Source organism: Oscillibacter sp. 1-3 (assembly GCF_000403435.2).
Lineage (GTDB): Bacteria > Bacillota > Clostridia > Oscillospirales > Oscillospiraceae > Oscillibacter.
This window is the reverse complement of record NZ_KE159711.1, coordinates 123,673-169,192: the sequence shown is the minus strand read 5'-3', so window position 1 is coordinate 169,192 and position 45,520 is coordinate 123,673. Positions and strand designations below refer to the sequence as shown.

Below are 45,520 nucleotides of genomic sequence, written 5' to 3'. Positions count from 1 at the left end.
ATGGGTCCCACCAGCAGCCATCCCTCCAGCCCAACGAGGGCCATCGGAAGCAGCAGAACCTCCAGCATGACCAGTCCTCCGGCAGCGGCGGTGCGGGGCTTCTGTCCGGCTTGATGGAACACCCCCTTCAATCCCTGCCACAGTCCGCCGACCGCAAAGACCAGAACCAACTGGATCAGGACTGTCCGCAGCGCATAGTAGAGGGGCACTGGGCCGGTGGTGGTGTTCCACTCCTGACCGATTAGGCCCGCAAGCCAATGATCCAAAGGTGTAGCCTGGAACAACACAACAGCCAAGCGCAGCAGGGCGTACAGAGTGGCACAGGCATAGGCGAACCGGAATCCACTGTTCTCCCGCCGCAGGGGGGCCAGGCCCAGCCACAGCAACGCCGCCCCCACCGCCGGCAGAATGGTGTCCAGGCCCAAAAAGTTGAGGGTGATGGTAACGAGAGCCAGTCCCCAGCAAATCTGGCTGATGGGCTTTTTCCACGGACAGGGCGGCTTCAGCTCGGACAGCTCCGGCGGCAGCTGGGCGGAGCCCTCATAGAGCAGACGGTCAAATTCATCCATGGAATACACCTCCCAGTTCCGACTGTAAATGCTTGCGGATACGGTACAGCTTCCCCTCCACCGCCCGGACGGTCAGGCCGGATTCGGCTGCGATCTGGGCGGTGGGCTGGTAGTAGTAATATTTGCGCAGGAACAGCTCCCGGTCCCTGCGGCCCAGCCGCTCCACCGCCGCCCACAGGACCCGGGCCGCCTCCGCTTTCAGAAGGGACTGCTCTGGGCCGTCGGCGGCGTCCGGCATGGCCTCATCCAGTGTACCGCCCTCTCTGCGGTGCTCATTCCCCCTGCGGCGGTTGAGGGCGGCGTTTCGGGCCAGATGGGTGAGCCAGGTTGTCAGGGTGGCCCGGGTCGGGTCGAAGGTGCCGATGGAGTCCCACACCTGGAGCAGCACATCGGACAGACACTCCTCCCGATCCCGCTCGTCGGGGAGGATGGGGGCGATGATGTACCGCAGCAGCGGAGTGTACGCCGTCTGGAATCGTTCCATCGCCCCATTCTGCCGGTTTTGCAGGGCGTGAACCAGCCGCGTATCCTCCACGATGACTCCCTCCTTTTTGTTCGTATGTCCTACTATACACCGGAGACGGCAAAATCCTACAAAAATTTTCCGCAAAATTAAGAGCACAGAAAATGCCTGCCCGCTCTCAATGGAAGGCGGGCAGGCATTAGACGCTAAAGACTGGAAACTAACTCATATTTCTGGGATGCTCTCAGCGCCAGGTATGCGGGAGAAACATATTCTTTATGCCTCCACTCTTTTTCCTGCCGGTAACTGCTATCATGGGTGCTGATAATATAATCGGTTAATTCTGTATATGGCGCTACCTTTTTTACTGTACGGGCTAATCTGTTATAGGTTTTCGTCAGGCACTCCGGTCTGGGAATATACTCCCTACTTTCATCATAGTATCCAGAAATTGCAAACAACCGGCTTCGAGTTATTTTCTTCGCTTCGTCATAAACCAAGGAAAAACCTGCTTCTATTACCGTATTGCCAGCGGCACTATAGCCGACCAAATTCCCGTCTTGGAATGGTATCTGCTGCTCCATCAATGCACCCGCTTCTGGCAGGTAGAAGTAATAACGATGCTGATTTTCTGTAACGATGTCCAGCGTCTGCCCATAAATCAGTTTTTCAGAAACGGGCTTGATAATAACACAACCACAATCTAATGCCGCCTGTGCGATCTGCAAAAAATCTGTGTATCCCAGCCAATAATTGATTTGCTTACCCACGTTTAAGCTCTCCTCAGTTGTTTTCCTCGCACCACTTCGCAATCTCCCCAATCAGCTCCAGCGGGAGCGGCTTGCTGTAAAGGAGTTGGATCGTGCCCTTGCTGGTCTTGTACTCCGTCAGCTGGGCGGCAAACGCCTCCACGGCCTCCGGGCCGGGGTACAGGCCGACGTGCCGCTTGGAGGCCGCAAACTGGATCAGGTTGCGGCCCTTCCAGTAGGTGGGCATACTCCAGGAGATTTTCTCCTTGGTCTCCGGGATGCTGGCCTTGATGGCGGCGTTGATCTGCCGCAGATAGTCCTGCGCCTCTTCCGGCTGGGCGGCGATATACTCCTCAATCGTCGCCGGAGGTTTCCCGCAGTAGTGGCTCTGGTCCACATTTTTGAATGATCGCCCGCACTTGGGACATACCCACATGGCTGCTTCCTCCTATTTCCGCAGAATCTTCTCCATCGTCTTTCCCTTCGCCAACTCGTCGATCAGCTTATCCAGGTAGCGAATCTCCCGCATGAGCGGGTCCTCTACCTCCTCCACCCGGACGCCGCAGACCACGCCCTTGATCAGCACCCGGTTCGGATTGGGCTGGGGTGCCTTGCGGAAAAAGTCCCCGTAGCAGAGGCCGGAGGAGCGGAACGACTCCAACTGCTCCGGGCTGTACCCCGTCAGCCAGCAGATGACTTCATCCACCTCGGCCTTCGTCCTGCCCTTCCTGGTGGCCTTGTCCAGCAGAAGCCCGTAAACTTTCCCGAAATTCATTTGAAACACTTTGTCGTTATTCATAATGCATGCGCTCCAGATAATGATATACTATTTTACCACATCCTATATTGTTTTGCCAAGAGTCGGCCTGAATCTTGCGCGGGTCAACGGAAAGGGTTTCATTCTTTGTTTTCGGTTACGCAATATCTGAGCAGTAAATCTGTGGCCTTCGGCGTTATATTTTTCTGCCTGTGCTCTGCTTTCTGCCGTCACGAGGAGGTTGTCGTCAAAGCCATAGGGCTAATATCATCCTCCGGCTATGTTAGAAGCACGTTGGTAATCCCGCTTGGCGGCAAAGCTCATGCCGGGCCGGTAGTTCCCTGAACAGTCCTTTAGGCTTTTTGTCAAGAGGAACTTTTCAAGGGATGGGAAAAATCAGGCGGGAAAAGCCCCGTGGACGGTTAAAAGCCGTTTTCGGGGGTGGGTAGTATAAAACCCTTACCCACCCCGCGCCGGGGCTTGGAGCGCCCCAGAAAGCCCCTAATCATGCAGGTTTGGGGGCTGGGCCGCAGGTCTAAATGTCCACGCTCCCCGGTTACGCATTTGCCCTTATCCTGTTCTTTGGGAGAGGCCGGGGGCGCGGGGGCAGAGCCACCGCAAAACCTACCGTCAGCCGCCGCAACAGTGCAGACGGTTTTGCCGTTAAAATGGATCTGACGAAAGCGGGGGGCAGGATTGTCAAATCCTGTTCCCCGTTTTCGGCGGCGAAATGGCAACGGCAAAAATTCAGACGGTCAAGGGGTTAGAGTGGAGATTTTTTGCAAAGCAAAAAATACTACTCGTCCCTTGACTGTCTGGATAGTCGGAACGGACGTAGAACGGGGATTGTCTGCGGCGGGGAGATGTGCTATACTTAAGATAAAGATTCAGACGAAACGGCGAGGCTGTGCTATATGGCTTTGCAATACAATTTGGAGCGTGGGGGAGCAACTATGGCAGACATACAACTTGAACCGGGCGAGGCATTGATTGGGCAGGGCATGATGGCCTATTGGGAGCCTGTGCTGGGAAGTTCATGTAACGTGTGGCGTGGTACAATCTTTGTTACCAACAAGAGAGTTTGCTTTCGTATTTCTTGGACAAGCCACATGGAATTTGAGCTTAAACTTTCGGAAATCAGAGGCTTTACAGTTGGGAAACATTTATTTGCTACCAAAGTAACGATACATAGCAAATCTGAAGAAAAATTTACCGTCACCGGCTTTCCCGTGAAAAAACTGCAAGGCTGGCTGGTACAAATGGGTATCCAGAAAATATAAAGCAACGTGAATATAAAAATTGTGGGGGTGCCCTGATGGCGTTAATTACTCCGGCAAGACAAGAAATTGATTTTTGCCTTCGAACAACAAAACCCTTTCATAACAGGAAGGCTGCACAGGATTTTTTTCGACTGGTTGATGCCTATGGCCCCAATTACCGGCCCTTTAAGTACGGTAATTATGAGCCTATGAAGCAGATATTCAATGATAAAAAAGAGGATGAAATAATTCTGTCTTGGTTCGAAGGCGCAGACCTTTCTCAAGAGGAACTGGAGAGCCGTCCCTGCAATGCGCAACTCATGATGAAAGGAAGGGCTCCTGGAAAAATCGGATATTATATAGGATGGAGCAACTGGGCAAATTCTGTTCTGTTTAATATGATTTCCGTAAATATTTCCAAACTGTTCTTAAAAAAGGACGCACAAAACATGGCTCAGTTTGTTGATTTTTGCAACGATTTGGTTCGTCTATTTTCCCCTGTCCATGCCGAAGTTTATGACTACACCAGTTCTATCCCCTGCACAAATACAAACAGTGCATTTATTCCGGACCGACTTGATATTCGTTGTCCCGCATTAAAGTGGCGCACCTATTTTGGCCCACCCTATATCAAAATGTTAGGGCGCGATACGATATTAAATGCGCCCTGTTGGAAAACCGAGGAACTGGGTAATTCCATAGTTCTCCAGCTGACAGAAACCGTATATGAGGACATCTCGCCAGTGTTGCGCCAAAAAGTGGTGAACTACTTTGAGGAGAGCATAGATCCACAACTCCGAGCAGAATTAGGAGCAGGTTTTATTTTTCGCCCCTTTGATGCCTCACAAAGTTACTCAAAGACTAAAAAGCTGGTGCCTGAGTTCCAGATACAGGAGTTATTGGGGAAGAACCTGGATGAGGCAACCGTAATAGAGGCGGGTAAGCCACATCTTTCTAATGAGGGAAAGCGGAAGAAATAAATAGTGAAATTCTGATATATTCTCAGCCGCCAACGGAAACGGCATATAAAAAACCGTTGGATGGGCGGCAGGGTAGATGTTGACTGCCCCGCCGCCCTGTCTGTTACCGCTCCATATCCTGCGCCCTGCGGGGCTGCTGCTCCCGCTGTTCCTGCCGCAAGATGTTGTAAACGCTCCTGCGGATTTGCTCGGCTTCTTTCACTTCCCCTTTCAATGCAAGATACCGCCGGTTGAGCGTTTCCCTCTCGGCGGTCAGCTGGACATACTCCGCTTTCCATGCCTTTACTGGCAGGGCGGTCTTGCCGTTCATCACGCCTTTCAGATAGTCGTGCGCCGCCGTAAACAGGATTTGCTCGGCCTCGGTCAGACGCTTTTTCCCCTTGTACTTGAAATAAATCTCGGCCTGCTCGATGTGCTTTTTCAGAGTGCCTAACCGCCGGTCAATGGGTTTCAGTTTATGCTGAATGTCAAACTGCTCCCCTATCATGGACTTGAATTTTTCATCAAGCCCCGCCATATCCATGATGTTGTTGGCTTGTAGGAAATTCAGCATTTTCGCCGCGTCCTTGAGGTTGTAGATGGATTGGGAAACCTGCGATTTCCCCTCCCGCGCCCTGCGGCTCAAAATGCCCTGGATATAGTCGGCAAGGGTAGGCGGCTCGGTGTTCTCCTGTTCCTCTTTCAGCCACTTTTGCAGCTTGGCGATACGGGCTTTCAGTTGCCGGAGTTTTTGATTTGTCACTTCGATTTCCCGGTTCAGATCGCCGCGCTCGGTGCGGATGCCGCGCTTCTCCATGGCGGAAGCGGCAACGCCTAAATGGACGGTGGGTATCTGGTCGATACCCTGCCGCTCATAGCTGCGGTGGTCGATGCGCTGGTTGTGTCCGTACTGCTCCAACGCCCGGTTGCAAAGCTGCGCCCACGCCGCCCGCCATTCCTCGGCCTTGGTCTGCTCGTTCCAGTCTACGGTGGAAATGGCCTTGCATGTGCTTGTCCATCGATGAACTAACACAAGTCTACACTTTTTTGACCGCCCGTCCCGTATATCCGAAAGGTTGGAAATACCGCTGGAAAACACACTATTTCCACGCTCTCGGATTTGTGGTAGAATGGAAAAAAAGCAGAACGATAAATATGAAGTTGTGAGGGAAAAAATAATGGCAAAAGAAAAGGTTTTATTCAAAGAGTTTCTATCGGCAGTTGCGCCAGAACACCAAGCGTTTGTTGAGGAACTTAATAACAAACTTATTGAACAGGGTTGTGACCTCGTAATAAAGGAGGTAAAAAGCGGTTATGCGGCTTCATACCAACTAGAAAAGAAAACAATAATGAATTGGGTGTTTCGCAAGTCAGGTGTTTTGGCACGAATTTACGGTGACAATGCTGGCAAGTATGAGGATACACTCGCTTCTCTGCCTGCTGATATGCAAAAGAAAATGACTGCTTCTCGTGATTGCAAGCGGCTTATTGACCCTAATGCTTGTAGTGATACCTGTGTGAAAGGTTTTGTTTATACCTTGAATGGCGATACACATAAAAAATGCCGTAATGACGGAATGTTCTTCCTGTTAACAAATGAAACAGCAGAGTATATAGCTGGGCTGGTCTGTGCAGAAGTTACCGCACGCAAGTCGGCTTCATAGCGACAGGAAGGTTAAGCCCGATAACTCCCAGTTTATCGAGGAGGCAAAGCAAGGAGGGATAGCTTGGCTTTAACTATACAGGAACGCCTGAAAGACCTGCGTGTGGAACGTGGACTGACGCTGGAACAGCTTGCGGAGCAGACACAGCTTTCCAAGTCTGCGCTGGGCAGCTATGAAGCGGACGACTTCAAGGACATCAGCCATTATGCCCTTATCAAGCTGGCGAAGTTTTACGGCGTGACCGCTGATTATCTGTTAGGGCTGAACGAAACGAGAAATCACCCAAACGCCGATCTTGCAGACCTGCGTTTGAGTGACGATATGATTGAATTGTTGAAAAGCGGACGGATTGACACCGCCTTGCTTTGTGAGCTGGCGGCGCACCCGGATTTTGTGAAGCTGCTGGCCGATATACAGATTTATGTGGAGGGTATCGCCGCCACACAGATACAGAACTTGAACGCATGGGTAGACGTGGCGAGGGCTGAAATCGTGGAGAAGTATCAGCCGGGGGAGCATGACAAGACCGCTGGTGTGCTGCAAGCTGCCCATGTACGAGAGGGCGACTATTTCAGCAGCCGGGTACATCACGATATTGACGCTATCATGGAGGACATACGGCAAGCCCACAGGGGCAGGAGCGACAGCGCCCCGGAGAATACCATTGTGGACGAACTCAAGCGGGATTTGGAGGAAGTGGCGAGCTTCAAGGGCAGTCGGGCGGAACACCTGTTGATGGTGTTCTGTAAGCAGACAAAACTGCGCTACACCAAGCTGACGGAGGAAGAAAAACAATGGCTGACCCGGATTGTACAAAAATCCGAGTTGACGAAAAGCTATGTGCCGCAACGGGGAAAACGGAAATAGCGAGCGACAATCGAGAAATTGCGAGGTAAAAAGTAATGTGTGGATTGATGTTAGTTAGGCCATGTAAACTTTATGCAGAACAAGTAATGTCATACAAAGAAGAAATGTCACAAAATGGGGATAGCTTTGACGGTTGTGCAGGACTTGAAGATGTCTATTCATTTGATGAATGGATTGATTTTGAAGGAAGATTAAGAAAAAAGTATAAAACTGGATATGTTCCATCAGAAGTGTTTTTAGCGGTAAGACGAAGTGACAAATTTCTTGTCGGAATGATAGATTTTCGTCACCCATTATCGGATTTTCTTAAAAATTATGGGGGCAATATTGGATATAGTATTCGTCCATCAGAAAGGCAAAAAGGGTACGCGTCTGAAATGCTAAAACTGGTTTTGCCCATTTGTCGCGACTTCGGAGAAAGTAAGGTTTTATTAACCTGCGATAAAGGAAATGTAGCTTCACAAAGAACGATTATTAAAAATGGTGGGATGTTGGAGAACGAAATTTCTGATACAGTAGGTTTAAGTAAAAGTGGAATAATACAAAGATATTGGATTTCATTATAACATCTTTCAACAATTCCTCGTCTGGGAGATAGCAAAGCCAGCCGAGCCAGTCAACGACAAGATGAACTGCGCATAAATGCACCGCCGTTGACAGTCTCGCCCGTCTTTGCTGATGGGTAATCAAGGCGGGAAAGCCCTAAAATGGCTTCCCGCCCATTCCAATTCTGAGAGGTCGGACAACTCCAAAATAGCTTTGATGGCGGACAAGCACAGTATGGGATTGTCCGTCTTGTCTACCCATTCAGCGGGACGGACGGCGGCGGTCAAGGCCGGGCGCAAGCCCGTTCATTTCAGCCTTGACGGTTTCCGTCCGTTCTGCTATCTTTGCCGAGTGTCTATACACAACATCGGGCCAAGTTGGCCCTAAGTCCAAACGGGGGACGAGGAACGGGGGCTTTCATATACGCTCTGTCTGCTGATGAAACCAGCCCTGCGCCTGCGGCCTCCCGCCCCGCAAGCACAGCCTGTTCTCCTGCCGCTTCAAATACCCTTGCCCTCCCCGGCGGCAACGGCATTTTCACGGCAACGCCGACAGAGCGTATAACACACTACACTTTGCTACGCAAAGTCGTGTGCCAAAAGGGGCTACGCCCCCTTTGGATACCCCCACAACAAAACGGCGCTATGCCCCTTGCCGGGAGCATAGCGCCGTTTGTTGTCAGCAGCCCGTTTCACGGTCTGCGTGTAGTCTCTTGTAAACTGACCTAATGTCCGAATGAAATTGCAATATCTGGAGAAAAAGGGTTAATTGAATACGACGAGGATTGTATTGGATTTGGGGGCAATATGGAACCGGACACCTTACGAGATAGGGGCAAGTGCATTTCCTTATGGAAAAGTATTTGCCGAAGAAAAATAAAGGAAGCCTATGATGAATATATCTCTGTTTTTAAGGCGCATTAAGGCAACATCCACCGGCAGAACAGCGGCACAATAACGCCCAACGGGGCCGGGGATGGATAATACCCCCGGCCTCACTCCGCAAGCCCGTTACCCTTGCACCGCGCTCCCGTCTGCGCCGCCCTCCTGTGCTGGATGGGCGGTTTTGGCGGCAGGCTGGGTGTTATCCCTCCCCGCCGTTCCTGCGCCCTGTGCGGGGGCTGTGGCGGCGTTCTGGGCGGTCAATCCGTCCAGTATGCGGCGGCTGTGTTCGGTCAGTACGGTCTGCTCCAAAAAGGTCTTGAACTGCTCCTCCGTCAGCGGGATGGTGTCGGGCAGCAGCTTCTCAAAAAGCCCCATGCGCTTGCAGAGCCGGTTTGTCCTGTCCTTGCGCTCTTGCTCTTTCTGCTCTTGGATGAGCCGCTTTTTCTTGTTTTCAAGCTGGCGGATTTCTTCCTCAATGCTTAATCTTCTCAATTCGGACTGTGTGACACAGCGCCCCAGGGGCAACACCGTCCCCACCCGTTTCCGGCTATTTTGTGCAGGACATCACCGACACCGCTACTGACAAAACGGATATGGTTCTGATGGTTGAGAGCCGCTGCCAGTACCACTCCAGCCTATGGCTTTCTGTCATTTTTTTGCGATAAGCCCAGCCCGGAACGGTCAAGGACTCCACTCTGTCCCCTTGACTGTCTGCATTTTTGCCGTTGCCATTTCGCCGCCGAAAACGGGGAACAGGATTTGACAAGGTTGATGATCTCCAGTCCTTTCTTTCCCGCATAGTCCACTGTATAGGCCGTCCCGCCGTTCTCCTTGTTGAGGTAGCAGACACACACGCTGCTGTTGTCTACCAAATGGCGGTTCCGCTTGTGCATACAGCCTTGGGACTGATAAAGGGGTTTAATTCCTTGTTTACTGGTACGCAATATCTGAGCAGTAAATCTGCTCCCCGGTGTTGTATTTTTCTGCCTGTACTCTGCTTTCTACCACCATGAGAGAAGGCCATCCAGCTTCCTGGACGGCCCTCCTTGAGTACTATTCTCTTATGCATAGAAGTTGACGCTGTTGGGGATCCCGACAAACATATAGCAGTAGGTGATGCCGTCGTACTGGGTCATGCCCACGCCGATGCAGTCACATCTGGAGTCGATCATCGTCTCGAAATGGCCAGGAGAGTTGATCCAGTTGTCGACAGCGCGTTGGGCTGCGTCGGCTGTGCCGGTGAACACGGTGAGGTTGTCACCGAAGCCATAGGGGTAACCGGCGTCAACAGCGGCTTGGCTTTCCTCCAGGGCGTGATGCCATGTGTAGCGCCGGTCGGAGCAGGCTTGGGCGGCATTCATTAGGGCCTCGCTGACCGGCAGTTCCGACACTCCGTTGTCCTTTCGGGTCTGGTTGATGAGCCAGATCATCTCCTGCCGTATCTCCAGGTTGTCTGTCAGGCCGGCGCTGTCCCCGCTGGCGGGGGCTTCCGGCGCAGCGGGGGCTGCGGAGCCAACCGTCAGTATTACGGTCCCACGTTCTCCAGCGCTGTTGGAGACGGTGATCTCTGCGATCCCCTCCGCTTTGGCAATGGCAACCCAGAAGGTCAGCACCTGTTCCACCGCTACCGTGTCTGGGTTGCTGGAAGTCACAGTGTAGTTTGCACCGCTGGGACTGATGATGAGTCCGCTACGGTCTCCTACCTCCAGGGTACTTCCCTTGTAACTGCTCACCCGGACGGATTTGTCGGGCGTTTCCGTTGCCATGGCGGGGACAGTGAGGACAGTTGTGAGGATAGCTGCTGTCAGTGTGGCGGCAATGCGCTTTTTCATGTTGGTCATACATTTTCCTCCTAATTTTCAGTGTTTTGTGGGGCTTTTGCAAGCAACACAATACCGAAATAGGAGGCGAAAGTCGATAGGGATAAACGGAGAAATACAGAGGTGAAAAGCAAGCGAATTACACAGTGCTTCGTTGTGTTTGTGGACGGTCTCTTTCGGTGAGACAATTTTCTTGACCACATAACCAGCCACAGACAGACGTGGAACACGTGGAAACACTGTTTTCAAAGAGTGCCGGAGAGTAAATAAAATGGAGCAGAAACGGCTATAAATTGTTAAAATTTGCCCAAAAAATCTTTGCAGACCTCTTTGGAGACGCAGGTGCAATTCAGCCCATCGTCATAGTCGGGCCAAGGGCTGGCTCGTCATGATCGTTCGCCTTGTGACCCATGGCGATTTTCTTTTCTCTGATCTGAGCCAGCCGCTTGCGGTCGATCCGGATGCCGCCGGGGACAGACGGAGCTGGGGCCTGATCCTGAAAGATCCGGCCCATGTGGTGGAGCAGCCGGGTAACCGACAGCATGAGCGAGGGCGGCTCCAGGCTGTTCCAGCGCTCCAGGAAGAATTGAGCATACTCGTTGCCCTGAGCGGCAGACTGTGCGAACCGATAACGGGCTTCCACCTTATCACCGCGCTCCAGGCAGAGCTTGCCCAGAGCGTATTGGGCGTACTGGTTTCCAGTTTCAGCGGACTGGGTGAGGTACCCCACCGCTTTGGCGGTGGCTCTTTCCACGATCTCGCCTTTGAGATATTCTTTGCCCAGCCGATAGGCGGCACAGTCATTCCCGTTTTGAGCGGCATACTCCAACCATTGCACACCCAATCCTGGATCATGGATTTCCGGATCATCAGAGAGAAGCAGCACACCCAACTCATACTGTGCCGCAATCACACTTTGACGAGCAGCCTGCTCAAACCAACCTGCGGCTTCCACACTGTCAGGGATCAGCACCAGGCCGTCCCGGTAGAGTATGCCCACAAGATACTGTGCGTCAGGATTGCCATTCTCGGCTTTGGTCATGAGCTGTGCCGCCGCTTCATCTCTATCCGGCATCGAGGCCGTGTCATCTTGGGCCACCATCCACAGTTCCCAGCAGTCGTATGACAGGTCAGAGAACTCGGCGGACTCATCCATATCCGCATCCTCAAAAGTGATCTTGCCCATGCGAATGTTTTCGGCCTCGTGTATGACAGCGTTCTTGATAGACCGGAATTCTTTCTGCTGGGACAGTGGTGGCCGCTGGCGTTCCTTCTCGGAATAGAAATCGTTGATCTGACATTGGAGATTCCACCAGATCTGATAGCACTCGTCGATAACCGGCAGCTGTTCCAGCTGATCAACAATCTCATCCACGGTTTCCTTTACGGCTTTGGGAAGGTAACCATAGGTTTTCTTGCCTTTCACCGTTTCCAACTGATTGACCAGCCTCATCATCAGCGTCTCCACTTCAGGGTGATCGCCAATGCCCTGCTGCATTTTCTGCGCCAGAGCTTTCATTTCTTCTCGGGCCCTGCGCACCAAGTCATCTCTGGAAGCGGACTTCTGCTCATAGGTGTGGAGCATCTCCTGCTTGAAAATATCGTTGGTCAGCGCGGACTTGATCTTCTTGATTCCGTCTTTGGAGAGATAAGCCTGTCCCGGCTTTGCAGACCACGCCATCATGTGGATGTGGGGGTGGCCGCCCTCGTCGTGGAAGGCGGCGTACCAGCGGAAGTCACTGGGCGGGATCTTCATGGCGGAGGCGATCTTGTTGCGGTGAGTACGGATCAGGTTTCGCCATTGGGCGGCGTGATCGTATCCCAGCCGCTCGGCATCCTCACGCTTGAGAGAAATGATGTGTGTCCAGATGTTGCCAGTGTATTCGTTCAGCTCTTTCATGGCGGCGTCCATATCCACGCTGTCCTCGTCCCCGAAGAGGCCGTGCGAGCGCGGGCGCTCCGTCATGTACTCCATGTAGCCGGAGGGCAGCGGTTCTACACCCTCGCGGGTGCCGATGTACTTCAGATAACCGCCGGCGCCGCCGCCCTTGATGTAGGGGCTCTTGACGATCAGCCTTGCCATTGATCATCACCTTCCGCACCCTGCACCCACTCTTTTTCCTTCTGCTCAAAGGTCAGCAGGCCATTGGTGGCTTTCACATTCTTCACGCTGTTTGAGCGAAGCCGCCGCAGGTAATCCGCGTCCACCTGGATGCAGTCAAGAACGGCGCTCATGCCCATGTCCGTTTCCACGGCTAGCTTGTAGAGGATCCGCGCCATGCGGTCCTCCAGCAGACTCAGCCGTCCGTCGATAGCGGACTGAATGGCCGCCGGGAGGACGCCGTTCTCCTGACCGGCCAGGTAGTCAGCGTAGAAGTTCACCGCTCTCTCCACAAACTCATTCCGGCTTTGGCAGCCGCTCTTCTTGTACCAGCATTCGATTTTCCACCGGGTTACATCATCCAGCCGCAGCGGAAACCGATTTTCCTCTTTCTTGCTCATAAACCCTCCGTTTCTGCCCAAAGACGCCGCCCCAAAGCCTTGCGGCAGGCGGGATTGGCCCTTGGGCGACCTCAATCTCTTTTTTCTTCTCTGCCTGTGACGCCATCCCCGTCCCCCGTAAACTGCCCGCACTGCGGGCAGAAGTGGTCGGCGGGGCGGCACAAGACGCCGCGCCTTTATCCTGCTTTCCTTCGTCCCTCGCCCTGCGCCTCTCAAGGGCCGCACAGCGGTTTGCACCGTTGGGACGGGTCAGGTGCTGCTGAAGCGGGGATCGGGGCACACAAGGCATCTCTGGGGTGACGGCGGTCGTATTCCTTTTGCCGTTGGAGGGTACGTCTGCGCCTCACCTCTAGCTCCAAACGTTGAAGCTGCCGTTGGTGAAACGTATCCACCGCCGGCCTCACCGGAAGAATTGTGTAGAGGTTGTTGCCTTTCCACTTCATCCCGTGCTTGTCGAAATAGCTGCTGGACTCCACAGTGATGAGCCCCGTCTCCAACAGCGTGTTGACACTTTTTATCGCAGTGTTCTTTGCCAGCCCCGTCGCGGCGGCGATGGTGTTGTAGCTGGGATGACAGGTGTGCGTCCGGCGGTCCTCGATTAGCAGCAGGTAGGCGTAGACCATAAACGCAGAGGGTGGAAGCCGCAGCAGGAATACCTCGTTGGGCAGAGTGAAAAATTTTACGTCCTCACACTTGAGCGCAGGAGTACCATCTTCACTGACGATCCCTTTCCTTACCAGAGCAGCCAGATGCTTTCTCACTGTATCCGCCGTCATATGAATGCCTGCCGAAATTACATCCGGAGTGAGTGTACTGGTAGAGGGGCGATAGCAGAGATAGGAAAAAATTAGGAACTCAATTGGCTTGAGTTTGTATTCCCACACCGAATTGGGCATAGCGAATCGGTAGTGCTGCGGGTCACGGCGGAGCCAGCTGATAGGCATTGCGCGCCGCCTCATTGCTGCGTCCCTCCAGTTGTGTTCTGCTCCACCCACTGGATGAACTTCTCCTTAGGAACCACCATGCGGCTGCCGACTCTCAGCACTGGGAAGCCGGGCGTGTGCATCAGCTCGTAACCGCTGGACGGCGAAACACCCAGCACCTGCGATACCATACTTGCATTGAGGAACAGGGGCAGGTCATCGTAACTCTTGCAATTTGATATTTTCATTGCAGTGCCTCCTTCAAAATTTTTCTTGCGTTTCGGAGGCCGCTCTGTTAGACTGTTCTCAGATCAAGCTGTGTTTTCCGAAACGCGGCGGGCCGCTGAACTGTTGCAGCAGTTCAGCGGCTTTTTATTCGAACTGTCTTTGCTTTTGATTGGCCATACACCGTACCCGTTCCTGCCCTGTGGCCTTGTTTGACCCCCACGGCGTTTTCCTCGACCTTGGCGCGCTCGGCTGTTCCCAGCATCCTGGCGTCGCTTCCCCGGTGAGTATCGTCTTTGGTGATGGGTATTCAGTTTTCGAGGTGCAGATAATGGTTGACGATTTATTCCTGTCATGATATAGTCTATCTATCCGCAGGGGTATCGTAACACAGCGAAGCGGTGTTGTCAATATATTGGATTAAAATAATCGTCTATTTTGTGAGAGGAGAAATTCTGATGAATTTTCCGAGACTTACTTTTCCATTGACTGTGGACTTTGGCGATACAGAATATTGGATCGGAGAACAGGGGCCTTTCAAATACGGCTCTGCGGTGACGGCGTTTTTCATCGGAGAGGACATCGGGGAGGTTTCCAACGACGGCATCCCTCTGATGCGGGAGCTGGAGCAGCAGCTTCAGACTTTCGGCGGTCATCTCAAGCCCTATGTGAGAGATCGGGAAATAGACGCGGCGGTGTTTCTCTGTCCGGAGGAGCATGCGGCTACCTGTTCGGTCTGTTTTGCCTTTCATCCAACGGCTGGCCACATTGGAATTATGACAGAGCGGTACAGCTTTTCCTCTTTGCATGATTTTCTCTTTGTGGAGCTGGGTAAGGCGATCCTTCGAGGCAGCGCGCCCCGGCAGTGCCGGCTGTGCGGGCGCTGGTTTCTCCATGAGCAGGGAGACCGGGCGATGTACTGTGAGCGCATCGCCCCCGGTGAGACGGAGCAGACCTGCCGGGAAATCGGGGCGCGGGCGGTCTTTGAGAAAAAAATTCAGGACGAGGACACCTGGAAACTTTACAAGCGAGCGTATAAAAAGTACTATGCTAGGTACATGAAGGGGAACATGAGCGAGGAGGCTTTCAAGACCTGGGCGGCGCAAGCCGCGAGGGATCGGGACGCGGCCATTGAGCAAGTGAAAGCGGCCTTGGACGAGAATCTGAAAGCGCAAGTCATTGAGCGGCTGAAAGAGGAATTGAACCGTCAGTAAGTACTGCTCTATCTTTGGAGACACTGGTGCAGCAAACATTTCGACAGGGAGGAACTGATATGTCTATTTTGGGTGCGATCATTGTCCCTCACCCGCCTTTGATTATCCCTGCGGTGGGACGCGGGCGGGAGCGGGAGGTCCAGGCCACCATTGATGCCTACCAAGCTACCGCGGAACAAGTTGCGGCCTGGAAGCCGGAGGTGCTGATCATCACCTCTCCCCACCAGATTATGTACGCCGACTATTTCCATATCTCACCGGGCCGTGGCGCCGCCGGAGACATGTCCGCCTTTGGCGCGGCCCAGACCAAACTGCGTGTAGAGTATGACGCCCCGCTGCGCCGCGAGATCATCCGCCGTGCGGAGGCCGCCGGCCTGCGGGCCGGGACGCTGGGCGAGCGGGACCCGTCCCTGGACCACGGCACCTTTCTGCCTCTGTACTTTTTGCAGGAGGCCGGGTTGGACTGCCCCATCCTACGCATCGGCCTGTCCGGATTTTCTCCGCTGGATCACTACCGGCTGGGCCAGTGCATCGCCCAGGCTGTGGATGCCCTGGGCCGCCGAGCGGTGTTCGTCGCCAGCGGAGACCTTTCCCATAAGCTAAGAAATGACGGCCCTTACGGCTACACCCCGGAGGGGCCGGAGTTTGACCGTCAGATCACCGAGGCCATGGCCGCCGGGGATTTCCTGCGCTTTTTGACCATGGACCCAGCCCTCTGCGAACGGGCGGCGGAGTGCGGCCTGCGTTCCTTTCAGATCATGGCCGGTGCGTTGGACGGACAGGCTGTGGAATCAAAGCTCCTCAGCTACGAGGGCGTCACCGGCGTGGGTTACGGGGTAGCCACGTTCACTGTCATCGGCCCGGACGAAGGCCGCCGGTTTGGGGAACAGTGTGAGGAACTGGAGCGAGCCCGATTGGCAGAGAAAAAGGCCTCCGAGGCCCCCTGGGTCAAGCTGGCCCGGATGTCCCTGGAGACCTTTGTGAAAACGGGAAAGCGGCTGCAGTGTCTGCCGGAGGGCCTGCCCGCAGAGATGACTGGGCAGGCCGCCGGGACCTTTGTCTCCCTCCACGCCCACGGCCAGCTCCGGGGCTGTATCGGGACCACCGGGCCGACCACGGAAAATGTAGCCTGGGAGATCGTCCAGAATGCCGTCTCCACCTGTGCCCGGGACCCGCGCTTTCCGCCGGTGACTGTGGCAGAGTTGGACAACCTGGAGTACAGCGTGGACGTGCTGGGCCAGCCGGAACCGATTGTCTCCCCAGACCAGCTGGACGTGAAAAAGTACGGCGTGATTGTTTCCTGCGGCAGCCGCCGGGGACTGCTGCTGCCCGACCTGAAGGGCGTAGACACGGTGGAGCAGCAGATTGACATTGCCCGGCAGAAGGGCGGCATCAACTCCCGGGAGAAGTACACCCTGGAGCGGTTCGAGGTGGTGCGGCACATATGATCTGCGAGTTGTGTTTCCATCACTGCGACCTGTCCGAGGGACAGACCGGTTTCTGCCGGGCCAGGGCCTGCCGGAATGGGGCCATTGTCCCTCTGAACTACGGCAAGGTGACCAGCCTGGCCCTGGACCCCATTGAGAAAAAGCCGTTGCGGCGGTTCCATCCCGGCAGCAGGATTTTGTCCGTGGGTAGCTTCGGATGTAACTTGCGCTGCCCATTTTGCCAGAACCATGAGATTTCCATGTGTGGAGATGGGGAGCTTGAGACAGCAGAGGTTTCCCCGGAGGCGCTGGCCGGTAAGGCGCAGGAGCTGCGGCCATACGGCAGCATCGGGGTAGCCTACACCTACAATGAGCCGTTGCTTGGCTATGAGTACGTCCGGGACTGTGCCGCTCTGGTCCATGAGCGGGGTATGGTCAACGTACTGGTGACCAACGGCACCATTGAGGAGGCCCCCTGGCGGGCGTTGCTCCCGTTGATCGATGCCGCTAACATTGATCTGAAAGGCTTTACCCCGGAGTGGTATCGAAAGCTGGGCGGTGATCTGGAGACGGTGAAGCGCTCCATCTCCTTGGCGGCGGGGCAATGCCATGTGGAGGTGACCACGCTCCTGATCCCCGGTGAAAATGACAGCGAGGAGGAAATCAGGAACTTGGCCCAATGGCTGGCGTCGGTGGACCGGAACATCCCTCTGCATCTGTCTCGGTTCTTTCCACGGTATCGGATGATGGACAAGACACCCGCTCTAGTGGAGCGGGTGTACCGGCTGGCCGATGTGGCGAGGGAGTACCTGCCTTTTGTCTATACGGGGAATTGCTGATGAAATCAGGATTGTACCCCATCTATTCAAAAATATGATGTAATAAAACAGAGGTAGAGTTTGAAGACATGGCCTCTTAACTCTATCTCTGCTTCCTTAATCATGATTCACATATGCGGTATCGCGCCGAAGTTCCCATTGCAAAGGTTTTCAACATGTACAGGACCACGCAGCGGCGTCAGGAACGTTTTGCCGCCTCTGCGCATAGATTGTACCGAGCAAGGGGGCTCGCGATGGTTCGCGAGCTCCCGTTTTTTAGGAGGGACAACATATGTGCGGAATCGCCGGAATGATTGACTTTGAGCAGGACCTGCGGGAGCGGGAGAAAACGCTGCTGGAAATGCAGTCCGTCTTACGCAGGCGGGGGCCGGATGAAGACGGGATCTACCTGAGCCCGCGGGCGGCCCTGGCCCATGTCCGACTGTGCGTGGTGGACCCGGAAAATGGCCGTCAGCCCATGACCGCCCGCCGAAACGGCCAGACCTGCACCCTGGTTTACAACGGAGAGCTGTACAACACGCCGGAGCTGCGCCGGGAGTTGACGGAAGCGGGCTGGGAGTTTGACGGTCACTCGGATACGGAGATGCTGCTGAAAGCCTGCATGGAGTGGGGGCCCGCGTGTGTAGACCGCCTGAACGGCATTTTCGCCTTTGCGGTCTGGGATGGGGAAACGCTGTTTCTGGCCCGGGATCGGATGGGGGTAAAGCCTCTTTTTTACTCGGTGACGGCGGATGGAACCTTGGTATTCGCCTCGGAGATCAAAGCAATTCTGCGGCACCCGGATATTCCGCCGGAGGTGGATGCGGAGGGCGCGGCGGAGCTGCTTCTGATCGGCCCGGGCCGGACGCCGGGGCAGGGGGTTTTCCGGAATGTACGGGAGCTGCTGCCGGGACAGTGCGGCGTTTTTGACCGGGAGGGCCTGCGGCTGTGGAACTATTGGAAACTCACCGCCCGGCCCCACCTGGAAAATGAGGCGGACACCGTGGCGCATGTTCGCTGCCTGGTCCGGGACGCCATCCGAAGGCAGCTGGTCAGCGATGTGCCCATCGGAACTTTCCTCTCCGGCGGATTGGATTCCAGCGTGATTTCCGCCGTGGCGGCGGAGACCCTGGGAGAGCGTGGGGAGCGGCTGAGGACCTTCTCGGTGGATTACCGGGAGAATGACCGCTATTTCACCGCCGGAAAATTTCAGCCCTCCGCCGACGGGCCCTATATCGAAGCGATGGCGGACTGTTTGGATACCCTGCATACCAATGTGGTGTTAGATCCCGTCCAGGTGGCCGCGGCCTTGGATGACGCCGCGGAGGCCCGGGACCTTCCGGGAATGGCGGACGTGGATTCGTCGCTGCTGCTGTTCTGCCGGGAGGTGCGCGGGGATGTGACGGTGGCCCTCTCCGGAGAGTGCGCCGACGAGATTTTCGGAGGCTATCCCTGGTTCCGGGACCCGGCGGTCCGGGCGGAGAACGGATTCCCCTGGGCGCAGTCCACGGCTTGGCGGGCGTCTTTCCTGACGCCGGAGTACGCCCAGGGATTGGACGCCGATGAGTTTGTCCGACAGCGCTGGCAGAAGACGCTGGCGGAGACGGACTGCCTGGACGACGATACGCCGGAGCAGAAGCGGGTCCGTCGGCTCACACGGCTGAATATGGACTGGTTTATGCAAACGCTTCTGGACCGGAAAGACCGCATGAGCATGTGGAGCGCGCTGGAAGTCCGTGTGCCGTTTTGCGACTGGCAGATTGTGGAGTATTTGTACAATGTGCCGCCCGCGCTTCGGGAGCTTGGGGGACAGGAGAAGGGTCTGCTCCGGTCCGCGGCGGCGGACTGGCTGCCAAAATCCGTGCTCCATCGGAAAAAAAGTCCCTATCCCAAGACCGTTCATCCCATCTATCTGGAGACGGTCGCCCGGAGGCTGCGCCGGCTGCTGGACGACGGAAACCCGCCTCTTTTTGCCCTGGTCCGCCGGGAGGCGCTGGAGAATCTTTTGACTTACGAGAGTCCCTGGCCCTGGTATGGCCAGCTGATGAGCCGGCCTCAGACGATCGCTTACTTTTTGCAGATGGATCACTGGCTGCGAGCCTATCAGGTCCAGCTGCTGTAAGCGGGAATCCAAACTCGGAACCGGTCACGTTGACAAAAAGGCGCCCCGGAATCGGGGGATTCCGGGGCGCCTTTCTTACATCTCATGAAAATGCCCTGTTGAGGAGGCCTTTTTGGCGTTCCTCTTTTGAACAGCTTTGTTGTACTGTGTCAAATTAGTACTGCCAATAGAAGAGTGCTGACGTTTACAAAATACCAAATATTTGTTCACACAATATGCGATTTTATATTTTAGTGTACCATTTCAGATGGACGCGATACAATGGCAGTATCATGATGCGGGAGGCAATCTTATGAATCGGTACAATATCAGCGCGGCTTTGGCTCCGCTGGAGAAGAAAATGGACGGGGATGTCCTTGTTCTGCTGACGTCGGAGGAACTGGAGCGGGGCGTCTCCATCCCCGGCCTGGAGCGTGTCCTTTGCCACACGCCCTCTGCGCGGGATGCCCGTGTATGCAAAGCGGAAGCCCGGCACAACTGCCTGTGCGGAACGATTGTGACCCCCAGGCGCACACGGGACGGCGTTCCCATCGCGTTCGGCTATCTTCTGACTCCCGGATGGGTGGTACTGTGCGATGATACCGGGACGGCCCGCTCCGCCGTGCAGCGCCTCCGGAAAGAGAACGCACACCTGGAAAACGGTATCGGCGGATTTTTTTATGAATTTATAGAATTGCTGATCGCCAAGGATTTGCACCACCTCCAAGGCATTGGAGACCGTCTGGAGCAGCTGGAGGATCAGGTCCTGTCCGGCGGGATGGAGGGGTTTAACCCCAGGATGACGGCGCTGCGCAAGGAGATTGCCGGCTGGATGCGGTACTACACCCAGCTGGACGATATGGTCTGTGAGTTTCAGGAAAATGAAAACGGGTACTTCAGCGAAAGAAAACTTCGTATGTTCCACATGGCGGAGAAGCGGATCGGGCGTCTGAACAGCGAGGCACAGCTGCTCCGGGAATACGGCCTGCAGCTGCGGGAGCTGTTCCAGGCGGAAATAGACATCCGCCAGAACCGGATTATGAAGATTCTTACCATCGTGACTACGATTTTCCTTCCCCTGTCCCTGGTAGCCGGGTGGTACGGGATGAATTTTACCGGAATGCCGGAGCTGACATGGAAATATGGATATCCAGCGGTCATCATTGGCAGTGCGCTGATCGTGTTCCTCTGCTTGTGGATTATGAAGAAGAAACGATTTTGGTAGTCCTTCTACCTGAAGGCCTTTTCCTCTGGTGACATTGCGGTACCTCCCATTACGAAAAGAAATCGGCGGAGGGACTGCGCTATATGAACATCATTGGCCACGTGTCCAGAAAAATGACGGCCGTCATCTTTGTGTTCCATGTAAAACCGCGGAGTCCTGTCAGTCGACAGAACTCCGCGGCTTTTTGTAAGAGCCTATCCCAAAATTACCCGCACACTGCTCGTGCCGCATATTTTCCGCCATACTGCGTTGATTTTCCTTGCCGGGCGTCAGCCCGCCTGCGAAAAATCGCCTTGTTTGGCAAAAAATCTGCGGCACGATCAGCGCACGGCTAATTTCGGGATAGGCTCTAAGTCTTTTAGCCGTTCGGAAACTGCTGCTCCGCGTATGCCAAACCGCTTTTTGCTTCTCAGAGAATTTTGCCGCCCGGTCCCGTTCCCCCTGTTATCTCACGCCAAACAGCAGGTCGCCATAGGTGGGGAATGGCCAGTATCTCTTTGCGGTGATGGTCTCCGCCTCATCGCAAGCCCGGCGCAGCCGGTCCATCTGCGGCAGCACCCGGTCCCGGATGCCCTCGGACTCCGTCCTTATATCGTTGGCTTCCGCCAGCTCTTCCACCAGCTGCTCCAGCTCCGCTGTCCTGGCGGCAATCTGATCGGTGAGACCGGACAGCTTCTCCAACAACGCTGTCTCATACGCGCAGGCGCAGCCGGGACTCAGCGCTTTTTTGCCGGCCGCCGCCCTTGCGGTTTCGCCGGCAAACGCCTGTATGGCGGGAAGAATCTCGGTGCGGGCCATGTCCGCCATGGTCCTGGCCTCAATGACAATGGTCTTGCAGTAGTTGTCCAGAGTAACCTCATAACGGGAGACCAATTCTGCCCTGGTATACACGCCGTGCGAAGTGAGCATATCCACGTTCTTCTGATCCAGCAGATGGGGAACGCAGTCCGGCGTACTGGGGTAGTTCATCAGCCCCCTCTGTTCGACAGCCTCCTTGATCCAGGCGGCATCGTAGCCGTTGCCGTTGAAGATAATCCGCTTGTGGTCACGAATGGTATCACGGATCAGGCCCTGCAAGGCGGATTTGAAATCCTCCGCCCCCTCCAGCTGATCGGCGAAACGCTTCAGGCTCTCGGCCATGGCGGCGTTGAGCATAATGTTGGCACAGGCAATGGAGTCGGAGGAGCCCACCATGCGGAATTCAAACTTATTCCCCGTGAAGGCAAAGGGCGAGGTGCGGTTGCGGTCCGTGGTATCCCTGCGGAACCGGGGCAGCACGTCCGCTCCCAGCTTCACCTTTCCCGCCTTCACGCCGGTATAGGGCGCGTCGTGCTCTATGGCGTCCAGAATGGCGGCCAGCTCATCCCCCAGGAACATGGACACCACGGCGGGCGGCGCCTCGTTGGCCCCCAGGCGGTGGTCATTGCCGGCGGTGGCCACTGAGATGCGCAGCAGGTCCTGAAAGTCATCCACCGCCTGGATGACGGCGCACAGAAACAGCAGGAACTGGGCGTTCTCATAGGGTGTCTCGCCGGGAGAGAGGAGATTGACGCCGGTGTCGGTGGACAACGACCAGTTGTTGTGCTTGCCGGAGCCGTTCACGCCCTCAAAGGGCTTTTCGTGGAGCAGGCAGACCAGGCCGTGGCGGGCAGCCACCTTCTGCATGATTTCCATGGTCAGTTGGTTGTGGTCTGTGGAGACATTGGTGGTGGAGTAGATGGGGGCCAGCTCGTGCTGGGCCGGAGCCACCTCGTTGTGCTGGGTCTTGGCCAGGATGCCCAGCTTCCAAAGCTCCTGATTCAGATCCTCCATGTAGGCGGCCACCCGGGGCTTGATCGTGCCAAAGTAGTGATCATCCATCTCCTGTCCCTTGGGAGGCCGGGCGCCGAAAAGCGTGCGTCCGGTGAAGCGCAGGTCCCGGCGCTGCTCCCACAGCTTGGCGTCCACCAGGAAATACTCCTGTTCCGGGCCCGCAGCGGTGCTTACCCGCTTTACCTCCGTGTTTCCAAACAGGCGCAGAATGCGCAGCGCCTGTCGGTTCAGCGCCTCCATGGAGCGCAGCAGAGGCGTCTTCTTGTCCAGCGCCTCACCATTGTAGCCGCAGAAAGCGGTGGGAATGCACAATGTCCGGTCCTTGATAAACGCGTAGGAGGTGGGGTCCCACGCGGTGTAGCCCCGTGCCTCAAAGGTGGCCCGCAGTCCGCCGGATGGGAAAGAGGAGGCATCCGGCTCTCCTCGGATCAACTCTTTGCCGGAGAACTCCATGATGACGCCGCCGTCCGGAGCGGGTGAGATAAAACTGTCGTGCTTCTCGGCGGTAACACCGGTAAGGGGCTGAAACCAGTGGGTAAAGTGGGTTGCCCCATGGGCCACCGCCCAATCCCGCATAGCGGAGGCCACCGCGTTGGCCACGCCAATATCCAGCCTCGCGTCCTCATCAATGGTCCTGCGAAGAGACTGGTACACTTCGGCGGACAGATTCGCTTTCATCACCCGATCATCAAATACCAAACTTCCGAAATACTCTGGCAGTGCTGCCATGTTCGTTCACCCTTTCCGCGATCATCGCATAAAAAGGGCAAAGGCGCCTTCCGGGAATACTCCCTAAAGACGCCTTTGCCTTTATGGGGGCATTATACGCCCTCGCCGGGGCCCTGTCAATCATTTTTCAGGGATTTCAGAAATCTTGGCCGAAACACCGGAAAATTCCGCTGCCGCGAAAATTTTTTCATGAACTTTCCACGATGGGCATTTCTCTTTCCAGAACCTATACCACCCGTACAAGATTGGTGCAGCCATTGAGGTATGAATCCACCTCCGCGGCGGCACTCCGCCCCTCCGCGATGGCCCATACCACAAGAGACTGGCCCCGGCGCATATCCCCGGCGGCAAAGACCTTCTCCACGGTGGTGGCAAAGCCGCCCTCCGAAGTCTGGACCGTCTCATCCCAGGCCACGCCGAAGGCCTTGCACACTTCGCCCGCGCATCCGGCAAAGCCGGTGGCGGCGATCAGGAGCCCGCAGGGCAGAGCGTCTCCCTCCGTGGTGGTCACGGCGGTCAGTGCGCCGTTCTCCACACGGATCTCCTTAATTTGCACGCCAAACCGCCTGGGATCCTCTCCAAACAGGGCAGCAGCCTCCTCATGGGCACAGTCCCGGGGCAGAACACCGTTTTGCAGGTAGTCTGCCTCCGGACGGCGCACCAGCTGTGCAATGGACCGGCATCCCTGCCGCAGGGCCGTGGCCACGCAGTCGGAGGCGGTGTCGCCGGTACCGACGATGATCACGTCCCTCCCCTCCGCTGTGGGAACGGCGGGCGTTTTACCAAACTGCCGCTGTTCCACAGCGGCCTTCAAAAACTCCGTGCCGTAGCAGATGCCGGAGATTCCTTCTGTCTCCAATCCAAGGGGGCGGGGCCGCTCCGCGCCGCAGCAGAGGATTACCGCATCATAGTCCCGCAGCAGCCTCTGGGCCACCTGGGGGTCCGCCGCATCCACACCGGTGACAAAGCTGACCCCCTCGTCCGTCATCAGGTTAATTCTGCGCTTTACGATGTCCTTGGGCAGCTTCATATTGGGAATGCCGTAGGTCAAAAGCCCTCCGGGCCGCTCCTCCCGCTCCACAACGGTGACAGAGTGGCCCCGGTGATTCAGCTGGTCCGCCGCCGCCAGGCCCGCCGGGCCGGAACCCACCACCGCCACCTTCTTTCCCGACCACTGAGGCGGACGGCGGCGCCGCACCGCCCCGGCGGCAAAGGCCTCCTCTATGACGCTCAGCTCGTTGTCCCGGATGGTCACGGCATCGCCGTACATTCCGCAGATGCACGCCTCCTCGCAGGGCGCAGGGCAGACCCGCCCGGTGAACTCCGGGAAATTATTGGTTTTCAGCAGGCGGCTCAGGGCATGAGAGGGGTTCCCCGCATGGATCATGTCGTTCCACTCGGGAATCAAATTATGCAGGGGACAGCCAAAGTCCCGCCCCTCCCACTGGATGCCGGATTGGCAGAATGGGACGCCGCAGTTCATACACCGCCCTCCCTGTTCCCGGCGGGCATCCGCCGTCAGGGGGATGCGGAAGGGCTCCCAGTCCCGGACCCGCTCCAGCGGCGGGCGGTCCGCCGGCTCCCGCCGGTCATATTCCAAAAATCCAGTGATCTTTCCCATATCGTCACCCCTCCTTATCCTCTCGCGGTGGCATAAAACGCCTCGATCTCCGCCTGCTCCCGGCTCATGCCCTTTTCCTCCTGCTGGGCAATAGCCCGAAGCATCCGGTCATAGTCTCTGGGCATGACCTTCTTGAAGCAGGGAATATAGGACTGGAACGCCGCCAGAATTTGCTTCCCTCTGGGGGAACCGGTGGCGGCTACATGCTCCTCAATCAGGGCACGAAGCTCCGCAATATCGTGGGCCTCTGTCAGTTCCGCAGCCTGAACCTGCTCCTTATTGAGGCGGAGATACAAATCATGCCGTTCGTCCAGCACGTAGGCCACGCCGCCGGACATGCCCGCCGCAAAGTTCTTCCCGGTGGGCCCCAGGATCACTGCCCGGCCTCCGGTCATGTACTCGCAGCCATGGTCGCCCACGCCCTCCACCACAGCGGAGGCACCGGAGTTGCGGACGCAGAAGCGCTCTCCGGCCATACCGTTGATGAAGGCCTTGCCGCCGGTGGCTCCATAGAGAGCCACGTTGCCCACGATGATGTTCTCCCCCGGCTTAAACCCGGTCCCCCCCGCCGGCGGATGCAGAATCAGCTTGCCGCCGGAGAGGCCCTTGCCGAATCCGTCGTTGCAGTCCCCCTCCAGGTCCAGCGTCAGCCCCCTGGGGATAAATGCCCCGAAGGACTGCCCGCCGCCGCCGCGGCAGGTGATGACATAGCTGTCCTCCGGCAGGCCGTTTTCGCAGGTTCGGGTGATCTCTGAACCGAACAGGGTGCCGAAAGCCCGGTCCGTGGAGGAAATCCGGATATCCAGACGCCCGCTCCTCCTGTCCCTGAGACTTTTTCCCAGTTTTTCCATCAGCACCCGCATATCCGCCGTCCTCTCCAGCTGAAAGTCGTAGACTGCGGCGGGGTCGAAGTGGGGCACATGGTCACCACAGGGATTTTGCAGCAGTGCGTCCAGATTCAGGGCCTCCGCCCGGCGAGTTATCAGTTTTTCCCGAACCCGCAGCAAATCGCACCGGCCCACCAGCTCGTCCACGGTCCGTACGCCCAGGGAGGCCATGTACTCCCGCAGCTCCCGCGCTACAAAATACATAAAGTTCTCCACGTACTCAGGCCTGCCGGAAAACCGCTTCCGGAGCTCTGGGTCCTGGGTGGCAATACCGGCGGGACAGGTGTCCAGATTACACACCCGCATCATGCAGCAGCCCATGGCCACCAGGGGCGCAGTGGCAAAACCGAATTCCTCCGCTCCCAGCATACAGGCAATTGCCACGTCCCGGCCTGTCATCAGCTTGCCATCGGCTTCAATCACCACCTGCTGGCGGAGGTCGTTTTGTATCAGGGTCTGATGGGCCTCCGCCACCCCCAACTCCCAGGGCAGGCCCGCCCCCTGAATGGAGCTGCGGGGGGCCGCTCCGGTACCGCCGTCGTGGCCGGAGATCAGCACCACCTGCGCCCCGGCCTTGGCAACGCCGGCGGCAATCGTGCCTACTCCCGCCTCGCTGACCAGTTTGACACTGATCCGGGCGAACCGGTTGGCGTTTTTCAAATCATATATCAGTTGGGCCAGGTCCTCGATGGAGTAGATGTCATGGTGGGGCGGCGGGGAGATCAGGGTCACGCCGGGGGTAGAACACCGGGTCCTGGCAATCCAGGGATATACCTTTTTCCCCGGCAGGTGCCCCCCCTCGCCGGGCTTGGCCCCCTGGGCCATCTTGATCTGAATCTCATCAGCGCTGACCAGATACTCACTGGTGACGCCGAAGCGGCCTGAGGCCACCTGTTTGATGGCGGAGCGGCGGTCACTGCTCAGCCGCTCCCGTGCCTCGCCGCCCTCGCCGGAGTTGGATTTTCCGCCAATGCGGTTCATCGCAATAGCCATGCACTCGTGGGCCTCCCGGGAGATGGAGCCATAGCTCATGGCCCCGGTCTTGAACCGCCGGACAATGCTCTCCACCGGTTCCACCTCTTCCAGGGGGATTCCCCCGTCCTCCGAAACACGGAAATCCAACAGGCCCCGCAGCGTGTGGGGTTTGTCGGCAAAATCCACCAGGGCACTGTACTCCTTAAAAATCTCATAGCTCCCTTCCCGCGCCGCCTTCTGCAAAAGGAGAATGGTGCGCGGGTTGTACATATGGTCCTCTTTGTCCGGTCCGGAACGGAGCTTGTGAATCCCTGCGGAATCCAGCGTGGAGTCAAAACCCAGACCCAGAGGGTCGAAAGCCTGACTGTGATTCCACTCTACGCCTTCTCCGATTTCCTCCAGCCCCACGCCCTCCACACGGCTGACCGTGTTGGTGAAGTACCGGTCCACAGTGGCCCTGTTGATGCCCACGCACTCAAAAATCTGGGCGGACTGGTAGGACTGGATGGTGGAGATTCCCATTTTGGAGGCGATCTTCACAATTCCGTGGAGAATGGCCTCATTGTAGTCCCTGACGGCCACGGAGGACTCCTTGTCCAGCAGTCCCCGCTCCACCAGCTCCTCCACGCACTCCTGGGCCAGATAGGGATTGATCGCCTGGGCGCCGTATCCCAGAAGCGTTGCAAAATGGTGGACGTCCCGGGGCTCCGCGCTCTCCAGAACCATGGAGACCGCTGTCCGTTTTTTGGTCCGAACCAGGTGCTGCTCCAGGGTACTCACCGCCAGGAGAGAGGGAATCGCCACGTGATTTTCATCCACGCCCCGGTCCGAGAGAATGATAATGTTGGCGCCCTTCTTATAGGCCCGGTCCACATTCACCACCAGACGGTCCAAGGCGTTGGCCAGAGGGGATCCCTTGTAGTACAGCAGGGAAACGGTCTCCACATGGAAGCCCGGGCGGTCCATATGCCGAATTTTCATCAGGTCCACCGAGGTCAAAATGGGGTTTTGGATTTGAAGAACCGTACAGTTGGACGCTTTCTCTTCCAGCAGGTTGCCGCTGGGGCCCACATAAACGGTGGTGTCGGTGACAATTTCTTCCCGGATGGCGTCGATGGGGGGATTCGTCACTTGGGCGAAAAGCTGCTTGAAGTAGTTGAACAGGGGTTGGCGGCGCTCGCTGAGTACTGCCAGCGGCGTGTCCACCCCCATGGCGGAGGTGGGCTCCATCCCATCCCGGGCCATGGGGAGAATGGCATCCTTCACCTCCTCATAGGTGTAGCCGAAGGCCTTATACAGCCGGTCCCGCAGCTCCTGAGGATGGGTCTCCACCCGCTTGTTGGGAATGGGGAGGTCCCGGAGGTGAATCAGATTGGCGTCCAGCCACTCGCCGTAGGGCTGGCGGCGGGCATAGCGGGATTTGAGCTCTGCGTCGTCCACCAGCCGGCCTTCCCGGAGGTCCGCCAGCAGCATCCGTCCCGGCTGAAGGCGGGACTTTTTTACAATGCACTCCGGCGGCACATCCAGCACTCCCACCTCGGAGGAGAGAATCAGTTGTTGATCGTCTGTGAGATACCACCGGCAGGGCCGAAGTCCGTTCCGGTCCAGCACCGCCCCCACGGTGTCGCCGTCAGAGAAGACGATGGCGGCGGGCCCGTCCCAGGGCTCCATCATAGTGGCGTAATAGTGGTAGAAATCCCGCTTCTCCCGGTCCATCCGCTTATCCTTAGCCCACGGCTCCGGGATGCAGAGCATGACGGCCCGAGGCAGCTCCATACCGTTCATCATCAGGAACTCCAGGGTGTTGTCCAGCATAGCGGAGTCTGACCCGTTCTGGTCCACAACAGGCAGAATCTTATCCATATCGTCATCCATAACGGGAGAGGAGACGGTCTCCTCCCGGGCCAGCATCCGGTCCGCATTTCCCCGGATGGTATTGATTTCCCCGTTGTGGAGAATATACCGGTTGGGGTGCGCCCTCTCCCAGGAGGGGGAGGTATTGGTGGAGAAACGGGAGTGGACCAGGGCGATGGCGCTCTGACAGTCCGGGTCCGTCAAATCGGCATAGAACTGCCGCAGCTGCTCCACCAGAAACATTCCCTTATAGACAATCGTCCGGCTGGAGAAAGAGGGGATATAGGTATTGACATTGGACTGTTCAAATACCCGCCGGACAACATACAGCCTCCGGTCGAACTCCAGACCCCGGGCACAGTCCTCCGGGCGCTTCACGAAGCAGTGGCAGATATGGGGCATACAGCTTCTCGCCTTCTCCCCCAGCACCTCCGGATGGACCGGCACGTCCCGCCAGCCCAGGAACTCCAGTCCCTCCTTGTCCACAATGATCTCCAGCATCTTTTGGGCCTGGGCCCGCCTGACCCTGTCCTGGGGGAAGAAGAACACCCCCACGCCATAATCCCGTTCACCCCCCAGAGCGATTCCGAGGTTACCGGTGGCTTTTACCATCAACCTGTGGGGCACCTGGAGCAGCAGGCCCACGCCGTCGCCGGTCTCTCCGGCGGCGTCCTTTCCGGCGCGGTGCTCCAGCTTTTCCACGATTTTTAAAGCGCTGTCCACCGTCCCGTGGGATTTTCGTCCCCGGATGTCCACAACCGCGCCAATGCCGCAGGCGTCGTGCTCAAACCGGGAGCTGTACAGCGGAGACACAAATGACATAAAAAACACTCCGTTCGCTGGCAAAATAAAAAAAGAGCAACGGGACCCCTTGGGAGGCCCCGTTGCTCTCTCATATTTTTTATTATACGTGCAAAAATACGCAGCTGTCAACGCTTTTTCCTGAAAATATCGGGCTATTCTCCCGTTTTCAGTAACTGCGCCAAAAGATTTCTTTTTGTGTCAGCACTCTTTGTGCATTTATGCGCTGCGGACGAATGTTCTCCATTCACATACGCACCGATTTATTTTGCCTCTTCGTCCTGGAGAGCGTCATAGCCCTGCCCGCCAGTGCGTACCTTCACCACATTTTCCACGTTGTAAACGAAAATCTTTCCATCACCGAAAGCGCCGGTGTACAGCACCTTCCGGGCGGTTTCCACCACCAGACTCACCGGCACCTTGCTGACCACGATGGACACCTGGATGCTGGGCAGCATGGTGGCCTCCACCTTGGCGCCCCGGAAGTAGCCCTCCGTCTTGCCTCGCTGCTCGCCGCAGCCCATGACATTGGTTGCCGTCATGCCTGTAATGCCGATATTGAACATGGCCCGCTTCAGCGCGTCGAATCGCTCCATCTTACAAAGAATGTCCACTCTGGTTATTTTCACGCCGCCCCGGGATGCTTCGACGGAGACGGCGGGGGGCACGGTCTCCACCGGTACCGCCTCCTGCAGGGGAACGGCTTCGGGCGCTGCAGGGACCGGCAGGCCGTCCGGCGTATCGTCGTAGACGAAGGCGAAGCCACCGTAAGCGGAGGGCAGGCCGTGCTCCGTGATGTCCAGGCCCTTCAGCTCCTCCTCCTGGGAGACGCGAAGCCCGATTGTGTGCTTGATGACCAGGAAAACGATGGTAATCATCACCGCCGCCCAGAGGGCCGTGCAGACTGCGCCCAGACACTGGATCAGGAGGAAATGGGCGCCGTGGCCGTAAAGCAGACCCTCGCTGGTGGAGAAGAGGCCGGCGAGGATGGTCCCCGCTGCGCCGCAGATGCCGTGGACGGAAATCGCACCCACCGGGTCGTCGATCTTCAAAACGGAGTCGAAGAAATTCACGGAGACAGGCAGCAGCAGTCCGGCGATGGCGCCGATGGCGGCGGCTCCCGCCGGGGAGACCACGTCGCAGCCGGCGGTGATTGCCACCAGCCCCGCCAGGGCGGCGTTAAGGGTCATGCCCACATCCGGCTTCTTGTAGCGAACCCAAGTGTAGATCATAGTCACGACACTGGCCACCGCCGGGGCCATGTTGGTGGTGACAAAAATCAGCCCCGCGCTGACGATCACATCATCCCCCTCCATGCCCACGGTGGAGCAGCCGTTGAAACCAAACCAGCAGAACCAGAGGATAAACACACCCAGAGCGCCCAGGGACAGACTGTGGCCCAGGATGGCCCGGGGCCTGCCCTGGTCGTCGTATTTGCCGATCCGGGGACCCAGGATAGCTGCGCCGATGCAGGCGCACACGCCGCCCACCATGTGAACCGCCGTGGAACCCGCAAAGTCATGGAATCCCAATCGGCTCAGCCAGCCGCCGCCCCAGATCCAGTGGCCGGAAACGGGATAGATGAAGGCGGAGATGCAGAAAGAGTAGAGGCAGTAGGAAATGAACCTGGTCCGCTCCGCCATAGCCCCGGAGACGATGGTGGCCGACGTGGCGCAGAAGACCGTCTGGAAAATGAGGTAGGCAAACAGGGGCACCCCGGCGGGCAGGACGGCGGAATAGTCCCCTCGGACGAAGGGGTCCAGCCCTCCGATGATGGCCCCGGGCCCGGCAAACATCAATCCAAAGCCCAGAAGCCAGTAAGTAGGTGTGCCAATGCAGAAGTCCATGAGGTTCTTCATCAGGATATTGCCGGTGTTCTTGGCTCGGGTAAAGCCTGCCTCGCACATGGCGAAGCCCGCCTGCATCAGGAAGACCAGAGCCGCTCCCAGCAGAACCCAGATGGTGCTGACAGATGAATACATAGTACTCCCTCCTTAAATGAAACGGGCAAAGGCGTCCGAGAGTCACGCTCTCAGGACGCCTTTGCCCTTGTGATGGGTACACTTTACCACGGCGCCGGCAGCTCCGTCAATAGAGGGGGATACAAGATATTAGAGTATCTACACAAAAAACTTTTGCAAAATTATACAATTCACCCAACGTCATACATTGTAAGACTCCACAACCCAACGGGCGGCTTCCGCCAGCTTCATGCCGCTGTCCATGGCCCGGCGCTGGAGAAACCGGTGGGCCTCCTCCTCGCTCATGCGGTTTACATCCATGAGGAGCTCCTTGGCCTTTCGGATTAGCCGCTGGGCCTCTTCTCCTCTCCCGGAAACAGGGTGGCGGAGATGTGTGCTCTCAAAATCCAAAAGCAGCCTTAACGAGGCCATGAACTCAGCATGTGTGGCGGGCAGAGGCAGCTTGTAGAGATTTTCTCCGCCGCACAGGTCCAGATAGGAAGCCCTGGCTATGACCAGCAGCACCGCTGTTCCCCGCAGCTCCGCCGCCAGGGTATCCGCCGTCATATCCGGCAGGTGAAAGCCACAGATTACCATGGCGCTGCCCAGCTGCCGGGCCATGCGGATCACCTCCGCACCGGAAGCGCAGGCCATGGTTTCCCAGCCCTCCCTGCTCAGCAGGCACAGGCTCTTTTGCCGGATGCGCTCATCTGCAAAAGCGACAATCGCTCGCTCCATCTGCGGCTCACCATGTAATCAGGCAGCGGTCCAGCTCCCACTGGGATATCTGTGTTCGGTATTCCTCCCACTCCTGCCGTTTGCCCTCAATATACCGCGCAGCATAAGGCCCCAACGCCTCTATTACCACCGGATCCGCCTCCATGGCCCGGAGGGCGTCCTCCAGCGACGAGGGCAGATTCCGGATTCCCCGCGACGCCAGCTCTTCCGGCGACATGTGGTAGAGGTTTCCGGCAATCTCCGGCGGCGGCGCCAGCTCCCGCCGGATGCCGTCCAGCCCCGCAGCGAGACATGCCGCCAGCGTCAGATAGGGATTACAGGTGGGGTCGGGGCTCCGCAGCTCCACGCGGGTCCCCTGCCCTCTGGAAACGGGAATTCGGATGAGCGCAGAGCGGTTGCCGGAGGACCAGGTCAGGCAGCAGGGAGCCTCGTAGCCCGCCACCATTCGTTTGTAGGAATTCACCAGCGGATTGGCCAGCGCACAGAATCCCCGGGCGTGCTCCAGAAGGCCCGCGATAAACTGCCGGGCCAGAAGGGACAATCTCTGTGGATCCCTTTCGTCATAAAACATATTCCGTCCCTCACGGAACAGAGAGAGGTTGATATGCATCCCGTTGCCCGCCGCATCCCGCAGGGGCTTTGGCATGAAAGTGGCGTGGAGTCCGTTCTTCTGGGCCAGGGTCTTCACAGCCAGTTTGAGAGTCATAATGTTGTCGGCGGCAGTAAGGGCATCCGCGTATTTCAGGTCTATCTCGTGCTGTCCGGCAGCGACCTCGTGGTGACTGGCCTCCACCCCGATTCCCATCTTCTCCAGCGCCAGAGCCACCTCCCGGCGGGTGCTCTCGCCGTGATCCAGGGGACCAAGGTCAAAGTATCCCGCTCTGTCGGCGGTCCTGGTAGAGGGATTCCCCTCCTCATCAGTGAGAAAGAGGAAAAACTCCAGCTCCGGCCCCACATTCAGGGCCAGTCCCATATCCTCTACCGTCTGCAGTGCCTGCTTCAGCACGTTCCGGGGATCTCCGGCAAAGGGAGAGCCGTCCGGGTTGTGGACATTGCAGATCATCCGGGCCACCTTGCCATACTGCGGACGCCAGGGCAGGATGGCGAACGTGTTCAAATCCGGCTTCAAATACTGGTCGGACTCCTCCACACGGACGGAGCCCTGGATAGAACTGCCGTCCAGCATGATCTCCCCGTCCAGCGCCCGCTCAATCTGCGATACTGTAATCGCCACATTTTTCAGCTGTCCAAAGAGATCTGTAAACTGCATCCGGATAAATTGGACGTCCTCCTCCTGGATCAGGCGGAGGATCTCCTCTCTGGTGTATCCTTCCATTCTGCGCTCCTTTCGGCCCAAGGCCCGCTAATTGAGATAATACCTGACATAAAAAGAGCAAAGACACCCCCTGAGGGGGCGCCTTTGCTCTCTCTGGAAGAGATTATACCGTAAAGTCCGCCGCTGTGTCAATGCGCGATGACGGATTTTTGTGAAAAATCAAAGTTGACAGACATTGCAAAACGCTATAAAATACGGGAAAAGGCAAAGACGTCTTTTCCAAGGGACGTCTTTGCCCCTTTTTGATTGTGAGGAGATCGCTATGGCAATTCATGAAGCGTGCGGCGTGTTTGGCGTCGTCTGTCCGAAAGCCGCCGATGTGGGGCGGATCGTCTACTATGGGCTCTATGCCCTTCAGCACCGGGGGCAGGAGAGCTGCGGCATTGTAGTCAATGATGACGGCGTCTTTGCCTCCCACAAGGACCTGGGGCTGGTGGGCGAGGTGTTCAACCGTGACATTCTGGACCGGCTGCCCCGGGGAACAATGGCGGTGGGTCACACCCGCTACGGCACCACCGGAGCCGCCAGCCGGCGGAACTGCCAGCCCATTGAGGTCAATCATCAAAAGGGGCATATGGCCCTGGCTCACAACGGAAACCTCAGCAACGCCGCCGAGCTCCGGGACAAGCTGGAGCTGTCCGGAGCGATTTTCCACACCACCAGCGACACAGAGACCATTGCCTATATTGTCACCGGAGAGCGGCTGACTGCCCCTTCTATCGAAGAGGCCCTCAGCTGTGCGATGAGCCGCCTGGAGGGGGCCTATTCTCTGGTTCTCATGTCCCCCCAGAAGCTGATCTGCGCCCGGGATCCCCGCGGCTTCCGGCCCTTGTGCTATGGACGGCTGCCAGGCGGCGGCTATGTGGCCGCGTCAGAGAGCTGTGCCTTGCGCGCTGTGGGAGCGGAGTTCATCCGGGACCTGGAGCCGGGAGAAATTTTGGTTTTTCAAAATGGAGCGGTCACCTCCCGCCGGGAACACTGCGGTAAATACCCGCCCGCGCCCTGCATCTTTGAGTACATCTATTTTTCCCGTCCGGACTCCGTCATTGACGGTGTATCCGTCCATGCCGCCCGGCTGCGGGCAGGGGAACTCCTGGCCCGGGAATACCCCGCGGAGGCGGATGTGGTGGTGGGTGTTCCGGACTCCGGCCTGGACGCCGCATTGGGATACGGCCGGGCCTCCGGCATCCCCTATGGCATTGGACTGATTAAGAACAAGTACATTGGCCGAACCTTCATTGCTCCTGGACAGGAACACCGGCTGGATCAGGTGCGGCTGAAGCTCAGCGCCGTGGAGGAGACCGTGGCAGGCAAGCGAGTCGTACTGGTGGATGACTCCATCGTCCGGGGGACCACCAGTGGGCGAATTTCCTCCCTTCTCCGAGAGGCGGGCGCCAGGGAAATCCATCTGCGCGTCTCTGCTCCGCCGTTTTTGAATCCCTGCTACTATGGAACAGATATTGACTCCCAGGAAAACCTGATTGCCTGCTGTCACAGCTCAGAGGAAATCGCCAGAGTGATTGGCGTCGATACGCTGGGGTACCTGCCCGTCTCGGCTTTGAGACAGCTGACGGGAAGTCCATTCTGCTGCGATGCCTGTTTTACCGGACATTATCCCACCACGGTTCCCTCTGATTTGCGAAAAGACCGGTTTGAGCGAAAACTGACGGAGCGAAAACGAGAAGTATGGGAAAAACAGGGTTCACCATCCCATGAGTAAATTTCCTTTTCCGGCTGATGTCAATTGACGGTATGCTTTATCAGGATACAGAGGTCTGCCAGGATTGCTTTATTGGCGTGGCGTAAAATAGTAAATTTTCCTTTCATGGGCAAATCGTTCCTCCACCAACAACGGTATCACCATCATAAAGTACAACCGCCTGATCTGCTGTAATGGCCCGTTAGGGCTTGTCAAATAGGAGGCGAATTTTCCCGCTTTCATCAGGACATACTGTGGCCGGTTGCTCAGTTTGCCGATACCGAATTTTGGCATAAACCTGCATTGGCGCTGACAGATGGCCGTTTGCAATCCAGTTCACATCATCGGCCCATAATTCCTGGCTGTACAGTGACTGTTCCGGGCCGACTGTTACGGTATTCGCTGTCATATCCTTGCGGCGGACATATACCGGCTTGTTTAAGGCAAGGCCCAGTCCTTTCCTCTGTCCTGTCGTATATCGAACAACGCCCCGGTGCCGCCCAATCACTTGACCAGACAGATCAAGGACATCGCCAGTTGGATAGGGTTTGCTTGTATACTGTTCCAGAAAGGCAGCATAATCTCCACCCAGGATAAAGCAAATACCCTGGCTGTCCGGCTTTTCGGAATTGCAGAATCCTCGAGATTCCGCAATACTCCGAACTTCTGATTTGCTCAACTCTCCCAGGGGAAAGCGGATATGGGCCAGCTGCTCCTGTGTCAGCATATACAGCGCATAACTTTGATCTTTGCTTTTATCCAGGGCTTTTTTCAAAATATACCGGCCATTCTGTTTCTCAATCCGGGCATAGTGCCCGGTGACAATGGTCTCGCCGCCCAACTCCCTGGCCCGCTGAAAGAGGCGTTCAAATTTCAGATAGCGGTTGCAGTTGATACAGGGGTTCGGGGTCGCTCCGCTCTCATATGCGGCAACAAATCGTTCGATTACTTGAGCCTTGAAGTCTCTAGAAAAGTTGAACACATAATAAGGGATGCCCAGGTGTCGGGCCACACTTCGGGCATCCTCCACATCTTCCAGAGAACAGCAGGTCTTTGCTCTGCTGACTCTAATATCCTCGTTTTGAAACAGTTTCATGGTAACACCGATACAGTCATATCCTGCCTGCTTGGTCAAAAAGGCGGCAACGAAGGAATCCACGCCGCCGCTCATGGCAATCATCGCTTTCTCACCCATGACAGCCCGCGCAGGAACCGCAGTCAGGGAATTCCTTTGGGTCATAGGCGATACCCTGCCGGTCATAGTAGTCCTTCACCGCCGCCTGGATGGCCTCCTCCGCCAGGACGGAGCAGTGTAGCTTATGGGCGGGCAGGCCGTCCAATGCCTCGGTGACCGCCTGGTTAGTGAGCTTCAGCGCATCGGACAGGGGTTTCCCCTTGATTAGCTCGGTTGCCATGGAGCTGGACGCGATGGCGGAACCGTAGCCAAAGGTCTCAAACTTCACATCCGAGACAATGCCGTCCTCAATTTTGAGGTAAATCTTCATGATGTCCCCGCAGACGGCGTTGCCTACTTCGCCCACACCGTCTGCGTCTTTGATCACTCCCACGTTCCGTGGATTCCGAAAGTGATCCATCACGGTTTCGCTGTATAGTGCCATGGTAAGCCCCTCCTTACAAGATAAATTCTTTCTTTCCGCTGACCTTGCCCTTCCACAGCGGCGACATATTGCGGAGATAACCCACGATTTCCGGGACGGCTTTCAAAATCGCATCTATATCGCCCTCGGTGTTCTCCTCACACAAGGACAGCCGCAAGGAGCCGTGAGCCACCTCATGGGGCCGCCCGATGGACAGCAGGACGTGGCTGGGGTCCAGAGAGCCGGAGGTACAGGCCGAGCCGGAGGAGGCACAGATGCCCCAGTCGTCCAGCAGCAGGAGCAAACTTTCCCCCTCAATGCCCTCAAAGCAGAAGCTGACGTTGCCGGGGAGCCGGTTTGCCGGATCACCGTTGAGGGCGGAATGGGGGATCTGGGAGAGACCGGAAATGAGCTTGTCCCGCAGAGCAGAGACCTTGGCGGCGTTTTCCACCATATGTGAACAGGATTTTTCCAGCGCCGCCGCCATGCCCGCAATGGCGGGGACATTCTCTGTCCCCGCCCGCCTGCCCCGCTCTTGGGCCCCGCCCTCAATCAGATTGGTCAATGGCACTCCCTGCCGGGCGTACAGTACGCCAATTCCCTTGGGGCCGTGGAACTTGTGGGCGGATAGAGACAGCAGGTCGATGTTCTGGGCCCTCACGTCGATGGGCAGATGTCCCGCCGCCTGTACCGCGTCGGTGTGGAAAATGACTCCCTGCTCCCGGCACACCGTGCCAATTTCCGAAACAGGCAGTATGGAGCCGATCTCGTTGTTGGCGTACATGATGGTGACCAGCGCGGTGTCCTCCCGAATGGCCTCCGACACCTGTTGGGCGGTGACAGTGCCCAACGTTCCGACTGGGAGCAGTTCCACCTCGAAGCCCTCGCCCTCCAGCTTTTTCAGCGTGTGCAGAACGGCGTGGTGTTCAAAAACCGTGGAGATGATGTGCCGTTTCCCTCTCCGCGCCCCCAGCGCGGCGGCAGAGCGGATGGCCTGGTTATCCGCCTCGCTGCCCCCTGAGGTGAAAGTGATCTCCCTGGGGGAGGCCCCGATGCAGGCGGCGATCCGCGTTCTTGCGTCCTCCTGGGCCTCCTTGGCCCGCTGGCCCAGCCCATACAGTGCCCCAGGTGTCCCGCATACAGGCGGTCATGGCGTTGATCGCAGCCTCGCTCATTTTGGTGGTGGCCGCATTGTCTGCGTAAATCATAAAAATCCTTTCTGAACAGGAACACGCCGGTCAAGACACCGGCGTGTTCGTTCTATGCTCAATCTTCAAACAGCGGTGTGGACAGATAACGATCGCCGGTGTCCGGGAACAGGGCCACGATGGTCTTACCTGCGTTCTCAGGCCGTTTTGCAAGCTGAATTGCCGCATGGAGCGCCGCCCCGGAGGAGATGCCCACCAGGATGCCCTCCTTACGCCCCACCAGCCGCCCGGCGGCAAAGGCGTCCTCGTTGGACACGGGGATGATCTCGTCATAGACCGCGGTGTCCAGAACCTCCGGCACAAAGCCCGCCCCGATGCCCTGTATTTTATGGGCCCCAGAGCGGCCCTCGCTGAGGACGGGGGAATCCTTTGGCTCCACTGCCACCACCTTCACCGCCGGGTTTTGTTCCGTCAAATACTGTCCCACGCCGGTGACGGTGCCGCCAGTGCCCACGCCCGCCACGAAGATGTCCACCTTCCCCTCGGTGCCCGTCCAAATTTCCGGGCCGGTAGTGGAGCGGTGGGCGGCGGGATTGGCCGGGTTGACAAACTGGCCGGGGAGAAAGCTGCCGGGAATCTCTTTTGCCAGCTCCTCCGCCTTGGCAATGGCCCCTTTCATCCCCTTAGCCCCTTCGGTGAGCACCAGCTCCGCGCCGTAGGCTTTCATCAGCTGGCGGCGTTCCACGCTCATGGTTTCCGGCATGGTAATGATGATGCGGTAGCCCCTTGCTGCCGCCACGGAGGCTAACCCAATTCCCGTATTGCCAGAGGTAGGCTCGATGATGGTGGAGCCGGGTTTCAGCTTTCCACTGGCCTCCGCCTCATCGATCATGGCCTTGGCAATGCGGTCTTTTACTGACCCGGCGGGATTGAAATACTCCAGCTTGGCCAGAATACGGGCTTTTGCTCCCGTCTCCTTTTCGATGTGGGTCAGTTCCAGTAAGGGCGTTTTGCCGATCAGCTGGTCGGCAGATGTGTAGATGCTGGGCATAACGGATTCCTCCTCTTATTTCTGCGCTGCGGTGGCGAAGCCGTTTTTCAGGTCAGCGATGATGTCGTCGATATGTTCCGTACCGATGGACAGCCGGATGGTGTTGGGCTTGATGCCCTGATCCAGCAGCTCCTCGGAGGAGAGTTGAGAGTGGGTAGTGGTGGCCGGGTGGATGACAAGGGACTTTACGTCAGCCACGTTGGCCAGCAAGGAGAAAATTTCCAGATTGTCTATAAACTTGTGGGCCTCCGCCTGCCCGCCCTTGATCTCAAAGGTAAAGATGGATGCGCCGCCGTTGGGGAAATACTTCTCATACAGGGCGTGGTCAGGATGCTCAGGCAGGCTGGGGTGGTTGACCTTCTCCACCTGGGGATGGTTGGCCAGATACTCCACCACTTTTTTGGTGTTTTCAGCGTGGCGTTCTACCCGAAGGGACAGGGTCTCCACTCCCTGGAGAAGCAGAAAGGCATTGAAGGGTGAAATCGCCGCTCCGATGTCCCGCAGGAGGATAGCCCGGATGTAGGTGACAAAGGCGGCGGGGCCGACGGCGTCCACAAAGCTGACTCCGTGGTAGCTGGGGTTGGGCGCGGCAATGGGGGAGTACTTGCCGGATGCTTTCCAGTCAAATTTGCCGCTGTCCACGATGATGCCGCCCAAAGTGGTGCCGTGACCGCCGATGAACTTGGTGGCAGAATGGACTACAATGTCCGCGCCATGCTCAATGGGGCGAATCAAATAGGGTGTCCCAAACGTGTTGTCAATGACCAAAGGAAGGCCGTGGGCGTGGGCGATTTTGGCAATGGCGTCGATGTCAGGAATATCGCTGTTGGGGTTGCCCAAGGTCTCCAGGTAGATAGCCTTGGTATTGGGCCGGATTGCGGCAGTGACAGCGTCCAGATCGTGGGCGTCCACAAAAGTGGTAGATACACCGAACTGGGGCAGGGTGTGGGCCAGCAAATTGTAGCTGCCGCCGTAGATGGTCTTTTGCGCCACGATGTGATCCCCCGCCTGGGCCAGAGCCTGGATAGTGTAAGTAATCGCCGCCGCGCCGGAAGCCAGCGCCAGAGCTGCCACACCGCCCTCCAGGGCCGCGAGACGCTTTTCCAGCACATCCTGGGTGGAGTTGGTCAGCCGCCCGTAGATGTTGCCGGCGTCGGCCAGCCCGAAGCGGGCGGCGGCATGGGCAGAGTCCCGGAACACATAAGAGGTGGTCTGGTAGATGGGTACCGCCCGAGCATCGGTGGCAGGGTCGGGCCGCTCCTGGCCCACATGGAGCTGCAAGGTCTCAAATTTATAACTCATGGGAAAATCCCCTCTCGATGAATTGGACCCATTATATGCCTACTAACCTACTTTGTCAATAGGGATAATGGCACCGCTTGAAATCCTATTAACCTTGTGGTATAATAGGAAAAATGGAGGGGATTTTTATGATGATTTCCACAAAGGGCAGGTATGCGCTGCGTTTTCTGGTAGATGTCGCGGAACATCAGGGGGACGGCTATGTGCCATTGAAGGATGTGGCCGTCCGGCAGGAGATTTCAGAAAAGTATCTGGAAATCGTGGTAAAAGAGCTGGTAAAGGGCGGACTGCTGACCGCCCTGCGGGGAAAAGGCGGGGGCTACCGGCTGAGCCGCTCCCCGGAGGAGTACAATGTGAGGTCTATTCTTGAACTGATGGAGGGGCCGCTGGCCCCCGTTGCCTGCCTGGAATCAGGGCGAAACGCCTGTCCCCGCAAAAATATCTGCCGGACGCTCCCACTCTGGCAGGGGCTGGATAAGGTTATCGCCGATTACTTATCACAGTTTACTTTGTTGTCTCTGTACGGCAAAGCATTCGAAATATCATCTTGAACTTATCCTGCCTTATCCAGAACAGGCTGCAACCCCAGTCTTTGTTCCAGTGGTCAGAGTTCAGAGGAAGTGGCGGCAAGCAGCACACCGCCAACGCTTCTTCAAATCAAATGGTTTTCGAAAATGAAATGGATAAAGCGGAAATGAAAGCCAAATGAACTGCACAGTATTCTCCTCCGGCTGGGAGCTGCCTCTCTTTGAATACACTGGTGCAATCGATAAGGGCATACCAGCAAAGAGCTTTTGATGACCGTGTGAACCATGAGGCGGACATTGCGGATCTGAACCTCACGCTGATTCAGGCGTATCTCAAAGAGGTGGAGAGTTCCATGTACGAGGAATCCAGGCATATGGATTTCCTTGATCTGTGCCGGAGCATGAACATCGTGAACACCCTGCCGGAGTACACCAAGCCGAAGAATGTGGGGCTGATGTTCTTCAGTCTGGAACCGGATCGTTTCTTTCCCTATGTCCAGATTGATGTGGTCCAGTTTCCGGAGGACCTGGGCGGAGATCAGATTATCGAAAAGACGTTCAAGGGGCCGCTTCACCAGCAGCTGCGGGAGGCGCTTCAATATATTCAAAGCAGCGTGATCCAGGAGTGGGTAATCAAGTTCCCGGACAGGGCAGAGGCGGAACGATTCTTCAATTATCCCTATGCGGCAGTTGAGGAGAGTCTTTGCAACGCGGTGTATCACAAGGGGTACGACGTACGGGAGCCCATCGAGGTCCGCATCCTTCCTGACCGCATTGAAATCGTCAGTCATCCGGGAGCAGATCGGTCCATTTCCGAGGAGGGTCTGCGGACCTACCGGGTATTCAACCGGAGATACCGCAACCGCCGTATCGGGGATTTCCTGAAAGAAATGCACCTGACAGAGGGGCGGAACACGGGGTTCCGGAAAATCCTTAATGCGCTGGAACGTAATGGGTCTCCGGAACCAATCTTTGAGACGGCCCCAGAGCGGCTGTCTTTCTGCACAACGATCTTCATTCACCCTCAGTTTCTCCCCTCAAATGGGACCAAAGATGGGACCAAAAGTGGGACCAAAAATGCTGCACCGAACCGCTGTACTGAGAGAGTGCAGCTGATCCTCTCTGCGATCCAGGAAGATCCACAGGTAACAGTGCGTGCGTTGGTTGAGAATTTCCGCATTTCCAAAAACACGATTTTACGAATCTTGAAAGAGCTGCAAGAGAATGGTACCATCAAGAGGGAGGGCTCCAGCCAGAAGGGCCGCTGGGGCGTACTATGAATCTGACCACACAACCAGCCACAAATGCCGCTGGAAACAGCGGAAAATTAGCGCTTAGAAAGTATCGGAAAACAAATGCTCTGGAGTAGAAATGTATAAAAACAACCAAAAATATTGCAAAAAATCGTATTTTGGCGTTGACGTGCAGGGGGTCACAGGTTCGAGTCCTGTATCGTCCACCATAAAACCCGCTGCTTCCGAGAGGAAGCGGCGGGTTTTCTTAACTTTTTGAGCGGTTTTGCGATGGGGATTATCAGCTCACGTTCGCCTTGACCACAGTTCCAGCCACAGACAGAAAATATTTGACCGGCAGCCGATACAAGAACGCATTTTGCGCTGGGTAAATAACCGCCTTGGCATCATGTGATAAACCACATATAATGTGAGCGGAGAGAGGGTAAATCCATGTCCTACACGGTGGAATACTATGAGAAAGAAGATGGGAGCAGACCGGCAGAGTCCTTTATTTTAGGACAGGACGTTAGGCCTTGTTTGAAAAAAGGCGGAATGCCCAACGGCGAGAGATGTTTTCGCCAATCAAGGCAAATTTTTGCAGGCGGGCTGACGCCCGGCAAGAACATTTAACGCAGAGTGGCGGATCAAGATCCACTGTTTGGGCGTTTTGTCTTTTTTCAAACATGGCCTAATGATAAAAGGTACTCTCCAGACCAACCGGCGGCCTGGAGAGTACCTTTTTGACAGCTTAACCATAACACATGAGAGGATGCCCTTTCAAGTCCCAATTGGCGGAAAATTCAGCCGCACCGCCGTCTCCCTCCCTCTAAACAGGGAAAAGCGGATATTTTCCCGCCAATTGCAGTTGATTCCAACACATTTGCCGCTGCCGCAAATGTTCTGGGCGCGAAACGCCAAAGCAGGCGTTAAGGCCCTGTCATGATGCCATCTGACCATTTACACAGACGAGATACAACCGAAATGAGCGCCGGAGATTTTTCGGGTGAGGCGATTGGCTATTTTCTCAGGGATTCCAGCAATTTCTCGCCGGCGGCTGTTATGGTGCAGCCGCTTCTCCCTCTGCCAAAATCAATACATTCCAACTGACGCAGCCGGCTCAAAATCGCCCGCAGGCGGTATTCTGTCATATAACCTCCGCCCTCCAGAAGAACCTGCAAAAGTGCGCGGCGTCCCATGGGTTTTCGCTTCAGCAGCGATAAGACATCCGCCGTTGCCTGCCGGTCAGAGGGGCTCAGCATATTCAGACGCTCCTCCGCCCATTCCCTGCCCTCGATTGCCTGCTGGTATTCAGCGCGGATATAGTCGGGCAGATGCTGTTCTCCAATCGGTCCGTCGGCAATATGAACCATATATTCCACACAGTTGCGCAGTTCCCGAATGTTTCCTCTCCAGGCGTATCGTGTCAAAAAGGTTTGTACTGAAAGATCGATCTCTGCGTGTTCCTTGTGCTCCTGGCGGAGAAATTCCTGGATAAGCGGCAATATATCCGCTCTGCGCTCCCGTAAGGGAGGGACGTTGATCGTGAGTGTGTTGAGGCGGTAATAGAGATCCAGACGAAAGGCTTTTTCATTCACCAAGGCATTCAGGTCACGGTTTGTGGCGGCTATGATACGCACGTCCACGCTTGTCAGCTCCCTGCTGCCGACCCGCATAACCTCTTTTTCCTCCAATACCCGCAGGAGCTTGGCCTGGACCGGCAGGGGCAGTTCGCCGATCTCGTCTAAAAAGAGCGTTCCCTTGTGCGCCAATTGGAAAAGGCCCTCTTTACCGCCCCGCCGCGCCCCGGTAAAGGCTCCCTCATCATAACCGAACAGCTCTGATTCCAGCAGCGTGACCGGGATTGCAGCGCAGTTCATCGCCACAAAGGGAAACCGGGCCCTGGCTGAGGCGTTGTGAATCGACTGGGCATAGAGCTCTTTCCCTGTACCGCTCTCCCCGATAATAAGGGTTGGCTTGTCGATCCCGGCAATGCGCCGGGCTTTTTGAATGCACACGGTAGCCGCCGGGCTTTCCCCTTTAATGTCTGAAAAAGTGTGTTTTGCAACGTGTCCCCGTTTTGCGATTTGCCGGCGCAGACTGGTTTCCAGGTTGGTGAGCTCTGTAATATCCTTCACTCGCAGCAGGAAAAGGGATTGGCTGCTTCCGGGACGTTTAATGGTCTCTCGAGAAACTACTACACTGCGCCCGGAGACCTTTGGCGTGCACAGACGGTTTTGGCAGGGCTGGCTGGAAAATATGGCGTCGGCTACTTCACCCTCCAGGTCAAATTTTTGCAGCCGCTGTCCCATTAATCCCTCCGGCAGATTCAAAAGCGCGGAAAAGCTTCGATTCAGATTCAAGATACGAAATTCATGGTCACAAATGGCCAGTCCGTCATCCAGGCTTTCCATCACAGACCTGAGCTGAAGAGCTGCCGCGGCAGAGTTGTAGAAAAAATGTGTGAGATAGTCGTCCGACGTACTGACATCCGCGCCATATTGGGCGATCTGCGCCTCCAGGCTGTCGTCCAGCACGTCTGCCTTTGCGGCGATTTCCAACAGCGTCGTCAGGGAGAGACGGCGCGGCCCCAGGTCAAACACCTCGCCGACATCCGGCGGCAGTCTGTCTGTCTGGCCGGAAATCAAGGCCAGATCCATGTATTTTCCGTCCAGATTTTGGTTTCCGGGATAGTCGATGTAGAGATTCAGATTTGTAACGCCCGCCTCGTAAAGTACATTTACGGCCTGGTGGGCGGAGGAGTAAAAGTTGAAGCATGCAATCGCCTCTGTGCCGACAGGGTAGCGCTTCAATGTCTCTACCCGCGTCCGCTCAAAGGCAAAGATCAGATTGATAATGCTGGCGTCCTGGCGCATTTTTCGCCGGGCCCATGGAAAAGAATAGGGATTGGTGATGAGAACCAGATCGGCGTCGGCAATGTGTGAATCCGCCTCTTTTTCATTGGAGCATGAGCGTATGCAGAGATGGCCTCCCAAGACTTTTTCCAACTCAGCAGTGTACATCTGCCGGACAGATTCCCGTTTTGTCACTAATAACAAATTTTTTTGCCTTTTCATCCCAAAACACCCCGATAACTCCCGGAAATCATCCCGCAATATAAAAACTATTTTACTATACAAGTTATTATGCCATATAAGACACCTAATATCAACTAAAAAGGCGGAAAATAACTTTCCTAATGTCTATTATAACTGCTTATTTTGATTTTCGACGCAGACGTCCCGAAAAAACGGCCCGTTTTTGGATTGAGAGACCT

35 protein-coding genes and 2 pseudogenes are annotated in these 45,520 nt (G+C 56.5%); 13 read left to right on the top strand and 24 right to left on the bottom strand.

Annotated elements, in window-relative coordinates:
• The 5 genes from C816_RS24365 to C816_RS19055 all read right to left on the bottom strand — a co-directional run.
• The coding region (locus tag C816_RS24365) for a hypothetical protein (RefSeq protein WP_016324050.1) at positions 1–569 on the bottom strand (569 nt) is incomplete at its 3' end.
• Entirely contained in the window at positions 562–1,104 is a 543-nt protein-coding gene (locus C816_RS19070; protein ID WP_016324049.1) for an RNA polymerase sigma factor, read from the bottom strand. The genes C816_RS24365 and C816_RS19070, both read right to left, overlap by 8 nt.
• A gap of 134 nt (positions 1,105–1,238) precedes the next feature.
• Complete coding sequence (locus C816_RS19065) at positions 1,239–1,802, bottom strand: hypothetical protein (protein ID WP_016324048.1); 564 nt, start codon at positions 1,800–1,802, stop codon at positions 1,239–1,241.
• Positions 1,803–1,815: 13 nt separating this feature from the next.
• Entirely contained in the window at positions 1,816–2,217 is a 402-nt protein-coding gene (locus C816_RS19060; protein WP_016324047.1) for an iron chaperone, read from the bottom strand.
• A 12-nt stretch (positions 2,218–2,229) separates the two neighbouring features.
• On the bottom strand, positions 2,230–2,580 hold the full coding sequence (locus C816_RS19055) for a DUF2200 domain-containing protein (RefSeq protein ID WP_016324046.1): 351 nt from the start codon (positions 2,578–2,580) through the stop codon (positions 2,230–2,232).
• Positions 2,581–3,452: 872 nt separating this feature from the next.
• Here C816_RS19055 and C816_RS19050 point away from each other — a divergent pair.
• Entirely contained in the window at positions 3,453–3,818 is a 366-nt protein-coding gene (locus C816_RS19050; RefSeq protein ID WP_016324045.1) for a hypothetical protein, read from the top strand.
• Between the two features lie 35 nt (positions 3,819–3,853).
• Positions 3,854–4,777 (top strand): hypothetical protein, encoded by a 924-nt coding sequence (locus C816_RS19045; RefSeq protein ID WP_016324044.1) that lies wholly within the window; start codon positions 3,854–3,856, stop codon positions 4,775–4,777.
• A gap of 103 nt (positions 4,778–4,880) precedes the next feature.
• Here the strand turns inward: C816_RS19045 and C816_RS19040 are convergent, their stop codons facing one another.
• Entirely contained in the window at positions 4,881–5,789 is a 909-nt protein-coding gene (locus tag C816_RS19040) for a MobA/MobL family protein (RefSeq protein ID WP_242832273.1), read from the bottom strand.
• Positions 5,790–5,886: 97 nt separating this feature from the next.
• Here C816_RS19040 and C816_RS19035 point away from each other — a divergent pair, with 97 nt between their 5' ends.
• The 3 genes from C816_RS19035 to C816_RS23110 all read left to right on the top strand — a co-directional run bounded on the left by C816_RS19035 (position 5,887) and on the right by C816_RS23110 (position 7,853).
• On the top strand, positions 5,887–6,420 hold the full coding sequence (locus C816_RS19035) for a hypothetical protein (RefSeq protein WP_235698432.1): 534 nt from the start codon (positions 5,887–5,889) through the stop codon (positions 6,418–6,420).
• A 63-nt stretch (positions 6,421–6,483) separates the two neighbouring features.
• Positions 6,484–7,287, top strand: a complete 804-nt coding sequence (locus tag C816_RS19030; RefSeq protein WP_009298862.1) for a helix-turn-helix domain-containing protein — start codon at positions 6,484–6,486, stop codon at positions 7,285–7,287.
• Positions 7,288–7,322: 35 nt separating this feature from the next.
• Positions 7,323–7,853 carry a GNAT family N-acetyltransferase gene (locus tag C816_RS23110; protein WP_009298863.1) on the top strand — a complete coding sequence of 177 codons (531 nt, stop codon included), beginning with the start codon at positions 7,323–7,325 and terminating at the stop codon, positions 7,851–7,853.
• Between the two features lie 990 nt (positions 7,854–8,843).
• On the opposite strand, the gene C816_RS19025 is transcribed toward C816_RS23110, so the two are convergent.
• From C816_RS19025 to C816_RS19000, 6 genes are all read right to left on the bottom strand, one after another.
• Positions 8,844–9,209 carry a DUF3847 domain-containing protein gene (locus C816_RS19025; protein WP_242832272.1) on the bottom strand — a complete coding sequence of 122 codons (366 nt, stop codon included), beginning with the start codon at positions 9,207–9,209 and terminating at the stop codon, positions 8,844–8,846.
• A 569-nt stretch (positions 9,210–9,778) separates the two neighbouring features.
• A complete protein-coding gene (locus C816_RS19020) occupies positions 9,779–10,558 on the bottom strand; it encodes a CAP domain-containing protein (protein ID WP_016324041.1) in 780 nt (259 codons plus the stop codon).
• Positions 10,559–10,886: 328 nt separating this feature from the next.
• Complete coding sequence (gene mobP3 / locus C816_RS19015; RefSeq protein ID WP_016324040.1) at positions 10,887–12,620, bottom strand: MobP3 family relaxase; 1,734 nt, start codon at positions 12,618–12,620, stop codon at positions 10,887–10,889.
• Positions 12,608–13,039 (bottom strand): hypothetical protein, encoded by a 432-nt coding sequence (locus tag C816_RS19010; RefSeq protein WP_016324039.1) that lies wholly within the window; start codon positions 13,037–13,039, stop codon positions 12,608–12,610. The genes mobP3 and C816_RS19010 overlap by 13 nt, the downstream gene beginning before the upstream one ends.
• A gap of 212 nt (positions 13,040–13,251) precedes the next feature.
• A complete protein-coding gene (locus C816_RS22110; protein WP_242832271.1) occupies positions 13,252–13,800 on the bottom strand; it encodes a helix-turn-helix domain-containing protein in 549 nt (182 codons plus the stop codon).
• Positions 13,801–13,994: 194 nt separating this feature from the next.
• Positions 13,995–14,210: a helix-turn-helix transcriptional regulator gene (locus C816_RS19000; RefSeq protein WP_016324037.1), complete on the bottom strand. Its 216-nt coding sequence runs from the start codon at positions 14,208–14,210 to the stop codon at positions 13,995–13,997.
• A gap of 435 nt (positions 14,211–14,645) precedes the next feature.
• Between C816_RS19000 and C816_RS18995 the strand changes: the two genes are divergently transcribed.
• The 5 genes from C816_RS18995 to C816_RS18975 all read left to right on the top strand — a co-directional run bounded on the left by C816_RS18995 (position 14,646) and on the right by C816_RS18975 (position 20,972).
• Positions 14,646–15,401, top strand: coding sequence for a DUF6076 domain-containing protein (locus tag C816_RS18995; RefSeq protein WP_016324036.1), 756 nt, complete (start codon positions 14,646–14,648; stop codon positions 15,399–15,401).
• 59 nt (positions 15,402–15,460) lie between these two features.
• Positions 15,461–16,849: an AmmeMemoRadiSam system protein A gene (amrA, locus tag C816_RS18990; RefSeq protein ID WP_016324035.1), complete on the top strand. Its 1,389-nt coding sequence runs from the start codon at positions 15,461–15,463 to the stop codon at positions 16,847–16,849.
• Positions 16,846–17,667, top strand: a complete 822-nt coding sequence (amrS, locus tag C816_RS18985; RefSeq protein WP_016324034.1) for an AmmeMemoRadiSam system radical SAM enzyme — start codon at positions 16,846–16,848, stop codon at positions 17,665–17,667. The genes amrA and amrS overlap by 4 nt, the downstream gene beginning before the upstream one ends.
• A 271-nt stretch (positions 17,668–17,938) precedes the next feature.
• Entirely contained in the window at positions 17,939–19,768 is a 1,830-nt protein-coding gene (asnB, locus tag C816_RS18980; protein WP_016324033.1) for an asparagine synthase (glutamine-hydrolyzing), read from the top strand.
• A gap of 292 nt (positions 19,769–20,060) precedes the next feature.
• Entirely contained in the window at positions 20,061–20,972 is a 912-nt protein-coding gene (locus C816_RS18975) for a magnesium transporter CorA family protein (protein WP_016324032.1), read from the top strand.
• A 444-nt stretch (positions 20,973–21,416) separates the two neighbouring features.
• On the opposite strand, the gene C816_RS18970 is transcribed toward C816_RS18975, so the two are convergent.
• From C816_RS18970 to glnA, 6 genes are all read right to left on the bottom strand, one after another.
• Positions 21,417–23,513: a glutamine synthetase III family protein gene (locus C816_RS18970; protein WP_016324031.1), complete on the bottom strand. Its 2,097-nt coding sequence runs from the start codon at positions 23,511–23,513 to the stop codon at positions 21,417–21,419.
• Positions 23,514–23,739: 226 nt separating this feature from the next.
• Positions 23,740–25,134: a glutamate synthase subunit beta gene (locus C816_RS18965; RefSeq protein ID WP_016324030.1), complete on the bottom strand. Its 1,395-nt coding sequence runs from the start codon at positions 25,132–25,134 to the stop codon at positions 23,740–23,742.
• 14 nt (positions 25,135–25,148) lie between these two features.
• Complete coding sequence (gltB, locus tag C816_RS18960; protein WP_016324029.1) at positions 25,149–29,672, bottom strand: glutamate synthase large subunit; 4,524 nt, start codon at positions 29,670–29,672, stop codon at positions 25,149–25,151.
• Between the two features lie 242 nt (positions 29,673–29,914).
• A complete protein-coding gene (locus C816_RS18955; RefSeq protein ID WP_016324028.1) occupies positions 29,915–31,633 on the bottom strand; it encodes an ammonium transporter in 1,719 nt (572 codons plus the stop codon).
• A 180-nt stretch (positions 31,634–31,813) separates the two neighbouring features.
• Positions 31,814–32,350, bottom strand: coding sequence for an ANTAR domain-containing response regulator (locus tag C816_RS18950; RefSeq protein WP_016324027.1), 537 nt, complete (start codon positions 32,348–32,350; stop codon positions 31,814–31,816).
• Positions 32,351–32,357: 7 nt separating this feature from the next.
• Complete coding sequence (gene glnA, locus C816_RS18945; protein ID WP_016324026.1) at positions 32,358–33,686, bottom strand: type I glutamate--ammonia ligase; 1,329 nt, start codon at positions 33,684–33,686, stop codon at positions 32,358–32,360.
• Between the two features lie 262 nt (positions 33,687–33,948).
• Between glnA and purF the strand changes: the two genes are divergently transcribed.
• Positions 33,949–35,406, top strand: a complete 1,458-nt coding sequence (purF, locus tag C816_RS18940) for an amidophosphoribosyltransferase (RefSeq protein ID WP_016324025.1) — start codon at positions 33,949–33,951, stop codon at positions 35,404–35,406.
• Positions 35,407–35,509: 103 nt separating this feature from the next.
• On the opposite strand, the pseudogene mnmA reads toward purF, so the two are convergent.
• The 5 genes and pseudogenes from mnmA to C816_RS18915 form a co-directional block, all read right to left on the bottom strand.
• A pseudogene (mnmA, locus tag C816_RS18935) lies at positions 35,510–36,580 on the bottom strand (tRNA 2-thiouridine(34) synthase MnmA).
• Positions 36,573–37,004, bottom strand: coding sequence for a Fe-S cluster assembly scaffold protein NifU (gene nifU, locus C816_RS18930; RefSeq protein ID WP_016324023.1), 432 nt, complete (start codon positions 37,002–37,004; stop codon positions 36,573–36,575). Before nifU ends, mnmA begins: the two are co-directional and overlap by 8 nt.
• A gap of 13 nt (positions 37,005–37,017) precedes the next feature.
• Positions 37,018–38,191: pseudogene (locus C816_RS18925) on the bottom strand (cysteine desulfurase family protein).
• Between the two features lie 58 nt (positions 38,192–38,249).
• The gene (cysK, locus tag C816_RS18920) at positions 38,250–39,182 is read right to left on the bottom strand and encodes a cysteine synthase A (protein WP_016324021.1); all 933 of its coding nucleotides are present in this window, start codon (positions 39,180–39,182) and stop codon (positions 38,250–38,252) included.
• 15 nt (positions 39,183–39,197) lie between these two features.
• Positions 39,198–40,484, bottom strand: a complete 1,287-nt coding sequence (locus tag C816_RS18915) for an O-acetylhomoserine aminocarboxypropyltransferase/cysteine synthase family protein (RefSeq protein ID WP_016324020.1) — start codon at positions 40,482–40,484, stop codon at positions 39,198–39,200.
• A gap of 128 nt (positions 40,485–40,612) precedes the next feature.
• Here C816_RS18915 and C816_RS18910 point away from each other — a divergent pair, with 128 nt between their 5' ends.
• Positions 40,613–41,035, top strand: coding sequence for an RrF2 family transcriptional regulator (locus C816_RS18910; protein WP_016324019.1), 423 nt, complete (start codon positions 40,613–40,615; stop codon positions 41,033–41,035).
• A gap of 197 nt (positions 41,036–41,232) precedes the next feature.
• Complete coding sequence (locus C816_RS18905; protein ID WP_016324018.1) at positions 41,233–42,291, top strand: ATP-binding protein; 1,059 nt, start codon at positions 41,233–41,235, stop codon at positions 42,289–42,291.
• Positions 42,292–43,262: 971 nt separating this feature from the next.
• Here C816_RS18905 and C816_RS18900 read toward each other — a convergent pair.
• Entirely contained in the window at positions 43,263–45,251 is a 1,989-nt protein-coding gene (locus tag C816_RS18900) for a sigma-54 interaction domain-containing protein (protein WP_207636963.1), read from the bottom strand.
• Positions 45,252–45,520 lie beyond the last annotated feature (269 nt).

Bases quoted from the DNA above. Each gene is read 5' to 3' on its own strand.
- C816_RS19060 (WP_016324047.1), bottom strand. From the start codon at position 2,217: ATGTGGGTATGTCCCAAGTGCGGGCGATCATTCAAAAATGTGGACCAG.
- C816_RS19055 (WP_016324046.1), bottom strand. From the start codon at position 2,580: ATGAATAACGACAAAGTGTTTCAAATGAATTTCGGGAAAGTTTACGGG.
- C816_RS19050 (WP_016324045.1), top strand. From the start codon at position 3,453: ATGGCTTTGCAATACAATTTGGAGCGTGGGGGAGCAACTATGGCAGAC.
- C816_RS19045 (WP_016324044.1), top strand. From the start codon at position 3,854: ATGGCGTTAATTACTCCGGCAAGACAAGAAATTGATTTTTGCCTTCGA.
- C816_RS19035 (WP_235698432.1), top strand. From the start codon at position 5,887: ATGGAAAAAAAGCAGAACGATAAATATGAAGTTGTGAGGGAAAAAATA.
- C816_RS23110 (WP_009298863.1), top strand. From the start codon at position 7,323: ATGTGTGGATTGATGTTAGTTAGGCCATGTAAACTTTATGCAGAACAA.
- C816_RS19020 (WP_016324041.1), bottom strand. From the start codon at position 10,558: ATGACCAACATGAAAAAGCGCATTGCCGCCACACTGACAGCAGCTATC.
- mobP3 (WP_016324040.1), bottom strand. From the start codon at position 12,620: ATGGCAAGGCTGATCGTCAAGAGCCCCTACATCAAGGGCGGCGGCGCC.
- C816_RS19010 (WP_016324039.1), bottom strand. From the start codon at position 13,039: ATGAGCAAGAAAGAGGAAAATCGGTTTCCGCTGCGGCTGGATGATGTA.
- C816_RS19000 (WP_016324037.1), bottom strand. From the start codon at position 14,210: ATGAAAATATCAAATTGCAAGAGTTACGATGACCTGCCCCTGTTCCTC.
- C816_RS18995 (WP_016324036.1), top strand. From the start codon at position 14,646: ATGAATTTTCCGAGACTTACTTTTCCATTGACTGTGGACTTTGGCGAT.
- amrA (WP_016324035.1), top strand. From the start codon at position 15,461: ATGTCTATTTTGGGTGCGATCATTGTCCCTCACCCGCCTTTGATTATC.
- amrS (WP_016324034.1), top strand. From the start codon at position 16,846: ATGATCTGCGAGTTGTGTTTCCATCACTGCGACCTGTCCGAGGGACAG.
- asnB (WP_016324033.1), top strand. From the start codon at position 17,939: ATGTGCGGAATCGCCGGAATGATTGACTTTGAGCAGGACCTGCGGGAG.
- C816_RS18975 (WP_016324032.1), top strand. From the start codon at position 20,061: ATGAATCGGTACAATATCAGCGCGGCTTTGGCTCCGCTGGAGAAGAAA.
- C816_RS18970 (WP_016324031.1), bottom strand. From the start codon at position 23,513: ATGGCAGCACTGCCAGAGTATTTCGGAAGTTTGGTATTTGATGATCGG.
- C816_RS18965 (WP_016324030.1), bottom strand. From the start codon at position 25,134: ATGGGAAAGATCACTGGATTTTTGGAATATGACCGGCGGGAGCCGGCG.
- gltB (WP_016324029.1), bottom strand. From the start codon at position 29,672: ATGTCATTTGTGTCTCCGCTGTACAGCTCCCGGTTTGAGCACGACGCC.
- C816_RS18955 (WP_016324028.1), bottom strand. From the start codon at position 31,633: ATGTATTCATCTGTCAGCACCATCTGGGTTCTGCTGGGAGCGGCTCTG.
- C816_RS18950 (WP_016324027.1), bottom strand. From the start codon at position 32,350: ATGGAGCGAGCGATTGTCGCTTTTGCAGATGAGCGCATCCGGCAAAAG.
- glnA (WP_016324026.1), bottom strand. From the start codon at position 33,686: ATGGAAGGATACACCAGAGAGGAGATCCTCCGCCTGATCCAGGAGGAG.
- purF (WP_016324025.1), top strand. From the start codon at position 33,949: ATGGCAATTCATGAAGCGTGCGGCGTGTTTGGCGTCGTCTGTCCGAAA.
- nifU (WP_016324023.1), bottom strand. From the start codon at position 37,004: ATGGCACTATACAGCGAAACCGTGATGGATCACTTTCGGAATCCACGG.
- cysK (WP_016324021.1), bottom strand. From the start codon at position 39,182: ATGCCCAGCATCTACACATCTGCCGACCAGCTGATCGGCAAAACGCCC.
- C816_RS18915 (WP_016324020.1), bottom strand. From the start codon at position 40,484: ATGAGTTATAAATTTGAGACCTTGCAGCTCCATGTGGGCCAGGAGCGG.
- C816_RS18910 (WP_016324019.1), top strand. From the start codon at position 40,613: ATGATGATTTCCACAAAGGGCAGGTATGCGCTGCGTTTTCTGGTAGAT.